This window comes from Aquimarina spongiae (assembly GCF_900141785.1).
In the GTDB taxonomy this organism is placed as follows: Bacteria; Bacteroidota; Bacteroidia; order Flavobacteriales; family Flavobacteriaceae; genus Aquimarina; species Aquimarina spongiae.
Map to the genome: position 1 here is coordinate 1 of NZ_FQYP01000014.1, position 57,671 is coordinate 57,671.

Here is a 57,671-nt window from a genome sequence, read left to right on the forward strand (position 1 = left end):
CGTAGGGGAGGTCGTTACCTTTACTCTTACCATTACCAACGATGGACCGGATGATGCCTCAGGAGTCGATATACAAGATATCGTACCAGATGGATATAGTAATATCACAAACATCAGTGCTCCAGGTAGTGAAACTGCAGGAACAATCACATGGGCGTCGCAAGCAGTAACTACAACGACTCCACTAGTACTTACTTTTGATGCAACCGTAGATGCACCAACGGGTACTGCCAATGAATATCTAAATGTAGCACTCATAACTGATAGTGATCAGTTTGATCCCGATAGTGATCCTGCTACGGATAATACCGTAGATGATAACGGTGATGGAATACCGGATGATGATGAAGATACAGCAGTAGTAACCCCACAAGCAGCGGACTTAAGTATCGCTAAAAGTATTGATAATACAAGCCCTAATGTTGGAGATACAGTAACATTTACCTTAGTGATAACTAATGCCGGTCCAGATCCTGCCACGGGTGTAGCCGTAGAAGACATATTGCCTAACGGGTTTACCTTGGTGAGTGTAGCAGCTCCTGGTACAGCAGACATTCCGAATAATACAGCAAACTGGACAACACTTAGCGTACCTGCTAATAACGGTAGCGTAACACTTACCTATACCGCAACGGTTAACGCTCCTGGAGTTGGAGTCAACTATACCAACGCAGCGCAAATTACAGCCAGTGATCAGTTTGATCCTGATAGTGATCCTACAGCAGACGAAACTGTAGACGATAATGGAGATGGAATACCTGATGATGATGAAGATGCCATTACTATACCGCCAGCAACAGCAGATCTATCTTTAACAAAAACAGTAGTTGATGGTGATTTAACTCCATTAATAGGACAGGAAATCACATTCCAAATACAGGTATTTAATGATGGTCCTCAAGATGCTACAGGGGTAGAAGTTACTGATGTATTGCCTTCCGGATACGATTTCGTCCTTTTCAGCTCAACAGAAGGGACTTATAACGAAACTACTGGTATTTGGACTCTTGGTAATATTGCTAGTGGTACTTCGGAAACCTTACTGATAGATGTACTGGTGAACCCAACAGGAGATTATTTAAACGTAGCTCAGATCACAAATTCTGATGTTTTTGATATTGATTCTGCTCCTAACAATGATGATGGAGATCAAAGTGAAGATGATGAAGACAATGCAGTTGTAACTCCAGTCGCTCCAATATCTGATCTTTCGCTTACCAAAATTGTTGTAGATGGGGACACTACTCCGCTTATTGGTTCCGAAATTACGTTTCAGATTACCATTACAAATGATGGACCACAGGATGCCACTGGTGTGGAAGTGACCGACCTGCTACCTTCAGGCTACGACTTTGTTTTATTTAGTTCTACCGTTGGTGGTTATAATGAAACTAACGGTATTTGGACTGTTGGTAACATTGCTAACGGGACCTCAGAAACCTTATTAATTGATGCTTTAGTAAATCCAACAGGCGACTATTTAAATATTGCTCAAGTAACAGCATCAGACGTGTTAGATTCGGATTCGGCACCAAACAATGATGATGGTGATCAAAGTGAGGATGATGAAGACAATGCAATAGTTACTCCTGTTGCATCTAGTGCTGACTTATCTTTAGTTAAAACAGTTGTGGATGGAGATACTATGCCTGCAATCGGAACAGAAATTACCTTTCAGATTACAGTATCAAATGACGGGCCGCAAGATGCTACCGGAGTTGAAGTTACAGACTTGTTACCCTCTGGATTTGATTTCATTCTTTTCAGTTCATCGACTGGAAGCTATGACGAAAATACTGGGATATGGACCTTGGGTAATATTGCTAGTGGAACTTCAGAAACACTCTTGATTGATGTTTTGGTGAATACAACCGGAGATTATCTAAATGTTGCTGAAATTTCGGCATCAGATATTATGGATCCTGACTCTACTCCAGGTAATGATGATGGTGACCAAAGCGAAGATGATGAAGATAACCAATTGATCACTCCAGTGGATGCCATTGCAGACTTAGTACTAGAAAAAACAGTAGTGGATAATGATATTACTCCAAATGTTGGAGACGAGATTACATTCCAAATAACGGTTACCAACAATGGTCCTGATGTAGCAACCAACGTAGAAGTTGTTGACCAACTCCCAATTGGATTCGATTTCATCCTCTTCAGTGCTACTTCTGGAACATACGATGAAACCACCGGGGTATGGAATGTAGGAACTATCCCCAACGGAAGAACACAAACACTATTTATAGATGTATTAGTAAATACTCCAACTGGTACTCCAAACGAGTATATCAACGTTGCAGAAGTGACAGCTAGTGATCAATTAGATCCTAACAGTACCCCAGGGAACAATGATCTTTCTGAAAATGACCAAGATGATATTCAAGTATTTGTAGAACGTGCAGATTTAAGTTTAGACAAGTCGGTAAGCAATGTAAATGCAAATGTTGGTGAAGTTATAACTTTCACACTGCAGATAAACAACGCTGGACCGGATATCGCAACTGGAGTTGCAGTACAGGATATTGTACCTATTGGATACAGTAATATCACAAATATAAGTAATGGTGGTACTCTGGTGGGCAATGTTATTGATTGGACAGGATTGACTGTAGACACAGGTGGTTTGTTTGTGACCTATCAAGCAACCGTGAATCTCCCTACTCTAGAGGACGGAGAATATCTCAATATTGCTCAAATTACCGCAAGTGATCAATTTGATCCGAATAGTACCCCTAATAATGATGATGGAGATCAAAGTGAAGATGATGAAGACAGTTCATTTATTGAAACTCCTGTAACCGATATTCAAGTTACTAAAACGGTTAGTGATCCTAATCCTGCCATTGGAGATGTAATAGTGTTTACTATAACCGCTAACAACTTGGGGTCTTTGGACGCAACCTCTATCGAAATCTTGGATCGACTCCCTACTGGTTATCGATTTGAGTCTTCGACGGCTACTTCAGGAACTTATAATGAAGTATCAGGAATATGGACGCTTCCTTTAGTTACAGGTAACAGCTCTCAAACGCTCGAAATAACGGTAGAAGTCCTAGATATTGATGATTACGTGAATATTGCTTCCCTTATCTCTTTGGATCAGGTTGATGCAAACTCAGACAACGATGAAGATCAGGTTACTATAGACACAATTTGTTTAACCGTATTCAATGAGTTTTCTCCAAACAATGATGGAGTGAATGACACCTTTGTTATCGATTGTATTGATAGATTTCCTAACAACAAACTTATCATTTACAATAGATGGGGTAATATCGTATATCAAAAAGAGGGATATGATAACTCTTTTGACGGAACTTCAAATGGTAGAGCAGTTTTATATACTGAAGAAAAACTTCCAGTAGGAACGTACTATTACATTTTGGATTTAGGCAATGGTAGTCCAACCCGAGCCGGATGGTTATACATTAACAGATAAATCTACCTATCGATGCGAAAAAATATAAAAAAAGAAGATCTACTTATAAAAAATTTGACGAAAGCAATGAATACAGCCATTAGAAAAAACATAGGGATTGTTATTGTATTCCTTTCATTTTGTGTACATGCCCAACAAGATCCACAATTTACGCAGTATATGTACAATACACTAAGTGTAAACTCTGCATATGCTGGATCTAGAGGTAACTTCAATGCCATAGGAATCCATCGTTCTCAATGGGTAGGGATCGAAGGCGCACCAAGAACACAAACATTTACATTGGATTCTCCTATCGGTAAAAAAGTAGGTTTAGGATTGTCGGTCATTAATGATCAAATAGGACCTGCAGATGAGTTTTATCTTGATGTTAATTTTTCATATACGATCCAGGCTTCTTTAACTCATAAACTATCTTTTGGTGTTAAAGGTGGAGGAAGGCTTTTTAATATTGACTGGACACGGGGACAAGCTCAAAACCCTGATATTCTATTTCAGCAAAATATCAATAATAAATTTCTACCTACGGTTGGTGCAGGTTTATATTTGCACAGTGAAAGAAGTTATTTAGGGATCTCCATTCCTAACTTTTTTACCGATCAACATTATGATGATATTCAGCAATCACTGGCATCAGAACGTTTACACTTTTTCTTAATTGGAGGGCTAGTATTTGATATCAATACAGATATTAAATTTAAACCTGCCTTTTTACTCAAACACGTAGTAGGAGCGCCATTAATAGTTGATCTATCGGCAAACTTTATGTTCTACGACAAATTTAGATTAGGTGCTGCATATAGATGGGATGATTCATTTAGTGGTTTAGCTGGATTTCAGGTTTCTCCCACACTGTTAATAGGATATGCCTACGATTACACAACTACAGAGTTACAACGATTTACCACAGGTAGTCATGAAATCATGGTTCGTTTTGAACTTATTTCTTCTGAAAAGAGATTAAAATCACCTAGGTTCTTTTAAAATAAATCAAATGAAATATATTTTTACAATAAGCATAATAGTACTTAGCACTTTTGTTGGTAACGCTCAAAAGAAATACAAACGAGCTGATGATTTATTTGACAAAATGTGGTATATCGAAGCTGCCAAAGAATATGAATCCGCTATAGATCAAGGTGATATATCTTCAGAAGTCTTTCAGAAAGCAGGAGATGCCTACTACTTCAATACGGATATGGAAGGAGCATATAAATGGTATGATCGATTAATTTCAGAATATCCAAAAGAAGTAGATGCCGAATATATTTTTAGATATGCCCATGCGTTGCAAGGGATAGGAGAATATAAACAAGCCAAAAAATGGATGAAAAAATTCTCTGAAAAAGCCAAAAATGAAGATCCCAGAGCTGAAAAATATTCACAAAATAAAATCACTGTAGAGGATATCTTGGATATCGAACCTCAATTTACATTAAGAAATCTGGATATCAATACTGAATATTCAGACTTTGGACCGATGTACTATAAAGATCAACTAGTATATTCTTCTGCCATAGATTCATCATACTATGAAGAAAGAAGATACCATTGGAATGAACAACCTTTCTTGAGTCTGTATTTGGGTAGAATCAATCCGTTGCAAACCGATGTAACGCTGATCGAAGAGTTTAGCGAAGAAATCAACACCCGATATCATGAAGCTACGGTTTCATTTTCTCTTGATGAAAGAAAAATCTACTTTACCAGAAACAATTATGATGGCAATTTAGGACGAGATCAGGACGGTGTTAATCATCTCAAATTGTATAGTGCTGTTTTAAAAGAAGATGAGGACGGAAATACAATTTGGGAGGATATAAAAGAGCTACCGTTCAACAGTGATGATTATTCTGTAGGGCATCCAGCAGTTAGCCCCGATGGAAAGCAGTTATATTTTGTGTCAGACATGCCAGGGTCGATAGGTGCTACGGATATTTTTGTTGTGGACATACTGGAAAATGACCAATACTCTCAACCACGTAACTTAGGAAATGATATCAATACCTATGGACGTGAAATGTTCCCTTATATTACTGGCAACAGGCTTTATTTTGCCTCTGATGGACATTTGGGATTAGGAGGATTAGATGTTTTTCAAGCTGATTATGTTATAGAAAATGTTTTTAATACCCCAATTAACTTGGGCGCTCCTCTGAACAGTAAACTAGATGATTTTGGGTTTATAATCAAGGAAGACCTTAATACAGGTTTTGTATGTTCAAACAGAAAATCAGGAAAAGGGGATGATGACATTTATTCTTTTGAACGTACTCCTATTGAAACGTGTACCCAAAATGTATTTGGATATCTTTCCAATGTAAAAACAGGAGAAAAAATTTCTGGTGTAACTGTCAGTCTTTTCTCCAAAAATGGAGAGAAAATAGAGGAAGCGATCACTGGAGTAAATGGTGATTACAATTTTGTTACTCCTGTAGGCTGCTCCGAAAAGTATAAAGTAACCGCTATAAAAAAGGGATACACCTCAAATTCTAAAGATTTTGAAACCTCCTCTATTACCGGTAAAACAGAGGTACCTCTAGGCCTAGATACCGTAGATGAGTTAATCGTAGAAGAAAATGGTCAACTTAAAATAAAAATTGGGATTATTTACTTTGATTTAGACAAATCCTTTATCAGAAATGATGCGGCTATAGAACTCAATAAAATAGTCTTACTAATGACGCAATATCCCAAAATGAAAATCAAGGTTGAATCTCATACTGATTCCAGGTCACCTGATGATTATAATTTATCCCTTTCGGATCGCAGAGCTAAATCTACTAAAGCCTATTTAGCATCACAAGGTATTAATGGCGATCGCATAGAAAGTGCCATTGGGTATGGAGAAACTCAATTGATTAACAATTGCACGAATGATATACCCTGCTCTGAAGCGGATCATCAGCTTAATAGAAGGTCTGAGTTTATTATTACGAAAATATGATTTTATCTTTCAACACATGGGGAGCTATTTTTGCAGAAATACCCAAACAGAAACAGGGTATCTTTACCTCACTGGAAGATAGCAGCATCTAGAAAATAAAAAACGGTCCTTTTGAAAATCAAAAGGACCATTTTTGTACTCAAGGTGGGAATCGAACCCACACTCCCGAAGGAACTGGATTTTGAATCCAGCGCGTCTACCAATTCCGCCACTTGAGCAATTTGGTATTGAATTGGACGGCAAAATTAAAAAAATATTTATTCCCTACCAGCAAATAAGTAATAAAATAAGCAGGAGAGTTAAAATAAATTTTTAAATTTGCACCTTGTTTTTCAAAAGTTAGTTTTAACTCATTACAATACAACATTTTACCCTATGCCACCCGTAAACACTGAAGCAAAATTTTTTGCGTGTAATCAAAGTACAGAACTTGCAGAAAAAATAGTAACCGCTTACGGTGCAGAATTGGGAAATGTGATTACGTCCACATATAGCGATGGCGAGTTTCAACCTTCTTTTGAAGAATCGGTAAGAGGATCTCGAGTATTTATCATTGGATCTACGCATCCAAACTCTGATCACCTTATGGAAATGCTATTGATGCTGGATGCTGCAAAAAGAGCGTCAGCCAGACATATTACCGCAGTATTACCTTATTATGGGTGGGCGCGACAGGATAGAAAAGATAAACCTAGAGTTCCTATTGCTGCAAAATTGATTGCCAAAATGCTTGAAACAGCAGGAGCAACAAGAATCATCACCATGGATCTACATGCCGATCAGATTCAGGGATTCTTTGAAAAACCAGTGGATCACCTGTATGCTTCTACGATTTTCTTGCCTTATTTGCAATCACTAAAGCTGGATGATTTGACTGTTGCATCTCCGGATATGGGAGGTTCCAAAAGAGCCTACGCCTATTCAAAAGCATTAAAAAGCGATGTAGTTATTTGTTATAAGCAACGTGCCAAAGCCAATGTGATTTCGCACATGGAATTGATTGGAGATGTAACCGGGAAGAATGTAGTATTAGTAGATGATATGGTAGATACTGCGGGGACATTGACTAAGGCAGCAGATTTGATGATGGAAAGAGGAGCAAAAAGTGTAAGAGCGATTTGTACTCACCCAATTTTATCAGGTAGCGCTTATGACCGATTAAATGACTCAAAACTAGAAGAGTTAATCGTAACAGATTCGATTCCTCTAAAACAACAAAGTGATAAAATTAGAGTGGTTAGCTGTGCAAATTTATTTGCCGATGTGATGCACCGAGTGCACCATAACGAGTCGATCAGCTCTAAGTTTATAATGTAAATTAATAATATATAAATTTTTAAAATGAAATCATTAACAATCAACGCATCTCAAAGAGAAAGCGTGGGCAAGAAAGCAACTAAAGCCCTACGTAATGCTGGACAGGTACCTTGTGTGATCTATGGTGGAGACACTATTGTACACTTTGCAGCTCCAGAAATTGCTTTCAAAGACTTAGTGTACACTCCAGACGTTCATACCGTGGTAGTAGCGTTGGATAATGGCACAAAAATAAACGCGATCTTACAGGATATCCAATTTCACCCTGTAACCGATAAAATTTTACACATCGATTTCGTTCAAATCTTCGACGACAAGGCCATCACTATGGAAATTCCTTTCAGAACGGTTGGTAACTCTCGTGGTGTAAGAAATGGTGGTGTATTGCGTTTCAACCTTAGACGTATCAAAGTAAAAGGTCTTGCTGCCAACCTTCCTGATGTTATCGAAGGAGATATCACAGAGCTAAAAATTGGAAACAAATTATATGTAACCGATGTAGCAAGCGATGACTTTACGATTCTACACCCAGATAACACTGTAATTTGCCAGGTGAAAACTTCTCGTAACGCGGTTGCGGAAGAAGAAGAGGAAGAAGAAGGTGAAGCACCAGCTGCAGAAGCTACTGAAGCTGCTAGCGAAGCTTAATCATCTCTCATTGATAAAGTATAAAAGCATCCTGATCAATTTCGGGATGCTTTTTTTATTTTTGTTACGATTATTGAGGGGTGCCCTCCGTTGCACTTCGGTCGGGCTATCCGTTTTTACTCCTCGATTATTCGCCCTTCGAGAGCACTTGGACAGACTCAATGTTGAACCCTAGGGCATATAATCTACGGGGTAATCACTACTATCCCTCACCCAAAAAAAGAACAATATGATTTCTGTTTTTAGAAAACTATTTTCAAAAGAGAAAAGAGAAATCCAGGAAGAAGATCCAATGAAAAAATTTCTTGTCGCTGGTTTGGGAAATATTGGTCCCAAATATCACAATACTCGCCATAATATCGGTTTTAAAATTCTAGATGCGCTAGCAAAAGAAGAAGCACTAACTTTTGAAACCAAAAAGTTAGGAGATCTTGCGCTCTACAAACATAAAGGACGTAGTATTATTCTTTTAAAGCCAAACACCTATATGAATCTGAGCGGTAAGGCCGTTCGCTACTGGTTAGAAAAAGAAAAAGTACCGGTAGAAAATCTTTTGGTAGTTACCGATGATATCAATATTCCATTTGGTACGATCCGTCTTAAAGCCAAAGGCAGTGCAGGAGGACATAACGGGCTTAAAGATATCGAAGCACAACTACGGACCTCAAAATACGCTAGATTTAGATTTGGAGTAGGTGCAGAATTTAGCAAAGGACGACAAGTAGATTATGTATTGGGCGAATGGAATGAAGAAGAAAACAGCGCCATGCCCGAACGAATTGAAAAAGGCATCGGACTCATCAAGTCGTTTGCAACGGCTGGTTTAGCCAATACGATGAACATCTTTAACGGAAAATAAAGAAATGTATACCAACATTTCCGTAATTTTATACTTCAAAAACTTTACTTCTTGAAACTATATCATAACGCCGATACATATACCAATATAACTCCAACTGTAGTGACCATAGGTACTTTTGACGGTGTACACATTGGCCATAAAAAAATAATTGAACGCCTGGTAGAAAGTGCAAAAACTAACGGAATAGAATCTGTAGTTCTTACCTTTTTTCCGCATCCAAGAATGGTGCTGCAACAAGATTCCGACATCAAGTTGATCAATACCATCGATGAGCGCATTCAAATTCTAGAAAAAACCGGATTAGACAACTTGGTTATCCATCCGTTTACCAAAGAGTTTTCGAGACTTACTGCCGGAGAGTATGTGCAACAAATGCTGATCGATGCGCTTAATATCCGTCATGTTATCATAGGATATGACCACCGTTTTGGGCGTAATCGCAATTCGAATATCACCGATCTCGCTTCTTATGGGATTCAAAATGATTTTACGGTAGAAGAAATTTCGAAACAGGATATTGATGATGTAGCGATAAGCTCAACAAAAATACGACAGGCACTGGCCGATGGAGATATTATCAAGGCTAATACCTATTTGGGTTATAACTTTATGCTTACGGGTAAAGTCGTACGAGGAAAAGAACTCGGAAGAAAATTAAGTTATCCAACAGCCAACTTGCACATCCCCGAAGAGTACAAACTCATCCCAAAAAAGGGAGTATATGTGGTGCAATCCAAAATCGACAACAAACTCTATTTTGGAATGATGAATATCGGGACAAATCCTACCGTAAATGGCGAGCAACAAACGATAGAAACGCATTTTTTTGATGCTTCTTTCAACTTATACGATAAAAAAATACAGATCGAAATGCTTAAACGCATTCGAGACGAGAAAAAATTCAATTCGGTCGAGGAACTTCAGGAAGCGATGCAACAAGATGAAGAATTTTCTCGCGAATACATAAATTCTTTGGTATGATCAATCGTTGGCTATTTACTCAAATTGATAATAGTGCCTTAATTATATTTAGAGTCTTTTTTGGATTTCTGATTGCTGCAGAGGCGATTGGGGCCATCTTTACCGGTTGGATCACCCGCACGATGATCGAACCTCAGTTTACCTTCAATTTTATCGGGCTTGACTTTTTACAACCCCTACCGGGTAATGGCATGTATTTCTATTTTGCAGTAATGGGCATCTTTGGACTTCTGGTCATGGTTGGGTTTAAATACCGATGGAGCATGCTAGCATATACCATTATGTGGGCTGGAGTGTATTTTATGCAAAAATCCTCGTATAACAATCATTACTATCTCCTATTGTTATTATTGATCATGATGAGTGTATTGCCTGCAGGTAATTATTTTTCTATAGACGTAAAACGTAATCCCGCTCTAAAGAAAATATCCATGCCCCGATGGTGTGTTTTGGCCATCATTGCACAACTTTGGATTGTGTACACCTATGCTTCGGTAGCTAAATTATACCCTGATTGGCTGGACTATAGTGTTGCCAAAAACCTGATGTTGGGTAGAGCATACTACCCTATTATTGGTGACCTGCTACAAGGACATTGGGCACATGTAAGCATTACCTATTTTGGGATTTTATTTGATTTACTTATTGTTCCTCTTCTCTTATGGAGAAGGACTCGATTAGCTGCATTCTTCTTCAGTATTTTCTTTCATATTTTCAATTCGATCATCTTTCAAATTGGGATTTTTCCATATTTATCACTGGCTTTTACCGTGTTTTTCTTTTCCAAAGAGCGGATTCATGCCATTTTTATGAAAAAGAAAGAATTTTATGACAAAAATGAAGTCATTGTACCCTCTTACAAAAAGATACTGATTCCTGTTGCTATAATTTGGTTTGCGATACAGATTGTCTTACCCGTTCGGCATTGGTTTATCCCAGGAGATGTGCTGTGGACCGAAGAAGGTCACCGTATGAGCTGGCGTATGATGTTGAGAGGGAGATCGGGTATTACTAATTTTTATGTGGTAGACAAAGCGGATCCTAAGGCAGAAAGAAAATATATCAATAAAAAGGACTACTTATCCAAAAAGCAATTACGAACGGTAGCGGCCAAACCGGATGCCATCTGGCAATTTGCGCAACGTCTTAAAAAAATATACGCCGAAGAAGGAAAAGACATTTCGGTATATGTAAAAAGTAGTGTTTCGGTAAACGGTAAAAAGCGCAGGCCATTTATTGATCCCGAGGTGGATCTGGCCAACACCCCATGGAACTATTTTACTGCTAATCCCTGGATTATCAGGTATGATGATGATAAGGAAAAATAAAATTCCTTATTTTTAGACACGGTAATTATATGATTTTTAAAGGTTTGGGAAAGAATAGTTGGATCTTTTTTTTATTGTTTTCATTTTTTACTACGGCACAAGATGAAAAAAAAGACTGGTATACAGTTTTTGGAACAACACCAAATACTGTTGACAAACGGCTTCATGATGATCTCAAAAATGCCCAATCTGCGATTCGGAAAATAAAAATTATCGATACCATAGCGGCAATTCATATTAAGGCAGGAAATACCGATTCGATACTTTACTACGGAACACTGCTACAAGAAAAGATTACATCCCACAAAGATGAATTAACCGACTCAGAGTTGTATCTCTCCAAATCATACGATATTCTGGGTAAAGGGAAACTTAAAAAAGGACTCTTAGATGATGCTATGCAACATTATCTAGATGGCATTAACGCCTCTCCGCTTTCCAAAATGAGTACCATGTATTATACGCATCAACTTGGTCTAGGTATAGTATATCTGAATCAGGAGAAGTACGATGCTGCCCTACCAATTTTTGAAGCTTGCCTGCAAAATACTAAAGATGATGAGATTCGTATTTTGGCAAAAAAGCACTTGGCTGATGTTTATTTTTTCAAAAAAGACATTCAAAAAGCAAAACTTTACTATCAGGAAGTGCTCGAACAGTTAAGCCTGCATAAAAATCACAAAGTAACTTTAGAAACTCAATTAAAGCTGGGGCGTATCGATTTGCATGAAAAAAATCTCGATAAAGCACTACAGTATTTTTTAAGTGTAAAAGACGAGGCCTTTCAAAATAACTTTTACGATTTATACATAGAAGCAGCTATTAGAATTGGGATCACCTATTACCGTCAGGGAAACTCTGAGATTGCCGAAATGGTGCTATCCTCTGCATACGTCAATGCGGTGCAATGGAATAAACTAAAACTCCAGGAAGATGTAATTATGGTCCTCAAAGATCTTAAGGTTGCCAATAAGGATTATAAAAATGCGTATAACCTCATGACGCAATACCTCTCTATCTCTAATCAAATCCTAAAAGCCCAAAATAAAAAAGTAGTTCAAGAATTAGAAATTAAATATCAAACCCTGCAAAAGGAAAAGGAAATTCTTGCTCTCAAAGAATCTCAACTATTGAAAGAAGGAGAAATCGAGAAACAGCGAACAATTAAAAAAGCATTTCTGATAGGTTTTCTGGTGGTTTTGTTTCCGGTCGTGGGATTGTTATTTGTATACTTTCAGAAATTAAAAACGCAAATAGCCTTAAATAAATCTCAGGAAGAGGTCAACTCGCAAAAAGTGTATGGTTTAATGAAGGATCAGGAACTTAATCTTATCAAAGCAACCATGGATGGGCAAGACAAAGAGCGTCAACGTCTCGCTCGGGAATTGCACGACAGTATTGGAGGAAATTTGGCAAGTATCAAATTACAACTTTCGAATATTTCTGAATCAGACAAGCAAAAAGTCAACATCATCAAACAGGTAGATGAGACCTATAATCAGGTGCGAGATTTCTCCCACAACCTTACGCCAAAGAAATTTCAAAAAAACCCTATCACAGCGCTGGTAAGGGAGTACGTACATAATGTTTCCAATGGGAGTGACTCCAATATCTCTTTTCATCCTTATCCTGAAAATGAAATTGATAAACTTGAACCTTATCTTACCGAAGAGTTGTTTAAAATAGTACAAGAATTACTTACAAATTCGTTGAAACACGCAAAAGCTAAAAAGATTGATATCTACATCAACAAAAATGATGATGTTATTCAACTACTATTCGAAGACGACGGATTAGGTTTTGATACCAACAAAACTACTGAAGGTATTGGTATCAAAAATATCAAAAACCGACTTAAGTCATTATCAGGAAAGTTGTTTATAGATTCTATGCTAGGTCGAGGAACGGTAGTCACCATCGAAATCCCTGTACTATCTGCCGTATCTAATTATCTGTAGTGTACTGTTTTTGTGCTTCGAATGTATCAACATCCATGGATCATCAAATATGATCGGGAAGAATAATCACAAGGGCCCTGGTGCGGCATAATTGCTGTCTACCCCGTATACCACACCTATTTTTTGACCCTTATGTCCTCAACTTTATCAATTAAATTTGGTAATCGTCAATTAAAAATTAAAAAACAGAATAAAACAAAAGCAGTTGAGAAAACACCACGCAATTCATGCTAAGCTTTGCATGGTATTACTGTTATATTTTAGTTTGAGTTGGATCGCCCGGATTTTATATCCGAGCGATTTTTGTTTTAAAACCTAAAACCTCTGCTCTTAATATATCTTCCAATCTTTAGAGCTTTATTTATGGTCTCTTTGATTTTCTTAGAATTGTAATACTTCTTATGAGATCCATTAGACCTGCGGTTAGCTTTAAAATCCTTTATTATTTGACCATTATAAACATGTTTCACATCATACAAAATAGAGTAACCATTGTTTTTCCCAATTCTTTTATTCAAATAATCTCCTCCTTTACCTATTACTCCATCAGCAGTTATCTTTCCTCCTGCTAATCCAATAATTTTCTTTTGAGGGGCACTCAGCGCTAGACCTAAGAATTCAGGTAATTTATCAGCCCCCCCAAAAACACCAAGAATTGCACTTCCAACCTTACCTGCCCATATTACTTCAGCAGAACCAGTATCTATAGAATTTTGGTTGTAAACTCCATCATTGTTTGCATTATAACTTGAGACTTTATCAGTCCACTTGTTAAAAGCTGAGGATTTATCATCTCCACCTACTTTTCTTTCTCCTGTTGTTATATCTGCCGTGTAATTATCCTGCGACACCACTGAAATACTACCTTCTGCGGTTTTAACAACTGTCCCTTCAGTTACTTTCCCATTGGCATCAACCGTATTTGTGATAGACTCAGTGGAAAAATTCACTAAGAAGCTACCATCTTCATTCTCTGTAATAGTCCTAGTGGTTGTTGTTTGGGTAATATGCGTCACGTTGTGCTCATCTACTCTCGAAGTTATTCCAATTACGGTTTCAGTTATTGGACCTTCAGCATTTGCTCCACTTGGGTCCACCCAAAAAATAGGATTATTATCAAATGCGGTGTAAGTAGACATCGAGTGATGGGTTACGGGATCAATCCCCGTAAACCTAGCTAAGGCAGGGTCATACTGTCTAAAATCCATTTCCATAAGATTTAAACCTAAGGCTTTTTCCAATTCAACATCATTATATCCAAACTTTTGAGCCGCTGTATTCCCTAAGGAAGAAATCATATTGTTATACCCTTTGTGTGCTAACCCAAATGGGTAGTAGTTCTTTTCCTCTACAATCTCACTACCTACAGTACCATTCACTTTGGTAATTCGTAAGTCATCAAACCAACCCTCCACTTTGGATCCTCCTGTATAAATATCAACACGTAGATTTAATTTGTCAATATTAGCTGGAACTGTGACACGCTTTTCTACGTATACCCACTTATTTGTGTCTCGTACTCTGGGAGCTTCAACTATTTGTGTAAAATATCCCGTTTCTTCATTTTCATTCATAAATAGCATAAGTCGACCATAGGCACTGCTTGGGGCTTCGATATATATCCATCCTGAAAATATGTAATCTGTAGCGATACTGTTGTTGATTGTTATCCATTCATTATTATGTACAAACACTTCTCCCGATCCGGTTCTGGATAGTTTCACTGCTTTGGTTCCGGATACAGCATGCTTACTATCGATATTTGCAGAGGAACCATGTAGCGCTCCTACACTACTCCATCCAGCACTATGGCTTAGGTCATCAAAGAAGACCTCCGTAGTCGGTGCTGTGATTTCTCCATCTTTGTTAGCATCGGTATACGACAAACGAATATTCCCCAAATGATCCTTATGTTGATATACGTAGTTAAATGTCCCGTTGTTGTTTTCTACGTATCCTTCGGGATGGTTAAAGAACTGCAAAGTCCCGTTTTCATAAACATGGTTCCCCGCATAATCGGTAATTATTCCGTTTACCGTTTTTCTATGCTTTATTCCTGAAGCATCGTACTTGTAATCGATATTTTCGCCCGCAATAGTTACTCGGGTGGGTAAATTCAAATGATTATAGGTAATCCCAGTAATGCCTTTGTTTGCATCCGTTTTCATATTACCATTGGTATCGTAAGTATATTCTGTGGCTACATTTACTCCATCTTGAAAACCATAATTATCATTACCGTTATCCAGTACTTTGGTGAGCTTATTCCCACTGTCATAAGAGTATACTAAATTATCCATCAATCCAAAAGCAGTTGCAGCTGTATTAGTATGTCCTTTACGTTGTAATCTTAGTATATTTCCGTTTTTGTCATACGCAATCCCTCCTACATCATACCGGTCATCTTTGGTTCCTGTAGCAGCTGTAAGCCTATTCAAGGCATCATACGTATACGTATACGCTCTGGTACTGGCATCCATATTTTGGGTATGCCAACTGGTCTGTGCGATATTACCGTTATACAATCTTTTGCTAGCATCACTACCCGTATTATATCTCAAGTTGAAATTGAATAAATCGTTGTCGTCTATCCCATCTTCATTAATCGATGTTAACCAACCACGTACATTGTATTTGTAATCTGTTTTTTGTAGCCCTTTGCTGTTATCAACAATCTTGAAGTCTCTAATCTTTGCTCCATTAGTATGCATTGAGATATCTCCCAACAAACTCCCATACGAAGCTGTTTTGGAAACATAAAAGGTATCCCCATTCTTTTTGTAATGGATCGTATTACCTATACGTTCTACTCTGAGGACATCTCCAATTGCAAACTTACCATACTCTCCTTTATGACTCCCATTTTCATAAATGATCAGTCTTTTTGTCCAATAGAGATAAATAGCGTGATTAATTGTGTTGTAATGCGCATTACTGTTACTATTAGACAACCCAATCATCATCGGGGTATTATCTGAACCGGCAATAAACTCAACATAACCATCTTTAGCAAAACTACCTTGCGTAGCCAAACCAACAGCCCAGCCACCACCGCTCACTTTGGTGATTTGATTATTATTAATAGTAAGCCCACTAGTGATATCTTTATATCCAGATTTGGTACCATTACTTACTATTTTGCTGGTCAACCGCCCCAAATCATCATAATTATTTTTTACAATACGTTCTGAGGTTTGATTATTCACTTGCTGGGTTTGACTAATCATTCGTTCCATATGATCATATTCAAAACGATCTACAGTAACTACGTCTGCTTTTCCTTGTTTTTTATGAGTAGTTCTAGTCTCTAATACTTTACTTGTGAAATCATCCAATTTATTTTCCACAATATCAGCAGTTTGTAGATAATCATTCTTTAAATAGATATAAATAGGTCTACCTTTTTCGTCATAATAGCTTACTGTAGTAATCCAACTATTAGTACCCAGTACTCTTGTTTTTGTTACCGTAGGCAAACCTTTGGTTCTAGTTGTAGAGGTTTGTCCATAACTAGTGGTCACTGTATTGGACAATCCAGATGGTAAATCTGTATAGGTATCATAATAATTTACCGTATAAACCTGAGTGACTCCAGAGGGTATAGCAGAATTTGTATAATAAACATTGATACCCCCCAGATTTCTGGCTGTGCTTTGCCTACTCTCCCACTGTGTATACGATGTAGAGTTGGCAGCATTCTGAAGTGTCACCCTCGAAGAAAGATTTTTAGTATACCCTGTATAAACAATTCTACCTAGTTTATCATACTTGGTAAACAAGAGCTCTCTATCCAATTGTCCACTGGAATTCGTTTGTGTATGCTGTATTGCATCCTGAGTTAGCACAGGGCGATCTAATTTATCATATACGATATACTCCCATCCTTTACCAGGAACTTTCTTCTCTACCAAACGGTTTCTGTTGTCATATTTATACTGATAACACAGCTCGGTAAGCTCACTGTTCGAGATACCATTAGACGTGTCTGCTTTGGGAGGGATTACATAGGTTAAATTTCCAAAGTCGTCATATACATAATACGTGTCGTGCGGTTGACCTGCATTGTAATTTCTTTTCAAAACAACCTGTTCTTGTTTATTCTTAAACTCTTCGGTAGTGTGATCCACTCCTGAGGTCCAGTTCTCATCTTTGGTTACTGTTTTATACAACTCCCCTTGACCATAATAGCTTGTACCTCCTTGCAATGTTGGTGTATAGGTATTGTTGGCAAAACTGGTTGCTACGCTATACATTCTTACTTCGTTTACCCCATTGGTTTGATAGCCCAACTTAATCTCATGCCCACTACCTAATTTCCAGTCTTTACCTGGTGCTGCTTGTTTCACTACTCTGTTGAGTGGGGAACCATCAAATTCTTTCTCAGAATATGCATTTACCCCTGTAGGCAAAGTTACTCCTGCAAAGTCTTCTTCATATTTTTGTTGATAGTATTTTTGAGTTGTAAGTCCAACATCCCCGGTGCGGATATTGGCATTATTACTCTGGCTGGCAAAAGGTAAATATTCCTTGGCTTGTCTTCCTAAAGCATCATAGCTTACATGAGTCACGATATCACTAGCTTTTTCTTCAGTAACAAATGCTGATTTTCTATTTACAATATCTTGTATCGATAACTCAGTACCATCTATAGCCTGTGCTAGAGGGTTCCAAAAGTACTGCCGTACGTTAGTATCTGTACAATAATACAGGTAATTTCTAAAACGAGTTTGATCAATTCCCGGTCTCCATTTATATTCTGTACCATCTATGACCTTGTTTCCGTTAAGATCGTACACTCCACTTTCTCCGGTATCTCCACCAGTATAACTATGTGGATGTACGATTCCTACCATCAAATACCAGGTATTTAGTTGAGGTAAATCACCTGCCCAAAAATAAGGGTTGTTATTTTCAGTCCCGTTTAAGTTATTTACGTTCTGCGTACCATGGTAAGTCGTTCCCGCTTGAGAAGCTGTACGTTTTACCCATACTGTATATCGATACGTTTTGGTATTATCGATAGTAAAGTAATCGGTATTCCAACCTCCATCTGCGTTGCTAGCAGCATCGGGTTTACATTCCCATAATAAATCGGTAGTTCCAAAAGGAGTAGCTCCATTTACCACCTTATTTTCGGATGCAGCTCCATTACGATTATAAAAGGCTGTAGCCGTATTATTGAGTTGCCAATCTATAGGCACCACATTATCAGAAACTACATTACCTCCAGCTGCTACACCAATGATTTGTTTTACTCTTCCTAATCCATCAAAATATTGAATGGTAGTCATCACCTTGTCCTTATCATGCCCTGTTACCGGGGTGGTCGTAGGTTGCTTATAAACCTTGGTTTCTGTATAATTCTCTGTTTGACTTTGTGCGAATATGACAAACGGAAAGAATACTAATAAAATAAATATCTTTTTCATCTTGCTGTTAGTTTTTGTAGTTGTAGTTGTGTTGTTCTAAAATATGCCCCTGCGTATTCTTTACTAGAGATAATCTATTGAAGTCATCATACTCATAGTACAAGATTTCTCCTCTTGGATCGGTAATACTGGTTATTCCAACAATTGGGTTATAAGAAAAGGTGGTCACTTGTGCTGCTGGGAAACCATTTCTAATCGCATTCAGTTTGATTCTTAGTGTATTTTCTGTGGCATCCGACACGTCGGCATTTGACGCCGTAATCGCAGCATTAATTAGGTGCTGTTGCGATGTATTGACCGTCGAATACCCTTCAATTTTGGCGATAGGTTGTGTACCATTATATCCCCAGACATAGTAGATTTTACTCCCATCTTTTTTACTGACCTCAACTGGGTTTCCTTTTGCATCATACTCATGAAATACTACTCTATCATCCAGTCCTTGATTTCCTTTGCTGGTTTGTATCTTTTGAGGTAGGTATAATCCGTTACCAAAATCTTTATAAATAGTATTTTGAGTACTTAACTTCGTTATATTTATAAGAGCCCCCTTTGTTGTTTCTACTTTTATAGGTTCTATTATGCGATGTTCTGAGAGTAAACGTATATTATTTACTTCATGAGCATATTGGGTTCGAGATGTAAGCACCTCTCCTTTACTATTTTTGGTAACAACATAGGTAGGTTGATAGTTCTTTAAGCTGTAATTAAACCTTTTATTAGTGGTTGTCATTTTCTGATTTCCAGCAGCATCATAAAAATAGTTTTCTACTGTACTCTCTTTAAGAAAAGGCAACCCATAATCATAATAAGCAGTTCCAATACCTATAAAATCTGCAGCATTACCGCATGGGAAACAAGATTCCTGCACAGAGAGTGATTTATAGTTCTGATACGTCTCTCCCTTATATGCCAGAGCAGATGCGCAGGGTTCATTTTCGCTGTATTTAAAAAAGTACTTTTCACTTGCTAAAATTTGATAATCATATCGGTTGATTGTTTTTTCTATTATTCTCCCATTATTATCAAAACCGCTACGCTCTAGTAAATTCCCTCGTTTGAAGTCTAAATCCTTTTCTGGATTATTATACTGCGCAGGAATAATATCTTCATAAAATCGGGCATCATAACTAGGGTAATCTATCGCATTGGTATACAACATTACATTTTTACCATTGTTGTCCTGATACACCTCTACATTTTTATACCCAACATAATTTCCTTTGGTTAGAGAGGCTTCTACAGCATTACCTTGTTGTTGCACCAGAAATGATGTGTTAACTCTATTTCCCGAACAACGACCTGCTAATCCTCCTACGGTACTACCTCTTAACAAGGCTGTTACATTCTTGATCGATTTTCTGGTCATCCCTAAAGCACCATCAAAAGAACCCGAACTATACGAATCTCCAGATATATTATAGGTGTTCATTGTAGTCGGGTCCAACAATGGATAGTTATAGCTAACTTTAGTTTTTTGATCCAAACCTTCAGTAAATCGAATTTCCTGAATTCGCAACCCTCCTCCTGTTTTGTATTTTACTACAGGCCCCAAATACTTGGTGTAGCTCAATGTGGTTCGTAACGAAACCTCGGGCGAACCACTAGATCCATCTGGCAGGTACAACAGTGATTTCAATCGAACTACATAGCTTCCTTGTTTCAAACTTATACTATGAGACCTTGTTTTTAAATCTCTTATTCGAATGGTCCTTAAAGAAGCGTTTGCCGGGACAAATTCCAGAAAATGATACCCAATACTTTCATCATTTCCGGTTAGACCAGATATAGTAACATTAGCTCCTGTATCATTCGGAATATTTAATAATATATCGCTAGAATTTACACTTGGATTTATGGGATTATGCCGTAAGGTAACATTGCTAATTGCAGTTATATCCTGATAATTTGCTTCAATATCCTTGGGATCAACTAGTACATCTCCTAAAAACGAAAATTCGTGCGGTTCAAAAATGAATTCTTTTCTACCTCCTGTTGGATACGTTATTCCGGTCAATACGCCGGTAGTCGCAATTCCTCCTCCTGGATTTAATACACCTGGATTAAATTGCAGCCCTGAACGAGTAAGGGTTCGGAATTTGTAATATCCCCATTGATCTTTTGCTCCACTTCCATAACCAGGTAGTCCTTCTTCATTATTGTAATTCAATTTGTAGTTCAGCCTACTTGCTCCAGATCTTTCTGCTACATTCATCAAAAAAAGACGATTGTATGACGTAGTTTTATATGTAAAGACAAACTCCTTATTTTTCACACCACCCACATCAAACACTTCCGCTTTTTCCAGAATACAACCCGTTGCATTATCCTGTTCCGGGTGCCTATCTGGACTTAAGGTAAAAGCCACCTTGGTACCATCTCTAAAAGTAACTTCTTTCAGTTTCTTAGTAGATACTTGAAGAATATTCCATGTAGTTAGTCTTTCTGGCGGAACCAGGGATGCATTAAAACCAGCGTTGGGATTATTACGATCAAAATAGGTGTTAAAAACAGAAGGACTATTTCTGGTAGTAGCTGTTTGCGTACTCTTTTGCGTATTGTAATGCACCCAAACATCTTGATAGTTGAAAGAGCATACCGTAAAATCACTTGGTGATTTTATTCCAGACAAATGCCATGAAGAGGTATAGCTAATTTCCTTAAACGCCTGGATTGCACTATCTAGAGCATTACCTGACTGATCAACTCCAGACTTTCTGTTTTGCGTTTTTGTAATTTCTTTTTGATCAAATACAAATTTGTATCCGTTTGGAGCTACTACTGTAAAACTTGAAATTTCAAAAGTATTCCGATCATGACTTAATTCGATCTTCACTTTTTGTGATGATGAAATCAATATCGGTTTTAAAGTGCCATTATTATTCACGACAATAAACCTCCCAGAATAGCCCATAAAATTGAACTGAAATAAATCTGGTTGATAATCATACGTTTGAGGACCATAAGCAGTATTCCACAAAAAGTTTTGGTAATCCTTAAAATCAGTACCATTTGGATTGATTACGATATTACCCGACTGAAAATCCCGCAAATATTTCATCTGCTTATAATAACCACTATGAAACGATCCTACTTCTCCAGGAGCATAGATCCCAGGAGTGAGAATATATTCATCATCATTCACTCCTAATACCGTTCTTGAAATTGTCCCACCAGCAAACAACGACCATCCGGTTCCCGTCCATCCCGAACGTTCATCTATTCGAACACCTTGTGTGTTATAGTTTAAAGATAGATCGAATAAAAGGCCTCCATCCATTTTTTTTGAGAATAATGGTAATACAATATTAGGTTGCCCAGTATAGGTATCAACAGGAATCTCCTCAAAATGCATTAGGTTGGCCACTGTAGGTGATGGTGGAATTACTTGTGGCAAATCAGTTATCGAACCATTACTTTCGGCCCCTAAGGATTGTTGACTATACCCTATATTGGCGCATAATAGTCCTACAAGAATGCAAAACTCTTTGCATCTTGATAAAACAAATGTTTTCTTCATGCTGTTAGTTATTTTTGTAGTTGTAGCCCTGCTCTTTTAGAATCTCACCTGCAGAATTTTTCACAAATTCTAACCGGTTAAAATTATCGTATTGATAGTAGATTGTTTCTCCTCTTGGGTCTGTTATGCTGGTTACTCCTATTAGTGGGTTATAGGTAAATGTGGTTACTTGTGCCTCTGGGAAACCACCGCGAATAGCCTCCAACTTTGAACGCAAAGTATTTTCTGTAGCGGCAGACACATCCCCATTGGAGGCAGTGATTGCAGCACTAATTAAGCTTTTTTGGGCCGAACTAATGGCCATATACCCTTCAATTTTGGCTATAGGCTGAGCGTTATTGTATCCCCAAACGTAGTAGATCTTACTCCCATCTTTTTTACTTACCTCAACAGGGTTGTTTTTTGCATCATATTGATGAAAAACTGCTCTGTCTTCTAGTGCTTGTTTCCCTTTACTAGTTTGAATGATTGATGGTAATAATTTACCACTAAAAGTATTGAAAACAGTATGTTGTTTACTTTTAATACTGCCGTTTTTGTAAACACTGGTAGTAACCGGTTGCATTCTGTTTTGGTTCGTTAATGCTGGATTAAAATCGTTAACGGTTCTATATACATCTCCGTTACTACTGGTTACCTCAGAACTCTTTAACTGATAATGATTATTATAATCATAGAAGTATTTGGTTTCACTTTCCAGAAGCTTTCCTTCAAAATAATTACGTTCTGTTGTGCTATGTATATTTACGGTTCCACCAGTTAAATAATAGACCCTGTACTTCCAAGTGCTATTATCAAGAATATCTCCATATCCATCCTTCATAAATAAAGGGAGTTTGAACATCGTCCTTGTATTCACTTTATCCAACGAAGGTTTATTTGTGTTCCATCCATAAACTTCTCCGTCCGGATTAAAACTAAAATCTGGGTAGGTGAAGGCTCCTCCTACAGAATTAAAACCATAAAAATGATCTCCGTATAGATAATTGGTAATGACTTCTTTTTCCAACACGTATCCTTGACCTGGCAAATTGCTATACACCATTGTGTTTACATTCTTTCCTCGCAACCATTCATTATCAGTAGGAGGATGATAAGGGAAATCAAAATAATCACCTCCGCCATCGGGAAGGTTGGTAAAATAGTAATCTGTTTTCCCTTCATTAACATTCTTTGTCCCATGGTACTCTGTTACAAAAGAATATCCAATACTATTGGCCTGATATGAACTAAAAGCGCTGGTCTGATCAAAATAGGTAGATATATTATAAGAACATGGACTAAAATTATTGTTCTTATCAAAATTCAAATACCCCGGTAGACCAATTACGATTCCAGTCTCGCCTCCTCCTCGGGTGTAATCAAACTCCTTAACACGAGTGTCACTCTCTGTGATGTATTCTATCTTTTGAATACGCTTCCCTCCAGAATACAATATCGCACTAGGTTGATCGTAAGTGATGGTCAACTTAAAATTATAATTTCGATTTAAATGCAAATCTCTGGGCACACTAGGATGTCTGGGTACTCGAACTCCAAAACTAGCACCTGTGCTCCCCTGGCAATTAGAAAATGTTACTTCCTTTCCTATCTCCATGGGCCAACCATCTTTTGACACTTCAAAAATACAGTCGGGGATATTAGGATCTCCATTAATATCTCTGAAATGGAAACATTCTAACTTATACTTTAGTGGAGTATTAGCCGGAAATGTATAATTCAATGTTTTATAGGTTCCAGTAGTGATATCATAAAAATCTTCTTTGGTCAATTCGATCTTCACCCCTACATCGGATGATGGGTTAATAGATGGAGTAATTACTTCATTAAAAAAGTAAGGTTTTTGACCTCTATTATGTTCGTAGGTAAATTTGGTAATCCCACCTGTTGGATATTTGATCTGCTCCAGTATTCCTGCCTTAGCATTTTCCAGGTGTACTTTTCGATCCGGTTTGTAATTACCATACTCAAACAGTCTTAAAAAGGGACCATTATTGGCCGCTCCATTATAGTACCCCCAATAATCTTGTCTTGTTGAAAAACGACTTGGTAAAACCGTCGAATTATACGTAAACTCATAAGGAGGTAAACTAACTCCATTGCTACTTTCTTCTTCGATACTACTTAAAAACATACGTTTAAGCGACTTGGCAAACATCGGCAATTGAGTTAAGTAACTTAATACATTAGAATGATCTGTACTCGTTGTATAGGTATAATTTAGATCGTAGGACTTGATTTTTTGATTGTTCTGATCATATATCGTTACCTTATCCAAAGCATAACCTTCATAGTCCTGGCGTAAATTTGATTCTCTAGTAAAAACAATACTTCCTTGACTGTATGTGATTTTACTTAATTGCCATACCTGCTCCTCTATCCTAGATACTTTTGAACTAATTTTAAGGATATCATTCAAGTTTCCTGGTGAGTTAGCATGAGATCCAGGAGTGGGATCATGCTTGTCATGGGACTTATCATATCGAATTGGGGATTCGTCTTTATAATGATAACTAATTACCTCCCCATATGGAGTTTCAATATCCATCAACTTCCAGGAGTTAAAATTTTGTGATACCGGACTTTGCCCATCATTTACAATATTCCCGTTCAAATAAATCGAGCTTCCAATCGAAGAAAGTTGCACATCTCTGGCTTGTCGTTGACGATCCTTAGAAATCCCATAGTAGAAAATATTTCCACTAGCATCGGTAACTTGAAAAGCAATAATTCGTTTTTTAATGCCTCGTATTATTTCTCTTTCATAGTTAATTTTCACATCCCCAAAGGTTTGAATTACCGGCTCTAAAGTTTCATAATCGAATACAAATTTACCACTGGTACCCCCTCCGCTAAAGGTAAACTGATCTGGATAATAATCGTAATCATATTGTAAATGTGATTCTCTAGCAAAGAAATTTTGTCTTGCTGTTAGACTTAGTGGTACTGTCATAAAATCAGTAGCATTTCCAAAATACCCCGATTCATCTGCTTGCCCCCTGATTTGTCTTGAAACGTCACCTCCGTAAGTTAATGACCAACCCATACCTGTTCTAGGTGCTACTTCAGAGACCTTTACTCCTCTACCATGATATTTGATGCTTATTGGTATTTGAAGACCTTTTACCGAAATGGTGTGTATTGGAATAGATACATTTGCCAATCCCGTATAATGTGATATGGGTACTTCTGTAAATCTTGATAAAGCCGCCGCTTCTGGTGAGGGAGGTGTGATGTTTGGCAAAAAACTATCCTGCGCATATCCTATGTAAAATAGGAAAATCGACAAGATACATGTTATTTTGTTTTTCATTGAATTTCAATTTCGTTGTTGATTGTTTTTGTATTTCCCTAAGTAGTTTCTGGTATAAAATCTTCTATTTGATTCTATAGCATTTTCTTCTGCATTTTGAGTGATTCTTTGTGTTTGTTTTGCCTGTTCATGATGACGCAAATATATAGGCAGAAATTCCCTCTTTGCAATAAGACAAGGATAACATTTATGAATATTACCCTATAAAAAAATCATATTAAACAACTGAAAAACAGATGAATAAAACAGATTAACTATTTGCCATATGTTGTATTGAAGAAGCGATCAAATTTTATTCAAAAAGTAGTATTACACCACAATTTGCACTTATTTTAATTACAAATTTGACCGTAAAAGATGTATATGAAGCAAAAAAAATGTGGTGCCACAACCAGTAAAAAGTTGCATCACCACATTTTTAATTATTGTATCAAATAAAACTAGAATATCGTATATCCAAAAACTAAGGAAAAGGTATTGTAACTAGAAGACAATCCAGAAAAAGGTCCTAATAATTCTCTACCAAATCCATATCTAGCTTCTACACTATATGTATTCTGAAAATTATATCCGAACCCGACAAAGAAGTTACTTCCTGTCTCTCCACCATCAATCTCTAAATCCATTCCTCTATCATCTTCAAAATCGATGATGGAATCAATACTGGCATCAAAAATTACCAAGCCTCCATCAACAAATAATTTTGAAGTATCATTCAGAAAAAAGTAATGCCTCACCCCAAAAGGAAATTCTACCGAAGTGTAATCCGCAGTCACATTAGTTTGGATCGTTAACAAACTAGATTGAAAATAAGTGATAAATTTTTCTGCTTTGTAGGATTGAAAAGTTGGTTCTAAAAACAAAGACCACTTGTTGTTATTGAATGGTAAAACGTATTCTATCTCTGCCCCAATTCTGAAGCTCGTATTACCTCCAAAATCAATATCCCTAAGATTGTTTCTACTATTATCTACCGATAAGGATGAAAAGTTAACCCCAGGACGAATCGTAATATGAAACGCATCTTTTTGGGTAGTATTCCTCTTTAGAACAAAATTTGGATCAACACACGAATTATACTTTACAAAATATTTTATCAAACTATTAGTGCGGTACTCTGCATTTTCTGCATCCTTCAAACTTAAATCACCGCATTTCAAATCACTCCATATTTGCTGCTTGTAATGATTATTTTTGACGACAGCAAGTATTGTTCGGTTTTGGTATCGTTGTTCTGACTTATACTTTTTATAGACCAATGGTTGAATTTCACCTTCATTTACTTGATAAAAAAATCGTCTTAAATTTCCATCCTCATATCTATATAAGCTTGCCTTTCCTTCTACAAGTTGTTTCAGAAACACTGTTTCTTCTTTAAAGTTTGGGTTTTTATCTTCAGTTAACTTTTCAATACTTTCTGAAGAACGATCCATTTTTACCGTGGCCTTTATATATTTTGAAATCCCATTAATCACAAACTCTTTAACTCTTGTGATGCTTTCAGTTTGTTCCTCCCCTTCTACAGTTTGTTTGTAAATAAATTCTTTTGGATTATCCTTCCAATCAATATTTTTTATCAGACATTCGGTTTTCTCTCCACCCATGGTGACGAAGTATCCTTTTTCAAAATTCACCTGTCCATATCCATGAAACCCTAAAGCGATGATTAAAACAACTATTAACTTTTTTCCCATTTACAATTTTAATTTTGAGATTATTAAATACATTAATGGTGTATAACATTTCTAAAAGAAAAGACTCGGTATACATAGCGGTGATCATTCTTTTTTGAATATCCTCACACCTTACATTTCCCATATGTGTATTCGTTATACAAAAGGTTACCCGTTATTTTTTCTCTTTTTGAAAAGCATTACGCACTAACTTTTACTTACATGTTTTTTCGTTGAGCAAATAAAATATCCATCAGTTTCAAAATCTGAAACTGGCAATTTATTTTAGAAATGATCTTAAATGATCCTGGTAGTTAGGTTTCAAAACAAAATATGTTTATTTCATATCTATTTAACCCAGTCTTTTATTTAAATTTGCTCCTTCATTAATTTAATTCGTAGAATCTCCTAAAGTAGGATATCATGTTAGTAGTACAACAAATCATCGCAAACAAAGATCATTATGTAAACGCTTTGACCAAGCGGAATTTTGATGCTGCTCCGGTTTTAGAAAAAATCATTGCGCTTGATGAAGAGCGTAGAGCAACACAAGCAAAATTAGATAACACCTTAGCAGATTCAAATAAGTTCTCCAAAGAGATTGGAATGTTGTTCAAAAATGGAGAGCAGCAAAAAGCGAATTTGTTAAAAGAAAAAACTGCACAGCTTAAGGAAGCTTCAAAAGAACTTTCGGCTACACTTACCGAAATTCAGACTCAACTTTCTGAACTTTTGTATACGGTCCCTAATGTACCTCACGTTTCTGTACCTAACGGACAAAGTGACGAGGATAATGAAGAGGTTTTTAAAGAAGGTGATATTCCCAAACTGGAAGATGGAGCATTGCCTCACTGGGAGCTAGCCAAAAAATACGACATCATCGATTTTGAGTTGGGGGTTAAGATAACTGGAGCTGGTTTTCCTGTCTATAAAGGAAAAGGTGCCCGTTTACAACGTGCATTGATCAGTTATTTTCTGGATAAAAATACAGAAGCTGGTTATAAAGAATATCAAGTGCCTCATTTGGTGAACGAAGCTTCTGGATATGGTACCGGACAATTACCAGATAAAGAAGGGCAAATGTATCATGTAACAGGAGATGACCTTTATCTTATCCCAACTGCAGAAGTACCAGTAACCAATATGTTCCGAGGAGATCTACTAAAAGAAAGTGATCTTCCGATCTGCTGTACAGGATACACTCCTTGTTTCAGAAGAGAAGCTGGGTCTTATGGAGCTCATGTACGTGGATTAAATCGATTACATCAGTTTGACAAGGTAGAAATCGTAAGAATAGAAAAACCTGAGAATTCTTATGCCGCGTTGGACGGGATGGTAGATCATGTAAAGGATATCCTTAGAGAATTAAAGCTACCTTATCGTATCCTGCGTTTGTGTGGTGGTGATATAGGGTTTACCTCTGCACTAACTTATGATTTTGAAGTGTTTTCAACCGCTCAGGATCGCTGGCTGGAAATCAGTTCGGTATCTAACTTCGAATCGTACCAAGCCAATCGATTAAAATTACGCTTCAAGGATAACGACGGAAAAAAACAATTGGCGCATACCCTTAACGGTAGCTCATTGGCATTACCAAGGGTATTGGCTGGAATTTTAGAAAATTATCAAACCCCAAAAGGAATTAAGATTCCTGAGGTACTTGTACCTTATTGTGGTTTTGAGTATATAGATTAAGCTATCTATAACATACTGCTAAAGCGCATTTTGCTATATTTACAAAAAAACTGCAAAATGCGCTTTCTCTTTTTCTGTTTAGTCCTATGCATATCGCTATCTGCTTCTGCTCAGTCGGAGCAGTTGGCTAAGAACTATATGCAACAAGGGCAATATGAAAAAGCCTTGAGTGTCTACCAAAAACTGTTTGACAGATATCCTAATCGGATCAATTACTTACTAGGGTTAGTAGAATCCCACCAACAGTTAGAACAATTCGAACAGGCAGAAGCTATTTTAAAAAAGCGTATTGACCAAAATCCAAACAATGCGCAACTACTGGTAGAATTGGGGCATCATTATGACTTACAAGGAAAATCAGACCAAGCCCGTATCAATTACAACAAAGCAATTGCTGCTTATGACAATACCAATCTCAATCATGCCTATTCTTTGGCACAAACCTTCGAGAAGTATAACCTCCTGGATGAGGCCGCACTGATTTATGAAAAAGGTATGCAAGATAATCCTAGAGCGAATTATAATGTACAGTTGGCCAAAATCTATGGAGAACAAGGGAAGCTCGAAAAAATGTTTTCTAGTTACCTCTCTCTTTTACAATCTCAGCCTAACTATATCAATATCGTACAGCGCAATTTTAGTGATTATATTGTTGCAGATCCTACCAATGAAGCCAATATCATTTTCAAAAAGTTGCTCATCAAAAAACTACAACAAAACCCTGACATTTTGTACAACGAAATGTTAAGCTGGTTATTTGTGCAGCAAAAGGAGTTTAAAAAAGCTTTTATTCATGAAAAAGCGATATACAAGCGTAAAGAAGAAGGTCCTCAGGGAATAATTGATTTAGCACGTATTGCAATTTCTGAGAAAGATTTAAAATCGGCAACCGAAATTTTGAATTATATTCTGGAGACTTCGGCTTCCAAGGATATGAAACTCACCGCGCACAAGATTATCCTTAAAGCCAAGATAGACAACAGTAAAAAGAAAGAGTATAAATCCATAGTTGAGCAATACAATAAAGTTTTTGAAGAGTACGGAAAATCCCGAGAGACTATTGGTTTACAAGTGGATTATGCACATTTTCTGGCATTCAATCAAGATAAAAAGCAGGAAGCCATTGCTTTCTTAAAAGATTTGATAAAAAGAGAGCGTTTATCTAGGTTTCAATCTTCCAGAATCAAAATGAAGATTGCAGATATTTTGGTCCTCGACCAAAAGTTTAATCAGGCTCTCATCTATTATACACAAGTACAAAATGCCTTAAAGAATAATTTCCTGGCACAGGATGCACGTTTCAAAGTTGCCAAAACGAGTTATTATAAAGGGGATTTTTCTTGGGCGCAAACCCAATTGGATGTGCTTAAATCTTCCACTTCGCAGCTGATTGCCAACGATGCGATGGAATTGAGTCTTATCATTAGCGACAATTCTCAAGAAGACTCTACACAAACGGCTCTTAAGATTTTTGCCAGAGGAGATTTGCTAGCGTTTCAGAACAAGAATGAAGAAGCCATTGCGCAATATCAGGAAATACTTACCAATCACAAAGGGGAAAAGATTGAAGATGAAGCTTTTTTAAGACAAGCCAAGTTGTTTGAAAAACAAGAGCAATTTGAAAATGCCAAGATAAATTACCTGAAAATTATTGAGTTTTATCCCGAAGATATATTGGTTGACGATGCGTATTATTGGCTAGCAGAACTGTATACAAATCAATTGGGTGAACCCGAAAAAGCCAAAGAGCTGTATGAAAAGATCATCTTCAATCATGCAGACAGTATTTATTTTGTAGAGGCTCGCAAAAAATATAGAGCGCTTCGTGGTGATGCAATAAATTGAGCTTACCAGTAGGCAATACTCCTTAGTTTACTACCTTTGTTACCACAATAAAGATATCTTACTGATGTACATATATAATGTTACCATAAATATTGATGAGACCGTTCATAACGAATGGGTGGACTGGATGAAAAATGAGCATATCCCTGATATGTTGGCTACAGGAAAATTTACCAAAGCCTTAATGACCAAAGTTTTGGTACAGGAAGAAATGGGAGGAATTACCTATTCTGTTCAATATACCACCAATAGCAAAGAGACCTTACAACAATATTATAACGAAGATGCCGATCGACTGCGAGCAGAATCTCAACGATTTGCAGGGAAATTTGTTGCTTTTAGAACCGAACTGGAAATTGTGAGCGAGCGAAATGGCTAAACACAAAAAAAACCATCATCCCGATTCCTCTTTTTCAAAATCCAATGAAACAGGCACCGTACGTGCCAAAAAGCATCTGGGTCAACATTTTCTAAAAGATGAAAATATTGCAAGAAAAATTGGAGATACCCTGACCTGTTCAGGATACGATCACGTGATCGAAATTGGTCCTGGTATGGGGGTACTTACCAAATACATTCTTGAAAAAGAATTGCATGTAGTTGCTATGGATCTCGATACCGAATCTATAGCATATCTCAACACTCATTTCCGTTTGGAACATGCAAAGGCGATGCAAAAAAGCCGTTCTTTTGAAGTCATAGAAGCTGATTTTTTGAAATTTGATCTTACCTCGCTTTTCGAAAACAAACCCTTTGCCATTACAGGTAACTTTCCTTATAACATTTCTTCTCAAATCGTATTCAAGACTTTAGAATATAGGGATCAGATTCCTGAGTTTACCGGGATGTTTCAAAAAGAAGTTGCACGACGTATTTGTGAAAAAGAAGGTAGTAAGACCTATGGGATTTTATCGGTATTGGTTCAGGCTTTTTACGATGCTGAATATTTATTTACCGTGCCTCCCGGTGTATTTAATCCTCCTCCAAAGGTAGATAGTGGTGTACTGCGATTAATTCGAAAAAAAGACTACACGCTACCTTGTGATGAAAAACTATTTTTTAAAGTAGTAAAAACAGCGTTCGGACAACGTAGGAAAACCCTAAGAAACAGTCTTAAAACACTTCAACTCCACGAAGAAATTAAGGCGTTGGATATTTTTAACAAACGACCAGAGCAATTATCTGTAGCTCAATTTATTGAGTTAACTTCTCAAATTGAAAATCAAGATAAATAAGGATAACGATTGATTTAAAAAAATATCGATCGTAAAATAAGTTCCTCTCATTTAACACAGCCATAAAGCTCAATTAAATTCTTTGGTTATCTTTGTGAGCGTTTGCACAAAAGTCCGCAAACCATTGTAATATGGCGTTTCAGATTTCCAAAGAGCTTATAACAGAAGTGCAACACCTCGTCCAAAATGCAGGTGATAAAAAATTGCGCAGTATGCTCAATGAAATTCACTTTGCTGATATTGCTGAAATTATTGGAGAGCTCAACCTTACAGAGGCCACTTATATCATCAAATTACTGGATAGCGAAAAAACTTCGGAAGCCCTTATGGAACTCGAGGAAGATTTCCGTGAGCGTATTCTAGAAAACCTTTCTGCCAAAGAGATTGCCGAGGAGCTTGAAGAGATGGATACCGATGATGCTGCCGACGTGATTGCAGAACTTCCTGATGAGCTTGCCGAAGAGGTAATTGCCGAAATTGAAGACGAAAAGCACGCCGAGGATATCAAAGAGCTTCTTAGCTATGGAGAAGATACTGCCGGAGGGTTAATGGCCAAAGAGTTGGTTCGAGTTAAAGAAACATGGACTATTGCAGGTTGTGTTCGTGAGATGAGAAGGCAGGCCAAAAATGTTACACGTGTACATTCGATCTATGTAGTTGACAAAGAGGATAAGCTGAAAGGAAGATTATCCTTAAAAGATTTACTTACCGCTCCTACCAAAGCGCAAATTAGTGATGTCTATATTCCAAAGGTAGATTTTGTAGATGTTGATACTGAAGGAGAAGAAGTAGCCCGGGTTATGCAAAAGTATGATTTGGAGGCTATTCCTGTTGTGGATCACGAAGGTGTTCTTGTAGGTAGGGTTACTATTGATGATATCGTAGATTTTATCAAAGATGAGGCAGAAAAAGATTATCAACTTGCCGCGGGTATATCGCAAGATGTAGAAGCAGATGATAGCGTACTAGAACTTACTCGCGCTAGATTGCCCTGGTTGATTCTAGGGTTATTTGGAGGTTTGGGAAGTGTTTTTATTATGGAAGGTTTTGAAGATGCCCTTGCCAAATACAAAGAACTATTTTTCTTCACTCCGCTAATTGCAGCGATGGCAGGTAATGTTGGAGTACAATCTTCGGCTATTATCGTTCAAGGTTTGGCCAACGACGTTGTAAAAGGAAGTCTATTTAACCGATTGGTAAAAGAAATAAGTTTAAGTTTGATCAGTGGTATTACCCTTGGTATATTGGTTATCTTATTTGGTTTGATTATAGGTATGGAAATGGATTTTAGTTTAACCATTGCCATATCTATGCTTTGCGTGATTATTGTCGCTGCATTAATAGGAACTTTTGTTCCGATCATTCTGGATAAACGAGGAATCGATCCTGCCATAGCCACCGGTCCTTTTATTACCACCAGTAATGATATTTTCGGGATCTTTTTGTTCTTCTATATCGCTAAATTAATGCTGCAGTTCTAGTAGCATTTTTTATCGCCATTTTGAGCATTATCAAAACGTAAAAACCAGCAATACGATTCGACGCTGCTCAAAATGACTTAAAGTAATTATTTCACAAAACAAGTTTTAAAGAGTACTAAAAGGTCTCTTCACAGGTATACACATCCGGACAAGCCAGGTACCAGCTGCAATAAGCAGGCCCTGTTACTGATCCGCTGCAAGAACACCCACATAGTGATAAATCAACTCCAGCCTGACCTTTAATCTTACTTTGACTTTCTCGCGATAGCGTAGCTACCCCGGGAATGTTTAAAAGGTTTGTTTTCATATAATATATTTGTTATGGTTAATGCACCTAAAATTAGAACATATTTTATAGGAAAGGCATTATTTTAACCTTTTTAAGTTATTGTTTAGATTAACACGTTTTATCGTACAAAATTGCTATAGGTTTTTATAGTACATTTGACAAAATATACTTTATGACCTCAGAAGTTTTCGAGTACGATTTTAAGGTTCCTGCATCTGCTATTGATGATATCAATCATGTAAATAATGTGGTCTACCTACAATGGATCCAAGACGTTGCCAAAAAGCATTGGGAATCCAAAATCGATGATTACATAAGAAACACCTACGTTTGGGTAGTTCTCAACCATTTTATAGAGTACCATAATCCTGCATTCCTTGGAGATACCATCACAGTTCGGACCTGGATCGATAGTCACAGGGGTGTAAAAAGCGAGCGGCATACCAAAGTTATCAATACAACCACCCAGAAAGTGTTAGTATCTGCCAAAACTGTATGGTGCTTGTTGCATAAAGAAACGTTAAGACCCACCCGGATCACGGATGAAATAAGTACCTTGTTTTTCCAAAATTCTTAATGTCTATGGAAGCGATTAATATTAAAGACAAATTATCCAAGTTTGATAAGCAATGGCATCCTCATCGTATTGCAATGGTGGATGATAATCAAGTATATCTGGCAAAACTATCTGGAGATTTTGTATGGCACAAACACGATGATGAAGATGAACTTTTTCAGGTGATTAAAGGGACGCTGTATATGAAATTCAGAGACAAAACCGTAACGGTAGAAGCTGGAGAGCTTATTGTAGTCCCAAAAGGTGTAGAACACTGCCCTTCTACCAAAGATGGTGAAGAAGTACATGTTCTTTTATTCGAAAAAGCGTCTACCAAGCATACGGGCGAAATTAAAAGTGATCGTACTGTAGATACGTATATCGAAATTTAAGATCTAAAAAAACAAGATACTTTCCTTATCTAATTCATATAAGGGGTAACATCTCAGATTCTTGTGACACTTACGATAAATGTTACAAAACATTGTACGAAATCACTAACTAAAACTGATTGATCAATGGCTGATTTTTACCCTTTAAGTCCGGAGTTAGACCGAAAAAACTTTACTAAAATTACTACCAACTACAAAAAGAACGTATTTGTAGTATTGGTGGGGATTGTTCTATTTTTTGCATTATATACTGCCGCTGTTGCCGGGTCTATTTATCTTTTTTATCTCGCCCTTACGTACGACATGGGCCACATCAATAAACTTACCATCTTACTAAAAGCAGGTACCGTGGGGATGAGTGGTATGTTTGTGTTATTTATGATTAAGTTCATATTTAAAAAACAACGTCTAGATAATAATCCACTCAACATTGAAATTACTGAAAAAGAACATCCGAAACTTTTCCAATTCATTAGAACATTAAGCGAAGAGACCAAAGCTCCTTTCCCAAAGAAAATATTTGTAAACCACGAAATCAACGCGGCTGTATTTTACAACAGTACCATATTAAGTTTGTTTATTCCTACCCGAAAAAACTTGTTGATCGGTCTGGGATTGGTGAATGGACTCAATCTTACTGAATTTAAAGCCGTACTCGCTCACGAATTCGGGCATTTTTCGCAAAGCAGTATGCGTTTGGGAAGTTATGTGTATATGACCAATCGAATTATTTATGATATGGTGAATGAGCGTGATTATTGGGATCGAACTCTGGACTCAATGAAAAACTCAGATATTCGAATTGCCATTTTTGCCTGGTTACTGATGCCCGCAGTTTGGACCACCAGACAAGTCATGGTTTTGATTTATAAAGGGATTAACCTGCTTCAATCTTCATTATCCAGACAAATGGAATATCATGCCGATCTGGTTGCGGTAAGTGTTACGGGTAGTAATGCTATTGTAAACGGTTTATACAAACTGGATGCTACTACACAAGCGTTGAATTTTGCTTCAGAACATGTGTTTTCGGCAATTCAGGATAAAAAATACACTTCTAATCTGTTTTACCATCAGACTTCTGCCTACGAATACTTGAAGAAAAACAAAAAAGAGTTTAAGGATAACCTTCTGGAAAACTGTAATCACGAAAGAGTGTTTCTGGAAGACGACGACGCACATGTTCCTAATATGTATGCTTCTCACCCATCCGGATATAAGAGAGAAGATAACGCCAAGAAGAATTTTGTTGAGGGTATAGAAGATACACGATCGCCTTGGATATTATTTGATGACAAAGAAACGTTGTGCGAAAAGGTGACCAAGAACCTGATTACCGTTAATTTTGATTTACCCAAGGATACCGCTTTTGCTCCAGCAACAGAAATTCAGGAATTTATAGAATCAGAAATTGAAGAAACACAATTTGATCCTAAATATCTGGGGAATTACGATAATCGATTCTTCTCAGAATTCCCTCTGGAGAATCTGGAACGTATGCTTATCGAGCATCAAATTACCACTTCGAACAGCATTAACGTTCTCGAGGATTTATATGGAAATCGGCTACAGCAAAAAATGGATCGCGAAAAGGAAGTCGACGATGAGTTTCGTTTGCTGACTAAAGTATTGAGTCGACAAACTAAAGAGAAACAGTTTAATTTCCGAGGGACACAATATGCCAACAAAGAAGCCGAAAAAGTCTACAAAGACCTGGTAGAAGAGGTAAATAAGGATACCTGGTATCAAGACTTTGATAAAAAAGTTTTTGCTGCCATTTATGCCATTAGCAATGCTACAGAAAAAGATGAATTGATCTTACGTTATCGATTCCAATTCGATTTCCAGAAATATCATCGTGCATTTATTGGTATTCAAAACGAATTTCATACAAAGATTGATGAAATCAACGCTATCGGTAGTTTAGACGAAAATCAGGCAAAAGTTTTTGCAGGTCAGTTCAACACCCTACATAACCAATTGATTCATACACTTAATGAAGTAGATGTTTTACGATTACCATCCATGAATAACACCAAACATATTTCTTCATTAAAAGAACACTTGCTGGCAGAAAATGTAGCATTCATATCGAGTGCCACCTTAGACGGACAAAAATTAAATCAGATCCTACAGCAACTTGATAGCATCATTTCAAAATCAAGAAGGCTGTATTTTAAAAGTCTAGGAAACATCTTAAAACTTCAGGAAAAAATCAGTACTAAGGCAGTATAACATTCTTAAAGTCAGTCAGAGTAATCCCTTCGATTTAACAAATCAGCAACACAATTGTATGCTGATATCTAGTACCTTACATACATCACAAAAAACAAATAGATATGTTAGTCAATCGAAGGGATTTTATTCGAAATACCAGCCTTGCACTTGGGTATAGTTTATTACCGTATGGCAACATCTTTTCAAACGGTTCTCAAAAACAAATCGGTGTTTGCCTGGTAGGTTTAGGAAATTATAGCTCAACAGTTCTTGCTCCAGCTTTGCAGCTTACCAAACATTGTAAGCTTACAGGTATTGTAACGGGTAGCCCCTGGAAAATCCCTAAGTGGCAAGAGCGGTATAAAATCCCGGATCAAAATGTATACAACTACGATACCGTGCATCAAATCGCCAACAATCCCGATATTGATGTGATTTATATTGTAGTCCCTACCGGTTTGCACGCCAAATACGCGATTAGAGCTGCCAATACTGGGAAACATGTTTGGTGCGAAAAACCCATGGCCAAAACCGAAGCCGAATGCCAATCCATAATCGATGCTTGTCAAAAGAATAAAGTACAACTCACTATTGGATATCGTATGCAACACGAACCCAATACCCGCACAGTAATGGATTGGGCAACAACAAAACCTTTCGGGAAAATAAAAACGCTAAGAGCCGAAATAGGATATAATGTCTCAAATCCTGCAAGAAGCTGGCGTTTAAATGCTGAGTTAGGTGGTGGTACGATGTATGATCTTGGGGTTTATGCACTCAACGCTTCTCGGTATGTAACCGGAGAAGAACCCATATCCGTATCTGCCCAACAAATGACCACCCGACCCGAAATTTTTACCGAAACCGACGAGACCACTCATTTCACCTTAGAATTCCCCTCTGGCGCTATTGCCCATGGTAAAACCAGTGTTGGTAAATCGATGCATGAACTTTATGTAGATTGCGAAAAGGGGTGGTACACTCTGGCTCCATTCTCTATGTATGCTGGTGTAGAAGGAAAGGCAAGCAATGGCACTTTATTAAATATCCCTATTAGAAATCAACAAGCCAAACAAATGGATGATGATGCATTATCAATCATCAATAACACTCCGGTAATGGTCCCAGGAGAAGAAGGTATGAAAGATGTCAGAATCGTTGAAGCGATCTACAAATCAGCAAAATTAAAAGGAAAGGTACTAGCACTCTAGACTTAGGAATATCTAAAAGAGGTTTCGGCTTTCGTAAAAAATGCAGTAAATTCACCAAATCCGTTTTTTGAAAAAAGGATACTATTAATTCGTACTGCATGAAAACAAAGACTATCGGACTTATTGCAGGTCCTGTTCTATTCTTGTTTATTTTGTTTTTTTTAGGTCCCGAAGGACTATCCAAAGAAGGATTGGCTACCCTAGCCATTGCAACCTGGATTGCAGTTTGGTGGATTACCGAAGCTATTCCTATTGCTGTAACGGCCTTACTACCCTTTGTACTTTTTCCATTAACGGGAGTAATGCCTATCAAAGGTGTATCTGGAGCTTTTGCTAATCCAATGATTTTTCTCTTTCTGGGAGGTTTTATTCTGGCTTCAGCCATAGAGAAAACCAACCTTCATAAACGAATTGCTCTTACCATTATTTATCGTATCGGAAGTAATTGGAATCAAGTGATTCTTGGGTTTATGATCGCAACGGCTTTTTTGAGTATGTGGATTTCTAACACCGCTACTGCAGTAATGATGCTCCCCATAGGACTTGCTGTAGTTTCTCAAATTCAGGCCGAAGAAACGATAAAAAACACCATGGGTAGATCTTTGATGCTTGCCATGGCGTATGGGTGTTCTATTGGAGGTATTGCTACTATTATTGGGACGCCTACTAATGTTATTTTTGTGGGTATTGCGGAAGAGCTTTATGGCGAAACAATTTCTTTTGCGCAATGGATGATGCTGGGGTTGCCCTTCTCTGTTTTGATGCTCATCATAGGATGGTTGTATTTAACCAAAAAAGTGTTCCCTATTACTGTGGAAGGAATTCCAGGAGGTAAAACAGCGATCAAAAACCAACTGGATCATTTAGGTAAGATATCTTATGAAGAAAAAGCAGTGCTATTCGTTTTTGGTACTGTTGCCATATGTTGGATGACTAGTTCTTTTTTACTGAAACATATTATACCCGGTATTAGTGATACCTTGATTGCCATAGCAGGATCTATTGTTTTATTTGTAATCCCATCTCGGAAAAGACAAAAATTAGGAATCATTAACTGGAAAACGGCAGAAAACATTCCATGGGGAATTTTATTGCTATTTGGAGGTGGATTGGCCCTGGCTGAAGGTTTTAAAGTTTCTGGACTTGCAGAATGGATAGGAAATCAATTGGCATTGTTTAAAATGTTCCCTTCTCTACTGCTTATACTTGCCATTGTTATGGTGGTTAATTTTTTAACTGAAATTACATCAAATGTAGCAACCGCTGCAATGCTAATGCCCGTTATGGCTGCTTTGGCGCTATCTATAGATGTGCATCCTTACTTTTTGATGATTGGTGCAACTATTGCTGCTTCTTGCGCTTTTATGCTTCCTGTGGCTACACCTCCTAATGCGGTGGTTTTTGGTTCTGGTTTATTGACCATTCCCAAAATGATGAAAGTAGGACTTTGGATGAATATCGTTTCTATTCTCATCACTACGATCTTGATCTATTTTGTGTTGCCTTTGATTTGGGATATAGCGCTTACTCCTTTTCCTGAGATTTTTAAATAAGAATAGAAATACCCACTCTATGAAGAGTGGGCATAAATACGTTACGGCCCCTTACCTCCGTAATCGCTTGCTAGGTTGAGTGGTTGCTATTCTGTTCTAAAGTTCCATACAGGGCTAATCGTAGCACTCTGATGGGAATCTCTAGCCACTATACGCCAATAATATACCTTCCCTGAAGATACATCCACATCCATAGTGGTCATATCTATCCCCTCTGCAAATAATACAGGTGGATTTGTATCTCCAAAGTAAAGATCATACGATAGCACATCGTCATCGCTATCGCTGGCATTCCATTCTAAACTAACTGTTGTGGCCGATAAACGTGAGCCTTGTGCTGGACTCACTAGTTCTGGCACTGCCGGTAAATTGTTTACCGTAGCCTCTGGCTCTGTATAAAAAGATTGTGTCGGTGAATAAGTACTCACATTATCCTCGCTATCTATGGCGCGTACTCTCCAGTAATATCGTATACCCTTTTCTAAAGTAAAAGTATTGGTAGTATTCGTAGTCGTTACCGTAAAGGCTATGTCATTAAAATTACTATCTCTGGCAATATCGATCACATAACGAACTTCATCACCATCACTATCAATAACCACATTCCAGGAAAACTCTAAGTCAATACTAGTACAAATCAAATTATTGGTAGGAAACACCAAAGATGGAACTCCAGGTGCCTCGTTGATGGTAATCAGTGGTGGACGATCATCATCTCCACTACAAGAAATTATTACTCCTAGTATTACTAATCCTATATAGTATTTTATATGCTTTATCATTATTCTCCTTTTTTATTGTTTAACCATCTTAAATGTTCCTCCATCTGCTATCGATATCAAGTAGATCCCTTGTGGTAAGTTTGCTGTTGGCAATACTACCTGACCAGAACTCATGTCATACTCCCCAGAAGAAACTACCACTCCTATCGAATTATAGATCGATATAGTCATTGCTCCTGATACGCTATCAGGAACGGATAAAGTAACATCTCCCCTAGTTGGGTTAGGTGCAATTCTAAAGCTATCAAATAAATTCACTTTGCTGGATAACTTTCCTTCGCATTCCAGGCTTGAAGATACTGCTACCTGATCCCCATGATTGACCTCTATAGCAAAGTTATTGTTGGCAAATGTACCTATCACCTCATCATTGATCGTTACGGTATAAGGAGGAGTTCCTGTGGTGATCTCCACCTGCATTTTGGTTCCTGTAGTATCATTTTGTACACTGGTAGCTCCAGATAGAGATTCTGCTGCAGCGATTACCGCTTCAAAACATTGTTCACAGTTCGCAAAACCTTCAACAGTGATACAGATCGGGTAAGTCCCCGGAGGTAGATTATCTATGGCTAATGAGGATGTAAAGCTATGATCTACTCCATTAATGGTGGTTCGATACTCCAATGCCGTAGCGGCTGTGATAGTCAACGTTCCATTATCCTTTGCCTCACAAGTCTCACTAGTGGTAGTGATTGTAAAATTGTTTGTAGGTAGATTGGATAATGGACAGGTATCTATAACATTAACGGTCCTGGTGACTTCCATAGCCCTATTACCAGAAGCATCGGTAGCATTATATCGGATCGTATAGCTCCCTACAGCATCTACAAAATCGATAGCATCGATCATAACGGTACTGCCATCATCGGCAGTGGCTCCTAGCTCTGTATACCCAGCTCCTAAGCTTATCTCTTGTGGATTATCTCCTGTTAACGTGATTATTGGTGCAGTGGTGTCTACTACATCTACCGTTCTAATTACTTGAGGCGCAGAAGTGCCAGACACATTATTAATAGCATCATAAGTAACCATATAACTACCTACCTGATTTGTATTTACTGATGCAGTATTAATGGTTAGTACGGCTCCATAAGTAACTTCGGCTCCTAACTCAACATAATTATCTCCCAATTCAATCACTTGAGGATTATCCCCTAACAAAGTAATCACCGGGTCAATACAGCCGCGTCCTCCATCATTGATGATCCAGTTATACAACGAACCTGTCAAAGTATTTCTTGCTTCTTCTGCTAAACAGTAGGTAGCATCTGCATTTAAAGTTAAACCCGTAGGGATTTGCGTCTCTCCGGCTTCTAAGGTCGTCCAACCAATTAGGGTAGCATCATAATTTTCTTGAGACATGGCAGTACCAATAAAAAAATCATTTAAAAAACTTACATTACTGATATCCCATCCGGAAAGGTCTTGATCAAAAGAGCTTGCCCCTTCAAACATATTTCTAATATCATCACTATTACTGACATCCCAAGAACTTAAGTCTTGATTAAAAGCAGTAGCATATCTAAACATAGCCGATAAATAATCAGCATTACCCAAAGCCCAACTTCCTATCGGTTGATTAAAAGATGTAGCACCCTGAAACATTTCTGTAAAATCAAGCACTGTACTCACATTCCAACCCGAAATATTTTGATTAAATGAAGTAGCTTCTTTAAAAGTACTGTCTGTATTTTCAAGAACGGTAAATGTCCAATCTCCAATATTTTCATTAAAAATGGTACCTTCTTCAAACATACTATCAATGTTGTGAATAGTAGTCATATCCCAATTTCCTATTTGGTCTTTCAAATCTTCAAAGTTGGTACAGCTTTCAAACATACTGGATAAATCGGTGACTTGTGACAAATCTGGAGTATCATCCGCATTTAGTTTTAAATTTTCACAATCATTGAAAGAATTTCTAAAATCACGCCATTGTATATTTCCCCATTGTTCAATAGTTTGAATTTTAGTTCTTAATGTCCCAAAACCTCTAATAAACAAAGTAAATCTTGGAAACTCACCAGTAATTGACACCTTATAAGTTCCTGCTGTGGTATAATCATGTGAAATAGTTGTTGTTACATTGGTATCCTTGGTACCATCTCCCCAATCAATAGTATAGTTATAACTATATCCACCACTGGTTCTAATCGTAATTCTATCATTGTCTTCTAATAACCAAGAGGTGATAAACGCATCTTCAGGACAAGAATTCCCTAGATCATTAATTGTCCAATTATAAGGCATACTCGTTAATGTATTTACAGCATCTACACTTAAACAATGTGCTACATCTGCATCCAATGTTAAGCCAACAGGAATTTGCATCTCTCCAGCGGTTAAAGTTGCCCATTCAATCAATAGGCTATCATAATTAGTTTGTGACAACCCAGCTCCTGTAAATATTCCAGCCATGCTAGTCACACTCGAAATATCCCAATTGGATAGATCTTGATCAAAAGATGATGCTCCAAAAAACAGTTCCTCCATCTCTTGAACCAAACTAACTTCCCAATTACCTACAGGTTGATCGAAAGCAGTAGCATTATAAAACATAAAAGCCATATCAGTAACAGTTGCCATATTCCAGTTAGAAATATTCTGATTAAAGGCTAGAGCTTCTTCGAAAACAGAGTCACTTCTTAACAAATTGGTAAATGTCCATGCACTAATATCTTCATTAAAAATACTACAGCTTGTAAACATACTGTCGATACGTTCTATCGTTGATACATCCCAAGATCCCATTCTATCCTTTAGATCTTCGAAGTTGGTACACCCTTCAAACATACTAGACAATTGTGTAGCTTGTGATAAATCCGGAGTATCCTCTGCATTTAGTTTTAGATTGATACATCCATCAAAACCATTTGAAAAGGTATCCCATTGCTGGGTTCCCCATTGTTCAATTGTTTGTATTTTACTTCGATTATCCGCTCCACTAAGGTTGAAACGAATTCTTGGAAAATCTCCTGTAATCTTTACGGTATACGTACCGGCAGTTGTATACTCATGAGTAGCATTTGCCGTAAAACCAGTTTCAATAGTTCCATCTCCCCAATCTACACTATAATCATATCCTGTACCAAAGGTTGGTATCGTAATAGACTCATTTGCTGTAGTGGTTTGCCAAGTAGTAACAAAGAAATCTGTAGCAGCGCAGCTTGCTCCTCCATCTGTAATTGTCCAATTATACAGTGCACTTGTTAATGTGTTTCTTGCTTCCTCTGCAAAGCAAAAAGTGGCACTGGCATCTAATGTTACCCCTGTAGGAATTTGCGTTTCTCCTGTTTCTAAAGTTGCCCAACCGATAAGGGTTTTATCATAATTTTCTTCTGACATTCCTGCGTCTACCAGCATATTGCCCATAGCATTGGCTGCACTGATGTCCCAACTTCCTAAAGGTTGATTAAAGGACGAAGCACCAAAAAATAGATCATCGAAGGTGGTCACTTTACTGGTGTTCCAACTACTCAAATCTTGATTAAAAGCAGTTGCAGACTGAAACATAGCATTCATGGTTTCTACATTATCTACAGTCCAATCGCTAATTACTTCGTTGAATATGCTACAGCTCTCAAACATTGAGCGAGTATCAGTAACAGCACTCATATCCCAATCACTCATTTTATCTTGTAGATCTTCTAAATTGGTACAGCCTTTGAACATACGTTGTGTAGAGTTTACTGATGATAAATCAGGAACATCATCGGCATTTAATCTAAGGTTAGCACAACCATTAAATGCATCTTCCATAGACGTCCAAGAATTCGGTCCCCATTGCTCAATGGTTTGAATGTTGTTACTCGCTGGATATCCATCAAAATTAAGACGATTGAAGTTTCCTAAAACACGCATGGTATACGTTCCTGCATTTTCATAGGTATGATACGCTTCTTGGGTTTCAAAAGTAACAGTACCATCGCCCCAGTCCACCACAAAATCCAGTCCTGAGCCTACAACAGGAAGCGTAATAAATTCAAAATCCGTAGCGATATTCCATGTGGTAATAAAAAGGTCTTCATCTGGACATCCTAATCCTTCATCTTCAATACTCCAATTATACGGAGCATTTAGTAAGGTGTTTTTGGCATTTACTCCTAAACAATAGGTAGCATCAGCATCTAATGTGATATCACTTGGAATTTGCGTTTCTCCAGCTTCTAAAGTAGCCCAACCAATTAGCGTCTTATCATAATTTTCTTCGGACATGGAAGTAGATCGTAGCATCGACTCCATAGTTCTTGCGCTGCTGATATCCCAAGCCGATAAATCTTGATCAAAAGCTGTCGCCCCTATGAACATAAACTCAAAGGTAGTGGCTTGGCTTACATCCCAATTCGCAATACTGCTACTGTTAAATGCTATAGCATCTGTAAATGCCCAAGTAAATTCTTGAATACCACTGGTATCCCATCCAGAAAAATCAACGGGAAAATCTTTATCTAAAGAACTACATTGGGCAAACATATATGCAACAGAAGTAACATTTGATAAATCGGGGCTGTCTGTTGCTTTTACTTCTAAATTGGCACATCCTCTAAAAGCATCCTCCATAGAGGTCCATGTATTGCTTCCCCATTGTTCGATGGTTAGTATTTTGTTACTATCTGCATTGTCATTAAAACGTAATCGATTGTAGTTTCCTAAAATACGAATGGTATAGGTACCTGAATTTGTATAGGTATGATACGCTTCTTCGGTCTCATTGGTGATAGTTCCATCCCCCCAATCTACTGTAAAATCAAGTCCGGTATCTGGAATAGGGAATGATATCTCTTCATTATTAGAGTTAATTCGCCAGGTAGTGATAAAAGCATCAGCACAATCTAGTCCGGCATCAGAGATACTCCAGTCTAACCCACCAGTATCAGTTAATGTGTTTCTCGCAGCTTCTCCTAAACAATAGGTTAAACCACTTGCTCCCAAATCAATTCCTGTTGGTATATCATCAATTCCATCGCTCAAATCTCCACTTGTATCTGTAGACCAACCCAATAATGTTGCATCATAATTTTGTTGCGATAACCCTGAGTTGCTTAACATGTTTGTCATGTTGGTCACTTTACTGATATCCCAATTGCCTAAGGATTGATTGAAATTGGCAGCATTATTGAACATTAATAACATGTTTATGGGGCGGGTAGTATTTTCTCCAATATTCCAATTACCGAGATCTTGATTAAAGGAGGTTGCTCTTGCAAACATTTGTACAAAAACATGACCACTGCTTACATCCCAGTTTTTTATGGTTTCACTATTGAATTTAGTAGCATTTAAGAAAGCAGCTCCAAAATTTGTAATACCACTAGTATCCCAATTTGAAAAATCCAAAGATGCAGAAGTTCCCAAGCTAGTACACTCATAGAACATTCTTATGAGGGATTTAACATTACTTAAGTCAGGAGCATCTGAAGCTGTAACATCTATATTAGTACATCCATCAAAGGCATTAGTGAAACTTGTCCATGCGATATTTCCCCATTGCTTCACTTCTAAAATTTTGTCTTTATCTCCAGAATTATCAAAATAAATTCTAGGGAAATCGCCTTTAATTTTTACTGTATATATTCCTGGTGTATCAAATGTGTGAGAAGCATCTCCTGTTATATTGGTGTCTTCTGAACCATCTCCCCATGCAACGCTATAGCTATACCCACCTCCTGTGGTTGGAATAGTAATAGTTTCATCTGCAGCTATAGTTTGCCAAGTGGTTATAAAGCCTTCCTCAAAACCACAGTCTAAAATATCATCTGAAATTATCCAGCGATTAGGTTCATTGGTCAACGTTGTTCTCCTAGGTGCTGCGGAACAATACTTAAGCCCTAGTGCCCCAAGCTCAATATCAGTTGGTATATCATCAATTCCATCACTCAAATTTCCGCTTGAATCTGTTGCCCATCCTAGTAGTGTTGCATCATAATTTTGTTGCGATAATCCCGAGTTATTTAACATATTACTCATGTTAGTTACTTTACTGATATCCCAACTGCCTAAGGATTGATTGAAATTGGTAGCGTTATTGAACATTAATAACATGTTTCTGGTACCATTACTATTTTCTCCAATATTCCAATTACCAATATCTTGATTAAAGGAAGTTGCTCCTGAAAACATTTGCACAAAACCTCTAGCATTTCCCACATCCCAATTTTTTATAGTTTGACTATTGAATGCAGTAGCATTTTGGAAAGCACCTCCAAAAGCTACAATGCCGCTAGTATCCCAGTTTGAAAAATCTAAAGTTTCTGAGGTTCCCAAACTTGCACACCCATTGAATATTCTTATGAGAAATTGAACATTACTTAAGTCAGGAGCATCTGAAGCTGTAACATCTAAGTTAGTACATCCCTCAAATGCATCGGAGAAATTTGTCCATGCGATGTTTCCCCATTGATTTACTTCTATAATCTTGTCTTTATCTCCTGAATTATTAAAATAGATTCTAGGGAAATCACCTGTGATAGTAACCGTATGCATTCCTGGATTAGCATATGTATGCGGCGCATCTCCAGTAAATCCTGTTTCTACGTTTCCATCTCCCCAATCTACGGTATAATTATATCCAGATCCGGTTGTAGGTATGGTAATATTTTCATCTGCGGTTTTAGTTTCCCAGGTCGTGATAAATTCATTTTGGGCAAATCCAGCAGTACAAAAACTAATAATAAAAAATAAGGTAATGTAAAAGTGTTTCATAAGGGGCCTTTTAAATTATAGATAATAAGAATACTGTTGATTTTGAATATGGGGCACTAACTTATTGCCCTACTATTCTGTAAAAATCAGGTGCAAAATTAAGATAACTTTAAGATGACCAAAGGATTAGGGGGTTGCAAAGGGGTTGCAACCACTATTTTTGATGTGGTTACGTTTTATTTTTCGTTTTTTATATACGCAATAATATCTTCTTTAGAATCGACACCTATCTTTTTACGAATACGAGAACGGGAGGATTTTATAGCAGAGACTGTGGTGTTTTGTAGTTTACTTATCTCAGTAGAATTAAGTCCCAAAGTCATTAGACAAAGTAACTCTTTTTCCTTTTCCTTTAACTGGGTGTATTGTTTATCCAGAATCACCTTAAAATCCAAACTCACTTTATTGAGATAGGATTGCAAATCGGTCGTTGTTTTTTTGGTGGCTTTTTCTGAAAGTAAAGAAGCAGATAGCGAGTGTAACGCCATAATGCGTTCTTTTTCATTTTCTAACTGTATAATTTCGCGTATTTCGCCAAGGGTTTTATTGAGTATTTCCTGGCGTAACGAATTATCCACCACTGCTTTTGTTAACTCTTTTTCTCTAGTGACCAATGCCAATTCTGCTTTGACTTTCTCTAACTGCTCTTGTTCTAATTTGTTTTTGGACAACGCAAGCCGATGTTTTGCATTTTTTCGGGTCAACCAAAAAATAATACTTCCCAAAACTAACGCTATAGCAAATAAGATCAGGTATAATTGTTTTTTTGCCGTCTCGTTTTCTAACTGTAATTGATCTGCCTGTTTTTCTTTTTCAAATTTGTAATTAAGCTCTAATGCTGTAATGCGTTTTGCTTTTTCAATATCATTTATAGAATCATTGTAAGCTTTATACATTTTATAATCCTGCAAGGCTTGCTCATAATCCTTTCTGGTCTCGTTAAGGTTACTTCTGCTATAATACTGTTTTACCAAATGCTCTTTTTGCTTTAGTGTTTTGGCCACAGCTATGGCACTATCCAAATAAGGTAACGCCTGATCATACTCTTTGAGTGCGTTATACAATACTGCTACATTGAGATAACTGACACTTAATTCATTTTGATCCAGGAAATCTTTTGAGAGTCCAACATTCTCTTTATAAATTGCGATGGACTTATCAAATTCTTTATTACTGTAGTAGATCGCGGCCAAACTACCATTGGCCTTAGCCAATCTTTCTTTGGAACAAGGCAATGATTTTGCTTTCAATACATGAAAAAGCGCAGAATCATTCTGCTTATTAGCATAGTATACTGTTCCCAACATTTGATAAGATAAAGCAAGGGCATTTACATCTGTCCCCTTCTTTTTTATTGCAATGGCTCTTTTGAGATAACGTTTTGCTTTTTCAAATTCCTTTTGGCGCCGATAAAACATTCCTAAATTATGCAATGTCAAACCAATACTTATGGAGTCTTGAATAGACTCACTAATATCTAGCGCTTTTAAATAGTTGACCAATGCGTCTTCTGCATTACTTTGCTTACTATCTAATATCCCCAAATAGTTGAGTGCTTCTGCTTCACTCTTTTGATAATAATACCCTTTATCATTCTTAGTTTCCAGAAAACCTAAAACCTCATTAATGATGAATCTTGAAGTATCCACATCAAAACGATGCATTTGTTTGACCAGTTCAATTTTATAACCTATTCGAGCAGAGTCGGTAGTCGCTTTTTGAATTTTATATTTTAAATCGCCAACAAGACTATCATGAGATTGTGAACAAACGGTACAGGATACTAATACGGCACTTATATATGTGAGAATTGTTTTCAATAGATGGTTTTTTGGGCAATACGTTGGTTTTATCTCAAAAATACAAGATAATATCTTTGCAACCGCAATGAAACCTTTTTGCAACCCTTTTGCAACCCCGGAGCAAAATCGAATACTTATTCATAGTTGTCTTTGAATTTATCAAACAAGACAGCATTACATGCTTATATTTTTTTGAAAACCCTTTAAACTTATTTTACTTTAAATGAAAACCACCCAATAAATTAGGTGGTTTTCGGCGTAAACAAATCGACTATAGCCCCCTGCCATAGTTTATTTTCAAGATGAGTTTGTGTTTACTGTATCACCATCTTTTTTGTATCTATTTTTCTACTACCTACATACATGGTATAGAAATAGGTTCCTACGGCTAACCCTTCGCTATTGATATAGAGTTCACCATCACCAGTTTTTGTAAGTGCTATTTTAGAGAATACTTGCCCTAGCATATCACTAAACACAATCGTTGCATTAGTAATCCCATCAGGTAGGTAATACTTGATCGTTGTGGTTCCGTTAAACGGATTAGGAATATTCTGGTATAACACAGGCACATTACTTCTATTAGTTGGGTTTTGTGTATTCCCAGAGTTTTGTTCTAATGCTTCAATTCGGCTAATCAGATCCTCAATCAATGCTTGTTGTGTTTGGTTTTCTGAAATCAAATCTGCTATTTCATCCTGAGCATCGATCAAATCACTTTCTAACGGTAGCATGAGCGGTGCCAAATCCACAGTAACCGAATTTCCATCTTGTATCTCGATAGTAAGATCACTCCCATTCAAGTTTGCTGCTGTTAGATCCTGATTATCCGTATTTACATACCCTGAAAAATCCACTGTATTTCCTCCCGAGATGCTCAATACATTAGAACTCAAGTTTAAAGTCTGATTATCCGTTCCTGTTCCGTCTTGCAACACCGATAAATCGATACTATTCCCTCCTGAAATTTCTAACTTCGTATTGGTTAACGTTAGAGTTTGCTCATCGGTATTATCCTGATACTTAGAGAGGTCTACGGCAGTTCCATCGTTGGTTAAACTCAGCGTATTACCACTAAGTTCTAAATCCTGCGCATCCGTATTGTCTAAATATTTGGATAGATCTACCGTTGTTGCATCATTCGTCAAACTCAAGGTATTTGTGGTAAGCTCCAGGTCCTGTGCATCAGTATTATCCAGATAATCCGATAGGTCGATGGTGTTTGTCCCACCAGAGATACTCAATTCGTTAGTATTCAAGGCCAACTCTTGTGCATCCGTATTATCCAAATACTTCGCAAGATCTACGGTCTGAGTAGCTTCTCCATCTCTTTCTAACGATAACTCTAGAGTGTTTCCATCCAATTCAAAAACATCTATGGTTTGATTATCAGTATTGTCCAAGTATTTAGCAAGATCAACGGTGGTAGCATCATTGGTTAAACTCAAGGTATTGTCTGACAACTCAAGATCTTGGGCATCGGTATCAGTAACCCATGCTGTACCATTCCATAGATATAGGTTATTCTCTTCGGTATCGTATACCATCATTCCATTCTCGTCGGTATCCAGACTGGCACCAAAAGTGGTTCGTTGATCCGTAGTCATTCTATTGATCAAAAGTCCCTGGTCGGTTGCTTTCAAATGTATAGAAGCCTCAGAATTGATATTTGGAAATGTGTTACCAGTAAATCCAATACCAACATTACCATCTTCTCCTATAGCAAAAGTATTACTAGGCGTATTGGGCTCTATTTTGAAAGGTAATTTGCTCCCATTAGTTACATCTCTAATAAAAAAGTTAGCTTCGTTTCCGGCAATATCCCAAAGTTGTGTACCAAATCCTCCGTTTTGCCCTAAACGTATTGTTGGAGTATCATTATCCAAAATACTAAGTTCTATAGTTCCCGGGCTACTGGTTCCAATACCAATATTTCCATTATCTGCAATTCGAAACGCATTATTGGGAGCACCTGCATCAATCCTAAATGGTCTCTTGTTTCCTGTGGCATCATCTATCGCAAAATAGCTGTCTCCACCATTACTAGTATCATTAAATGTAAAGCGCCAGTCATTTGCTGGAAATGAACCACTAGAAGTATCATCAAAATACATTCTTAGGTTATTTTCTGTCATCACAAAGGTATCAGACCCAAAAGTGTAACCATTCGAAGCGTCGCCACCAATTTGCATAGATCCTTTGGCAATCACATCTCCATTAAAGAATTGATTTTGTGCAATTATTGACGAAATAGAAAAACTAAACAAGAAGAAAATTAAGGGTAGTTGTTTTTTCATTTATTAAGGGGTTTTTGAACAATTTATTTACGCGGCAAAGCTAAAAATCCACCCCAAATCAGGGTATAGGTAACCCTACGTATTTATGTACGTATACAAACCAATGACATGTAGAGAAATCTTAAATTTTTCAAAAATTATAGGAAGATATCCTGTTATCCCGACCGAAGCTTGTAAATTCGGTATTTTTGCAGACTAACATACCAATAATGAAGATTCTTCACCTAGATACTAATCACCCATTACTCATTGATCAACTTACAGAAGCAGGCTTTCATAATGAAGAGGATTATACCTCATCCAAAACCGAGGTAGAAGCTAAAATTGCGAATTACGATGGTATTGTAATCCGTAGTCGCTTTGCTATTGATCAATCGTTTTTGGGTAATGCTAAAAACCTAAAATTTATTGGTCGCGTTGGAGCTGGTTTAGAAAATATTGATACCGATTATGCGGCAAAAAAAGGAATCCAACTTTTTAATGCTCCCGAAGGGAATCGAAATGCTGTGGGTGAGCATGCTCTGGGAATGATATTGTCTTTATTCAATAAACTAAATCAAGCCAATCAGAGCGTTAGAGATGGAAAATGGTTACGAGAAGAGCATCGCGGTATTGAGTTAGACGGAAAAACGGTAGGGATTATTGGTTACGGAAACATGGGGCGCGCCTTTGCCAGAAAGTTAAGAGGGTTTACCGTAGAAGTCATTTGCTATGACATTAAAAACGATGTAGAAAATAGTGATGCTACGCAGGTGGAACTCGAAGAACTTTTTGAAAAAACCGATGTTTTGAGTTTACACACTCCAGAAACCCCACAAACTATTGGTATGATCAACAAAGCATTTATCGATAAATTCAAAAAGCCATTTTGGTTGATCAATACCGCCAGAGGGAAAAGTGTAGTTACCGAAGATCTGGTAGATGCCTTGCAAAACAAACAAATTCTGGGCGCTGGCTTGGATGTATTAGAGTATGAAAAATCCTCGTTCGAGAATCTATTTACTTCTAAAAAAGAAATGCCAGAGGCGTTGCAAGCACTGATGCAACTAGACAACGTCCTTCTGTCCCCACATGTTGCCGGTTGGACTGTTGAATCTAAGGAAAAGCTGGCGCAAACCATCGTTGACAAAATAAAAGCTCAATTTTGCTAAAAGAGATTTTCATTTCGCTCCTTTCCAAATACTCCAAAGATGAAGAGTATACATTTACTTTATGGAACGAGATAGAAAAAAAACACTCGGGTAAAAAGCGGTATTATCACACGCTTACTCATTTGGAACATATCTACAACCAGCTACATACAGTAAAAGATCAGATACAAGATTGGGATATTACCTTGTTTGCTCTATTCTATCATGATTTCATCTACAATATCCTTAAACAAAATAACGAAGAACAAAGCGCAAAGAAAGCGGTCACTATTCTTGGCACATTAGATATTGATAAAGAACGCATACAACTTTGTTATGAGATGATCATCGCCACCAAGGGCCATCAAATATCCAAACATAACGACATCAATCTATTTACCGATGCCGATTTATCTATTTTGGGTAGTGATTGGGAAGGCTACAAAACATATTTTGAACACGTTAGAAAAGAATACAACTATTATCCAGACCTCCTCTATAATCCAGGGCGTATTAAAATCCTTCGCCATTTTTTAAACATGTTCCGTATTTTTAAAACGGATCATTTTTATGACGCTTATGAAGAAAAAGCGAAGCTAAATCTGCAACAGGAAATCGATATCCTTTCAAAGTAAGCTAGAGTTTTCTAAATTTATGCAGTGAGGAAAACCATTTTCATTTTTGCAGCTCTTGTTATTGCATTGCTTTCTTTATTTCAATTAAGCAAGTACAGTGTACTTACCGGAAGCACCAAAATAGAAATTGTAATTGCCTGTATTGCGTTGCTTTTTTTTGTGATCGGAGTAATTATTAATAAACGAGTGCTACATCGACAAAAAGAAACTTCTACAGTCATTGATCAGCAAAAAATAGAAGAATTAGGACTTAGCAAACGTGAATACGAAGTACTGTGTGAGATTGCTTCAGGATTATCCAATAAAGAAATCGCCCAAAAATTGTTCGTTTCAGAAAGTACCATCAAAACACATGTTTCTAATATCCTGGTAAAATTAGATGCCAAACGAAGAACACAAGCCATTCAAATTGCCAAAGAGCTTCGAATTATAATCCAATAACCCCAAAATCATACCAAAGTCGTATACAATTCATACTTTAGTATGAGTGCTAATTATCGAGTTCGATCTACTTTTGAATCAAACTTTTAAACAGCAAGTACTATGAAAAATACAGTAATACGTTACGGAATTTACAGTGCCATTACCATTTGTGTATTAGCATTGGCGGGTTGGTTCTTAGGTAAAAACTTGGATTACTCCATGCAAAAAGTTATAGGATATACCAGCATGGTGGTATCACTACTTTTTGTCTTTTTTGGGATTAAGCATTTCAGAGATAAAGAAAATAGTGGAATCGTCTCTTTTGGTAAAGCCTTGTTAATTGGTGTACTGATTTCGCTAATCGCTGCATTAGCCTTTGGGATATTAGATGTGATCTACATCAAGTATATCAATCCCGATTTTATGGCCGAGTATTACGCACATTATGTAGAACAAATACGACAATCACTATCTGAAGCAGAATTTAAGATAGAATATGAAAAACTAGAAGCTCAAAAAGAAATGTTCTCTAACACATTTATGAGTTTTCTTCTTATGGCGGCTACAGTCTTTATCATAGGGTTTATCATATCCCTAATTTCTGCACTAATACTACAACGTAAACCACAATCCTAACAATCAAAAAACAAATAGTATGCAATACAAAGCCAGTACACCAGACGAATATATTGAAGCTATCCCTGAAGAGCGAAGAGCTGCAATGAGTACACTGCGAAAAGTCATCAAAGACAACTTACCCAAGGGATTTTCGGAAGTAATCAGTTACGGAATGATCGGTTACGTAGTGTCACATTCGCTCTATCCCGGGGGATATCATTGTGATCCAAAATTACCCTTACCGTTTATGAATATTGCCTCGCAAAAGAATTTTATTGCCGTATATCACAGCGGGATCTATGCCGACAAAGATCTGATGGATTGGTTTGTGGAGGAGTATCCAAAATATGTAAAGACCAAACTGGATATGGGCAAAAGCTGTATTCGTTTCAAAAAAATCGATCAAATCCCAATGGAACTTATCGGCGAGTTGGCGTCCAAAATGACACCGCAGCAGTGGATTGATCTATATGAAAATAACCTAAAAAAGAAATAAATGAAAAACAGGGTAACAGGATTAGGTGGTTTTTTCTTCAAGACCAAAGATCCAAAAAAAGTAAAAGAATGGTACGGTAAACATCTGGGGCTACCTGTAGATGATTACGGATGTACTTTTTGGTGGAAAGACAAAGCGGGTAATGATTGCTCTACACAATGGAGTCCGTTTGCTGAAGACACCTCTTATTTTGCACCGAGCAAAAAAGAATTTATGATGAATTTTAGGGTAGAGAATCTGGTAGAATTACTAGAAACACTCAAAAAAGAAGGAGTTACTGTTGTTGGAGAGATTGAAGAATATGACTACGGGAAGTTTGGATGGATTGTAGATCCCGAAGGGAATAAAATAGAACTCTGGGAACCGATCGACAAAGCTTTTTTGGAATAAAAGTAATTCGAGAACATTTTTTTTGTATTTTTCTTGAAGTAAATCAATTAATTAAACAACATGAGCGAAGAAAACAACAACCTAGGGGATGACATCAAAAAAGGCGCTGAAGAAGCTGCTGAAAGCGTAAAAGAAACTGCCAAAGAGTTTGCTGAAGAAGCAAAAGAGGTATTAGACTCTCAAGACAACAAAAAAATACTGGCAGGAATTCTAGCGATCGTGCTTGGAAGCTTAGGTGTTCATAAATTTATCCTTGGATATCAAAAAGAAGGATTTATCCTTCTAGGATTCTCCATCATTGCATACGTATTGTCATGTTTTGTAATTGGAGTTTTCTTTATTTGGATTCCTGGTCTTATCGGATTAATCGAAGGAATTATCTACCTTACCAAATCTGATGAGGAATTCTACCAGACCTATCAAGTGGGTAAAAAACCTTGGTTCTAGTATAGTAAAAAGTCAGAAAATTATCTTCTGGCTTTTTTATTCAATTTTATTATCGTAATATTGCGATATATAAATAATAAAATGGGAGTTACCAAAACACAAATATTTGACGAACGGCAAAATGAGTTGGCTCACTTTTTTAAAGTATTAGGGCATCCTGCTCGTATTGCTATCCTTCAATACATTAGTAAACAAAATGCTTGTATCTGTAATGATCTGGTAGAGGAAATCGGATTGGCTCAGGCCACAATCTCACAGCATTTAAAAGAACTCAAAAGTATTGGTTTGCTAAAAGGAGAGATCGAAGGCAAACGCATGTGTTACTGTATCGATCTTGACCGATGGAACGCCTTGCAGCAATCGCTTAATTCCTTTTTTAATACTACAAAACATAATTGTTGTTAACACTAAAAACACAAAAACCTATGAATACTTCAGAATTTATCACCCTATTAGCAGAGCACCCCGACAAATCTTTATTATTTGAATACGCTCCAGGAATGTTGGTAGGCACCAACTATCACATCACCGAAGTAAAACATATCACTGTAGATGCTGTAGACTGCGGAGCAGGCACAGACTCTTGGAAAGAAACTATCATTCAACTTTGGGAAAGCCCAAGCGAACTTGGCAAACCAGATTATATGTCTACCTATAAAGCTCTGGGTATCTTAAGAAAAGTAGGAACAATGAAAAGTTATGAGATGGAGGCTCCTGTACGTATCGAATATGGAAACGCCATGTTTCATACCGCTCAGTTGCATGTAACCGGCTTTTTGATCAAAGGCGATCAGCTGATCATGAAACTAGCCGTGCAACCTACGGATTGTAAAGCCAAAGAAACTTGTGGAGTTCCAGAAACTGCTGAAACCACGGCTGCTAATTCTTGTGCACCAGGAAGCGGTTGTTGCTAGATGAGTACCGATATTGCTATATCTAATTTTACTCACCAAGACTGGCTGGTAATTTCTGAGATCTATCGACAAGGAATTGCTACGGGAATTGCCACTTTTGAAACGCAAATCCCAAGCTGGGAACAATGGGATGCTACTCATATTACTTCTTGTCGGTTTAAAGCCGAAATGAACAACGAAATTGCGGGTTGGGCGGCGCTGTCACCCGTTTCCAAACGAGAAGTTTACCGTGGTGTGGCAGAAGTTAGCATTTATATAGCATCAAACTTTAGAAAATTAGGTATCGGTAAGTTACTTTTGCAATACCTTATCAAAGAGAGTGAAGCCGAAGGGTTTTGGACCTTGCAAGCAGGTATTTTTAGCCAAAACAAAGCAAGCATTGCATTGCATAAAGCTTTAGGATTCCGAGAAATTGGATTTCGGGAAAAAGTCGCAAAGCTTCACGATATTTGGTACGACAACACTTTATTGGAGAGACGAAGTAAAAAAATAATATAACCACATAAACACCACCATAATGAATATCTTAGTATTATGTACCGGTAATTCTTGCAGAAGTCAAATGGCAGAAGGCTATTTGAAACATTTTGCCAAAGATCAAGCTACTGTATACAGTGCCGGTGTAGAGACTCACGGGGTAAATCCTCGAGCAATTGCCATCATGAAGGAAGACAGTATTGATATCTCTAATCATACTTCCAACAATCTGGATGAGTATTTGGATATCGAATTTGATTACATCCTTACGGTTTGTGACAATGCCAAAGAAAGATGTCCTTTCTTTCCTGGTAAAGCAGAACGTTTACATTACAACTTCTTTGACCCTTCAAAAGTGGAAGGTACCGAAGAGGAAATTCATGCAGCGTTCACCAAAACCCGAAATCAGATCAAAGAATATTGCAAGGACTTTGTAGAAAAACATGTCACCACTGCAATTTCTTAGTGCTAAATGATACAAAACAAAAAGGTCTCCCAAGGGAGACCTTTTTTATGTTCCAGATAAGGAGATTATCCTTGTTTTTGTATTTCGACAGAGTGTGGGTAAGGAATTTCGATACCTGCAGCATCTAGTGCCAACTTGCTATTTTCTAAGGTTGCAAAGTATACATCCCAGTAATCTTCTGGTTTGGTAAACGG

At 37.3% G+C, this 57,671-nt stretch carries 40 protein-coding genes and 1 tRNA gene (1 of these 41 running past the window's edge); 30 read left to right on the forward strand and 11 right to left on the reverse strand.

Features of this window, described 5'->3' with window-relative positions:
* The 3 genes from BUE24_RS22490 to BUE24_RS22500 form a co-directional block, all read left to right on the forward strand.
* On the forward strand, window positions 1-3,448 hold a 3,448-nt coding region (locus BUE24_RS22490), incomplete at its 5' end, for a T9SS type B sorting domain-containing protein (RefSeq protein WP_139242093.1).
* A gap of 66 nt (window positions 3,449-3,514) precedes the next feature.
* Window positions 3,515-4,432, forward strand: coding sequence for a PorP/SprF family type IX secretion system membrane protein (locus BUE24_RS22495; protein WP_084549672.1), 918 nt, complete (start codon window positions 3,515-3,517; stop codon window positions 4,430-4,432).
* Between the two features lie 10 nt (window positions 4,433-4,442).
* Complete coding sequence (locus BUE24_RS22500; RefSeq protein WP_073321658.1) at window positions 4,443-6,395, forward strand: OmpA family protein; 1,953 nt, start codon at window positions 4,443-4,445, stop codon at window positions 6,393-6,395.
* A 136-nt stretch (window positions 6,396-6,531) separates the two neighbouring features.
* On the opposite strand, the gene BUE24_RS22505 is transcribed toward BUE24_RS22500, so the two are convergent.
* Window positions 6,532-6,613: transfer RNA gene (locus BUE24_RS22505), tRNA-Leu, on the reverse strand.
* A gap of 157 nt (window positions 6,614-6,770) precedes the next feature.
* On the opposite strand from BUE24_RS22505, the gene BUE24_RS22510 reads away from it, so the two are divergent.
* From BUE24_RS22510 to BUE24_RS22535, 6 genes are all read left to right on the forward strand, one after another.
* Window positions 6,771-7,712 carry a ribose-phosphate pyrophosphokinase gene (locus BUE24_RS22510; RefSeq protein ID WP_073321661.1) on the forward strand — a complete coding sequence of 314 codons (942 nt, stop codon included), beginning with the start codon at window positions 6,771-6,773 and terminating at the stop codon, window positions 7,710-7,712.
* 24 nt (window positions 7,713-7,736) lie between these two features.
* A complete protein-coding gene (locus BUE24_RS22515; RefSeq protein ID WP_073321664.1) occupies window positions 7,737-8,360 on the forward strand; it encodes a 50S ribosomal protein L25/general stress protein Ctc in 624 nt (207 codons plus the stop codon).
* 229 nt (window positions 8,361-8,589) lie between these two features.
* The gene (gene pth / locus BUE24_RS22520) at window positions 8,590-9,219 is read left to right on the forward strand and encodes an aminoacyl-tRNA hydrolase (protein WP_073321667.1); all 630 of its coding nucleotides are present in this window, start codon (window positions 8,590-8,592) and stop codon (window positions 9,217-9,219) included.
* A gap of 51 nt (window positions 9,220-9,270) precedes the next feature.
* Window positions 9,271-10,203 (forward strand): bifunctional riboflavin kinase/FAD synthetase, encoded by a 933-nt coding sequence (locus tag BUE24_RS22525; protein WP_073321670.1) that lies wholly within the window; start codon window positions 9,271-9,273, stop codon window positions 10,201-10,203.
* Window positions 10,200-11,531: an HTTM domain-containing protein gene (locus BUE24_RS22530; RefSeq protein ID WP_073321673.1), complete on the forward strand. Its 1,332-nt coding sequence runs from the start codon at window positions 10,200-10,202 to the stop codon at window positions 11,529-11,531. The genes BUE24_RS22525 and BUE24_RS22530 overlap by 4 nt, the downstream gene beginning before the upstream one ends.
* Before the next feature lie 29 nt (window positions 11,532-11,560).
* Window positions 11,561-13,489 carry an ATP-binding protein gene (locus BUE24_RS22535; protein ID WP_073321676.1) on the forward strand — a complete coding sequence of 643 codons (1,929 nt, stop codon included), beginning with the start codon at window positions 11,561-11,563 and terminating at the stop codon, window positions 13,487-13,489.
* 308 nt (window positions 13,490-13,797) lie between these two features.
* Here BUE24_RS22535 and BUE24_RS22540 read toward each other — a convergent pair whose 3' ends face one another.
* From BUE24_RS22540 to BUE24_RS22555, 4 genes are all read right to left on the reverse strand, one after another.
* Window positions 13,798-18,918 (reverse strand): DUF6443 domain-containing protein, encoded by a 5,121-nt coding sequence (locus tag BUE24_RS22540; protein ID WP_073321679.1) that lies wholly within the window; start codon window positions 18,916-18,918, stop codon window positions 13,798-13,800.
* A gap of 7 nt (window positions 18,919-18,925) precedes the next feature.
* Complete coding sequence (locus BUE24_RS22545; protein ID WP_073321682.1) at window positions 18,926-22,438, reverse strand: hypothetical protein; 3,513 nt, start codon at window positions 22,436-22,438, stop codon at window positions 18,926-18,928.
* A gap of 4 nt (window positions 22,439-22,442) precedes the next feature.
* Window positions 22,443-25,751 (reverse strand): hypothetical protein, encoded by a 3,309-nt coding sequence (locus BUE24_RS22550; protein ID WP_073321685.1) that lies wholly within the window; start codon window positions 25,749-25,751, stop codon window positions 22,443-22,445.
* Window positions 25,752-26,191: 440 nt separating this feature from the next.
* Window positions 26,192-27,445 carry an outer membrane beta-barrel protein gene (locus tag BUE24_RS22555; protein ID WP_073321687.1) on the reverse strand — a complete coding sequence of 418 codons (1,254 nt, stop codon included), beginning with the start codon at window positions 27,443-27,445 and terminating at the stop codon, window positions 26,192-26,194.
* A 402-nt stretch (window positions 27,446-27,847) separates the two neighbouring features.
* Here BUE24_RS22555 and serS point away from each other — a divergent pair, with 402 nt between their 5' ends.
* The 5 genes from serS (at window position 27,848) to mgtE (ending at window position 33,680) form a co-directional block, all read left to right on the forward strand.
* Window positions 27,848-29,119, forward strand: coding sequence for a serine--tRNA ligase (gene serS, locus BUE24_RS22560; protein ID WP_073321690.1), 1,272 nt, complete (start codon window positions 27,848-27,850; stop codon window positions 29,117-29,119).
* A gap of 57 nt (window positions 29,120-29,176) precedes the next feature.
* A complete protein-coding gene (locus BUE24_RS22565) occupies window positions 29,177-30,964 on the forward strand; it encodes a tetratricopeptide repeat protein (RefSeq protein ID WP_073321693.1) in 1,788 nt (595 codons plus the stop codon).
* 64 nt (window positions 30,965-31,028) lie between these two features.
* Window positions 31,029-31,343: a DUF4286 family protein gene (locus BUE24_RS22570; RefSeq protein WP_073321697.1), complete on the forward strand. Its 315-nt coding sequence runs from the start codon at window positions 31,029-31,031 to the stop codon at window positions 31,341-31,343.
* On the forward strand, window positions 31,336-32,199 hold the full coding sequence (gene rsmA, locus BUE24_RS22575; RefSeq protein ID WP_073321699.1) for a 16S rRNA (adenine(1518)-N(6)/adenine(1519)-N(6))-dimethyltransferase RsmA: 864 nt from the start codon (window positions 31,336-31,338) through the stop codon (window positions 32,197-32,199). Before BUE24_RS22570 ends, rsmA begins: the two co-directional genes overlap by 8 nt.
* Window positions 32,200-32,330: 131 nt before the next feature.
* Window positions 32,331-33,680 (forward strand): magnesium transporter, encoded by a 1,350-nt coding sequence (gene mgtE / locus BUE24_RS22580; protein ID WP_073321702.1) that lies wholly within the window; start codon window positions 32,331-32,333, stop codon window positions 33,678-33,680.
* 115 nt (window positions 33,681-33,795) lie between these two features.
* On the opposite strand, the gene BUE24_RS22585 is transcribed toward mgtE, so the two are convergent.
* Entirely contained in the window at window positions 33,796-33,987 is a 192-nt protein-coding gene (locus BUE24_RS22585) for a hypothetical protein (protein WP_073321705.1), read from the reverse strand.
* Between the two features lie 154 nt (window positions 33,988-34,141).
* Here BUE24_RS22585 and BUE24_RS22590 point away from each other — a divergent pair, with 154 nt between their 5' ends.
* The 5 genes from BUE24_RS22590 to BUE24_RS22610 all read left to right on the forward strand — a co-directional run bounded on the left by BUE24_RS22590 (window position 34,142) and on the right by BUE24_RS22610 (window position 39,898).
* Window positions 34,142-34,546: an acyl-CoA thioesterase gene (locus BUE24_RS22590; protein ID WP_073321708.1), complete on the forward strand. Its 405-nt coding sequence runs from the start codon at window positions 34,142-34,144 to the stop codon at window positions 34,544-34,546.
* Window positions 34,547-34,551: 5 nt separating this feature from the next.
* Complete coding sequence (locus BUE24_RS22595; protein ID WP_073321834.1) at window positions 34,552-34,917, forward strand: cupin domain-containing protein; 366 nt, start codon at window positions 34,552-34,554, stop codon at window positions 34,915-34,917.
* Between the two features lie 126 nt (window positions 34,918-35,043).
* Window positions 35,044-37,152, forward strand: a complete 2,109-nt coding sequence (locus BUE24_RS22600; protein ID WP_073321711.1) for a M48 family metallopeptidase — start codon at window positions 35,044-35,046, stop codon at window positions 37,150-37,152.
* Window positions 37,153-37,256: 104 nt separating this feature from the next.
* Window positions 37,257-38,345 carry a Gfo/Idh/MocA family protein gene (locus BUE24_RS22605; protein ID WP_073321714.1) on the forward strand — a complete coding sequence of 363 codons (1,089 nt, stop codon included), beginning with the start codon at window positions 37,257-37,259 and terminating at the stop codon, window positions 38,343-38,345.
* 98 nt (window positions 38,346-38,443) lie between these two features.
* The gene (locus BUE24_RS22610) at window positions 38,444-39,898 is read left to right on the forward strand and encodes an SLC13 family permease (RefSeq protein ID WP_073321717.1); all 1,455 of its coding nucleotides are present in this window, start codon (window positions 38,444-38,446) and stop codon (window positions 39,896-39,898) included.
* Window positions 39,899-39,984: 86 nt separating this feature from the next.
* Here the strand turns inward: BUE24_RS22610 and BUE24_RS22615 are convergent, their stop codons facing one another.
* The 4 genes from BUE24_RS22615 to BUE24_RS22630 form a co-directional block, all read right to left on the reverse strand.
* Window positions 39,985-40,680, reverse strand: coding sequence for a hypothetical protein (locus BUE24_RS22615; protein WP_073321720.1), 696 nt, complete (start codon window positions 40,678-40,680; stop codon window positions 39,985-39,987).
* Window positions 40,681-40,692: 12 nt separating this feature from the next.
* A complete protein-coding gene (locus BUE24_RS22620; protein WP_073321723.1) occupies window positions 40,693-47,382 on the reverse strand; it encodes a BspA family leucine-rich repeat surface protein in 6,690 nt (2,229 codons plus the stop codon).
* A 176-nt stretch (window positions 47,383-47,558) separates the two neighbouring features.
* Window positions 47,559-49,202, reverse strand: coding sequence for a tetratricopeptide repeat protein (locus tag BUE24_RS22625; protein WP_139242094.1), 1,644 nt, complete (start codon window positions 49,200-49,202; stop codon window positions 47,559-47,561).
* A 296-nt stretch (window positions 49,203-49,498) separates the two neighbouring features.
* The gene (locus tag BUE24_RS22630) at window positions 49,499-51,481 is read right to left on the reverse strand and encodes a T9SS type A sorting domain-containing protein (protein WP_073321729.1); all 1,983 of its coding nucleotides are present in this window, start codon (window positions 51,479-51,481) and stop codon (window positions 49,499-49,501) included.
* Between the two features lie 209 nt (window positions 51,482-51,690).
* On the opposite strand from BUE24_RS22630, the gene BUE24_RS22635 reads away from it, so the two are divergent.
* The 11 genes from BUE24_RS22635 to BUE24_RS22685 all read left to right on the forward strand — a co-directional run bounded on the left by BUE24_RS22635 (window position 51,691) and on the right by BUE24_RS22685 (window position 57,477).
* Window positions 51,691-52,632 (forward strand): 2-hydroxyacid dehydrogenase, encoded by a 942-nt coding sequence (locus BUE24_RS22635; RefSeq protein WP_073321732.1) that lies wholly within the window; start codon window positions 51,691-51,693, stop codon window positions 52,630-52,632.
* Window positions 52,626-53,246: an HD domain-containing protein gene (locus tag BUE24_RS22640; RefSeq protein WP_211483334.1), complete on the forward strand. Its 621-nt coding sequence runs from the start codon at window positions 52,626-52,628 to the stop codon at window positions 53,244-53,246. The genes BUE24_RS22635 and BUE24_RS22640 overlap by 7 nt, the downstream gene beginning before the upstream one ends.
* Before the next feature lie 24 nt (window positions 53,247-53,270).
* Entirely contained in the window at window positions 53,271-53,687 is a 417-nt protein-coding gene (locus BUE24_RS24405; protein ID WP_073321738.1) for a response regulator transcription factor, read from the forward strand.
* A gap of 102 nt (window positions 53,688-53,789) precedes the next feature.
* Entirely contained in the window at window positions 53,790-54,305 is a 516-nt protein-coding gene (locus BUE24_RS22650) for a DUF4199 domain-containing protein (RefSeq protein WP_073321741.1), read from the forward strand.
* A gap of 19 nt (window positions 54,306-54,324) precedes the next feature.
* Entirely contained in the window at window positions 54,325-54,783 is a 459-nt protein-coding gene (locus tag BUE24_RS22655) for a DUF1801 domain-containing protein (protein ID WP_073321744.1), read from the forward strand.
* On the forward strand, window positions 54,784-55,173 hold the full coding sequence (locus BUE24_RS22660) for a VOC family protein (RefSeq protein WP_073321747.1): 390 nt from the start codon (window positions 54,784-54,786) through the stop codon (window positions 55,171-55,173). It begins immediately after the preceding gene.
* 60 nt (window positions 55,174-55,233) lie between these two features.
* Window positions 55,234-55,620 carry a TM2 domain-containing protein gene (locus tag BUE24_RS22665; protein ID WP_073321750.1) on the forward strand — a complete coding sequence of 129 codons (387 nt, stop codon included), beginning with the start codon at window positions 55,234-55,236 and terminating at the stop codon, window positions 55,618-55,620.
* An 81-nt stretch (window positions 55,621-55,701) separates the two neighbouring features.
* Window positions 55,702-56,025, forward strand: a complete 324-nt coding sequence (locus tag BUE24_RS22670; protein ID WP_073321753.1) for an ArsR/SmtB family transcription factor — start codon at window positions 55,702-55,704, stop codon at window positions 56,023-56,025.
* Between the two features lie 20 nt (window positions 56,026-56,045).
* Window positions 56,046-56,534 (forward strand): DUF6428 family protein, encoded by a 489-nt coding sequence (locus tag BUE24_RS22675; RefSeq protein ID WP_073321756.1) that lies wholly within the window; start codon window positions 56,046-56,048, stop codon window positions 56,532-56,534.
* Entirely contained in the window at window positions 56,535-57,032 is a 498-nt protein-coding gene (locus BUE24_RS22680) for a GNAT family N-acetyltransferase (RefSeq protein WP_073321759.1), read from the forward strand. It begins immediately after the preceding gene.
* 19 nt (window positions 57,033-57,051) lie between these two features.
* Window positions 57,052-57,477, forward strand: coding sequence for an arsenate reductase ArsC (locus BUE24_RS22685; protein ID WP_073321762.1), 426 nt, complete (start codon window positions 57,052-57,054; stop codon window positions 57,475-57,477).
* A gap of 65 nt (window positions 57,478-57,542) precedes the next feature.
* On the opposite strand, the gene BUE24_RS22690 is transcribed toward BUE24_RS22685, so the two are convergent.
* A protein-coding gene (locus tag BUE24_RS22690) for a mechanosensitive ion channel family protein (RefSeq protein ID WP_139242096.1) crosses the window boundary here: on the reverse strand, window positions 57,543-57,671 show its 3' end. Its footprint extends 726 nt past the window's final position; only the last 129 of its 855 coding nucleotides appear in the window; the start codon falls outside the window, past its right edge — the gene reads right to left on this strand; the stop codon is at window positions 57,543-57,545.

Bases quoted from the DNA above. Each gene is read 5' to 3' on its own strand.
- BUE24_RS22495 (WP_084549672.1), top strand. From the start codon at position 3,515: ATGAATACAGCCATTAGAAAAAACATAGGGATTGTTATTGTATTCCTT.
- BUE24_RS22500 (WP_073321658.1), top strand. From the start codon at position 4,443: ATGAAATATATTTTTACAATAAGCATAATAGTACTTAGCACTTTTGTT.
- BUE24_RS22510 (WP_073321661.1), top strand. From the start codon at position 6,771: ATGCCACCCGTAAACACTGAAGCAAAATTTTTTGCGTGTAATCAAAGT.
- BUE24_RS22515 (WP_073321664.1), top strand. From the start codon at position 7,737: ATGAAATCATTAACAATCAACGCATCTCAAAGAGAAAGCGTGGGCAAG.
- pth (WP_073321667.1), top strand. From the start codon at position 8,590: ATGATTTCTGTTTTTAGAAAACTATTTTCAAAAGAGAAAAGAGAAATC.
- BUE24_RS22530 (WP_073321673.1), top strand. From the start codon at position 10,200: ATGATCAATCGTTGGCTATTTACTCAAATTGATAATAGTGCCTTAATT.
- BUE24_RS22535 (WP_073321676.1), top strand. From the start codon at position 11,561: ATGATTTTTAAAGGTTTGGGAAAGAATAGTTGGATCTTTTTTTTATTG.
- BUE24_RS22540 (WP_073321679.1), bottom strand. From the start codon at position 18,918: ATGAAAAAGATATTTATTTTATTAGTATTCTTTCCGTTTGTCATATTC.
- BUE24_RS22545 (WP_073321682.1), bottom strand. From the start codon at position 22,438: ATGAAGAAAACATTTGTTTTATCAAGATGCAAAGAGTTTTGCATTCTT.
- BUE24_RS22550 (WP_073321685.1), bottom strand. From the start codon at position 25,751: ATGAAAAACAAAATAACATGTATCTTGTCGATTTTCCTATTTTACATA.
- BUE24_RS22555 (WP_073321687.1), bottom strand. From the start codon at position 27,445: ATGGGAAAAAAGTTAATAGTTGTTTTAATCATCGCTTTAGGGTTTCAT.
- serS (WP_073321690.1), top strand. From the start codon at position 27,848: ATGTTAGTAGTACAACAAATCATCGCAAACAAAGATCATTATGTAAAC.
- BUE24_RS22565 (WP_073321693.1), top strand. From the start codon at position 29,177: ATGCGCTTTCTCTTTTTCTGTTTAGTCCTATGCATATCGCTATCTGCT.
- BUE24_RS22570 (WP_073321697.1), top strand. From the start codon at position 31,029: ATGTACATATATAATGTTACCATAAATATTGATGAGACCGTTCATAAC.
- rsmA (WP_073321699.1), top strand. From the start codon at position 31,336: ATGGCTAAACACAAAAAAAACCATCATCCCGATTCCTCTTTTTCAAAA.
- mgtE (WP_073321702.1), top strand. From the start codon at position 32,331: ATGGCGTTTCAGATTTCCAAAGAGCTTATAACAGAAGTGCAACACCTC.
- BUE24_RS22585 (WP_073321705.1), bottom strand. From the start codon at position 33,987: ATGAAAACAAACCTTTTAAACATTCCCGGGGTAGCTACGCTATCGCGA.
- BUE24_RS22590 (WP_073321708.1), top strand. From the start codon at position 34,142: ATGACCTCAGAAGTTTTCGAGTACGATTTTAAGGTTCCTGCATCTGCT.
- BUE24_RS22595 (WP_073321834.1), top strand. From the start codon at position 34,552: ATGGAAGCGATTAATATTAAAGACAAATTATCCAAGTTTGATAAGCAA.
- BUE24_RS22600 (WP_073321711.1), top strand. From the start codon at position 35,044: ATGGCTGATTTTTACCCTTTAAGTCCGGAGTTAGACCGAAAAAACTTT.
- BUE24_RS22605 (WP_073321714.1), top strand. From the start codon at position 37,257: ATGTTAGTCAATCGAAGGGATTTTATTCGAAATACCAGCCTTGCACTT.
- BUE24_RS22610 (WP_073321717.1), top strand. From the start codon at position 38,444: ATGAAAACAAAGACTATCGGACTTATTGCAGGTCCTGTTCTATTCTTG.
- BUE24_RS22615 (WP_073321720.1), bottom strand. From the start codon at position 40,680: ATGATAAAGCATATAAAATACTATATAGGATTAGTAATACTAGGAGTA.
- BUE24_RS22620 (WP_073321723.1), bottom strand. From the start codon at position 47,382: ATGAAACACTTTTACATTACCTTATTTTTTATTATTAGTTTTTGTACT.
- BUE24_RS22630 (WP_073321729.1), bottom strand. From the start codon at position 51,481: ATGAAAAAACAACTACCCTTAATTTTCTTCTTGTTTAGTTTTTCTATT.
- BUE24_RS22635 (WP_073321732.1), top strand. From the start codon at position 51,691: ATGAAGATTCTTCACCTAGATACTAATCACCCATTACTCATTGATCAA.
- BUE24_RS22650 (WP_073321741.1), top strand. From the start codon at position 53,790: ATGAAAAATACAGTAATACGTTACGGAATTTACAGTGCCATTACCATT.
- BUE24_RS22655 (WP_073321744.1), top strand. From the start codon at position 54,325: ATGCAATACAAAGCCAGTACACCAGACGAATATATTGAAGCTATCCCT.
- BUE24_RS22660 (WP_073321747.1), top strand. From the start codon at position 54,784: ATGAAAAACAGGGTAACAGGATTAGGTGGTTTTTTCTTCAAGACCAAA.
- BUE24_RS22665 (WP_073321750.1), top strand. From the start codon at position 55,234: ATGAGCGAAGAAAACAACAACCTAGGGGATGACATCAAAAAAGGCGCT.
- BUE24_RS22670 (WP_073321753.1), top strand. From the start codon at position 55,702: ATGGGAGTTACCAAAACACAAATATTTGACGAACGGCAAAATGAGTTG.
- BUE24_RS22675 (WP_073321756.1), top strand. From the start codon at position 56,046: ATGAATACTTCAGAATTTATCACCCTATTAGCAGAGCACCCCGACAAA.
- BUE24_RS22680 (WP_073321759.1), top strand. From the start codon at position 56,535: ATGAGTACCGATATTGCTATATCTAATTTTACTCACCAAGACTGGCTG.
- BUE24_RS22685 (WP_073321762.1), top strand. From the start codon at position 57,052: ATGAATATCTTAGTATTATGTACCGGTAATTCTTGCAGAAGTCAAATG.